The sequence below is a fragment of the Herbiconiux solani NBRC 106740 genome, assembly GCF_001571005.1.
GTDB classification, from domain to species: Bacteria; Actinomycetota; Actinomycetes; order Actinomycetales; family Microbacteriaceae; genus Herbiconiux; species Herbiconiux solani.
This window is the reverse complement of sequence record NZ_BCST01000008.1, coordinates 110,176-165,682: the sequence shown is the minus strand read 5'-3', so window position 1 is coordinate 165,682 and position 55,507 is coordinate 110,176. Positions and strand designations below refer to the sequence as shown.

Here is a 55,507-nt window from a genome sequence, read left to right as displayed (position 1 = left end):
GCCGGTCGAGACGACCATGCCCATGGCGGTGCGGTAGCCCTGCAGGGCTCCGGCCCAGTGCTCGGCGAGCAGGATGCAGAGGCCGTCGAGCCGGAGCACGGTGTTGTGGATGCCCGAGCGCGAGCAGACCAGGTCGCGCAGGGGGAAGTCGCGCCAGACCTGCAGGTTGAGCGGGGAGACCGTGCCGCGCTCCAGCGAGATCGGGCCGGCGCTGCCGACTCCGGCGCCCACGAGCTCTGCGCCCTCGGGAGTCGCCGCGAGGGCGAGATCGATGACCTGCTCGACCGAGGCCGCGATGCTCGCGGAGCTGCTGCCGGCGCCGGTGGGCGCGCGGTGGCGGGATCCCGGAACGAGCCGGGCATCCTCATCCACCAGCGCCGCCTCGACTTTGGTGCCGCCGACGTCGACGGCGAGGGCGAGGCGGGGGGAGGGGGGCGTTACTGGGTTCGACACCCCCCTATTTCACACCATCGGAGGGACGTGTGCGGCGCACCAGGCGGGCCAGGCGGCGACCACGTCGGCGGTTCGGGCCTCGGCGTCGGTGTCGTCGCTGTAGGTCCACTCCTCGAGCACCCCGACCATCCCGCCCGCGATGTACGCGGCGGCGGCCGGGCTGTCGATGCGGCGCGAGTCGTCCTTGCGCTGCCAGATCGAAATGGCGATCGAGGCGCGGACCAGGGTGCGCTGGAAGAGTTCGCGGCGGAAGCCGGCGTCGACCCGGGTGCCGAACATCATGCGGTAGGCGGCACGGTGGTCGCGGATGTGCTCGAGTTCGCGCGTGATCGAGGCCGCGTAGACGGCGTTGATCGTCTCGACCGACTCGTCGTCCATGCTGCCGGCCGTCTCGGCCACGGCGGCGAGCTCGTCGAGCTGGCGGGCGAATGAGTCCGCGGCGAACGCGAAGATGTCGGCGTAGTGACCGTAGAAGGTGGTGCGGTGCACACCCGCCGTGCGGCACAGCTCGCTGATGCTGATCTCGGTGAGATCGTGCTCGCGCAGCAGATCGAAAAGGGCGGTGGTCAGGGCTTCGTGCGTTCGGGCGGCACGCGGTTCGGCCAGGTTCGCGGACGCACCCTGGCGACGGGAGGGGGCAGCGGTGAGCACAGTCGACTGGGGCATGGTCAATTATGTACGTACGAAGATATGGATTGGCCGTGTTTCGGGACTGTGAGTCCCAAACTTTTGTTGCACATTTTCCCGGATCTCTCGTCGGCGTCGATGCTCGGGCGTGGCCCGGCCCGTGTCAGCGGAGGCGTCGCGGAGGCGCTATCATGGACAAGTTGTCCGGCGCGGTTCGCCGGGTCTGGATGACGATGCCACGGGCTGTGGCGCAGCTTGGTAGCGCACTTGACTGGGGGTCAAGGGGTCGCAGGTTCAAATCCTGTCAGCCCGACGGAGAAGTCCCGGAAACCATCGGTTTCCGGGGCTTTTTTCGTGGTCAAGGGGTTTCTTTTCAGGGGCGCGAGCGGAAAGGGGCGGAGGGGCGTACGTTCGGTCGCGCCGTCGGCGTCGCCCGCATCCTGCCGCTGAACGACCGGCGAGAGGGAGGTTGCAGAAAGTGACTGACAACAGGCAACCGGCGGGGGAGTCGCCGAAGCCCAAGAGCGTGCGGAGTCTGGTGCCGGCCCGGATGGACCGGTTGCCGTGGACACGCTTCCATTGGATGGTCGTGTTCGGCCTCGGGGTGTCCTGGATCCTGGACGGTCTCGAGATCCAGATCATCGCCTCCAACGGCTTCCAGGAGTCGCTCGGCATGGACTCGGCGCAGGTCGGCCTCGCGGGCACGATCTACCTCATCGGCCAGGTGGTCGGAGCGCTCGTCTTCGGACGGCTCTCGGACAAATGGGGCCGGAAGAGGCTCTTCATCATCACCCTCGCCATCTACCTGGTCGGATCGGCGCTCGCCGGCCTCTCGCCGAACATGGAATTCCTCTTCGCGATGCGCTTCGTCGCCGGTCTCGGCATCGGCGGCGAGTACGCGGCGATCAACTCGGCGATCGACGAGCTCATCCCCAGCCACTACCGCGGTCGCGTCGACATCGCGATCAACGGCACCTATTGGGGCGGCGCCGCGCTCGGCTCGGTCGCGAACCTGTTCTTCCTGAACCCCGACAACTTCGCCGAGAACGTCGGCTGGCGGCTCGCGTTCTTCATCGGCCCGATCGTCGGTCTGATCATGATCTACATGCGCCGGCACATCCCGGAGTCGCCGCGCTGGCTGATGACCCACGGCAAGGAGGACATCGCAGAGAAGACGGTCGACGACATCGAGGCGCGGGTCGAGAAGGAGTCGGGCAAGAAGCTCGACCCGGTGCCCGAGTCCCAGTCGATCGAGGTGCAGCCGCTGGACCGCATCCCGTTCAAGAAGATCGCCAGCGTGCTCATCCGCGACTACCCGAACCGCACGGTGGTCGGGCTCACGATGATGATCACGCAGTCGTTCCTCTACAACGCGATCTTCTTCACCTACGCGCTGGCGCTGCAGAACTTCTACGGGGTCGAGAACGACGCCGTGCAGTACTTCTTCTTCCCCTTCGCGATCGGCAACCTGCTCGGGCCGCTCGTGCTCGGGCACCTGTTCGACACGATCGGGCGGCGCAAGATGATCCTCGCCACCTACGGGCTCGCGGGCGTCATCCTCACCATCTCGGGGTTCCTCTTCCAGGCGGATGTGCTGAACGCGACGACCCAGACCGTGTTCTGGTGCGTCTCGTTCTTCTTCGCCAGCGCGGGCGCATCCTCGGCCTACCTGACGGTGAGCGAGCTGTTCCCGCTCGAGATGCGGTCGCAGGTGATCTCGTACTTCTTCTCGATCGGCCAGATCGCCGGCTCGGTGGCACCGCTGCTGTTCGCCTCGCTGATCGGCGAGGGGCAGGACCGCGGACCGATCACCATCGGCTACATCGGAGCGGGACTCCTGATGATCGTGGGCGGGATCGTCGCGTTCATCTTCGGTGTCAATGCCGAGCGCAAACCGCTGGAGGCGATCACCAGTCCGCTCTCGGCCGTCGGCGACTCGGGCAAGGTGAAGGTCGAGGGCGAGCGCACCACGCGCGAGCGCGCGCGCCGCACCTGACCTCGCTACCTAGGCCGGTCATAGCCGGGCCCGTCGCACCCTGGGGTCCGACGGGCCCGGCTACAGTGAGACCGGAAACCGGTCGCCGCACTCGGGCCGGACACCTGGAGGACCCTTGGCACCGATCGCCGCCGGCTACGAACCCGTCGACTTCCACCCCTCGCGCTACACGCAGCCGCGGCTGACGAACAAGCAGTGGGTGGCCGGCATCATCCGGAGCAGCGGCGGGATCAGCCGCTCGGACCTGGCGCTGCGGACCGGGATCTCGAAGTCGGGGGTGGCCGCGCTGGTGGGGGAGCTCCTCGCGGACCGCCTGGTCGACGAGGTCTTCGAGGGCGGTCGCACCCACGACCTCGAACGCCGTCGCCGCTCGGCCACGCTGCGGGCCGTGCTGCCGGACGTGCTGATCGGCACCATCCAGTTCGACCACGAGGGCATCACCGTGGTGATCGCGGACATGACCTGCGAACCCCTCGGCCGCGCCTTCGCCGAGGCGAGGATCAACACCGCCCCCGGCCCGCTCTTCGAGACCGCGGCCGGTCTGCTGCGCGGGCTCCTCTCGACGCTCGAACGACCCGAGCCGCTGGATGCGGTCGTCGTCGCCCTGCCCGGACCGATCGACAAGGCCACCGGACGGGTGCGCTCGCCCAGCGTGCTCTCGGCGTGGTCGGACACCGACCCGGCGGAGGAGCTCGGGCGGCGGCTGGGCATCCCGGTGCACATCGACAACGACGCCGACCTGGGCGCCTGGGGCGAGTTCGTCGAGGGGGCGGGGCGCCCGTTCACCGACTTCCTCTATGTCGAGGCCTCGCGCGGGATCGGCGCCGGACTCGTGCTCGACGGCGCGGTCTATCGGGGGTCGGCGGGCATCGCGGGCGAGATCGGCCACAACCAGGTCGACCCCGCCGGGCCGCTCTGCCGATGCGGTCAGAACGGCTGCATCGAGGTGGTGGCCTCCAGTGGTCCGGTGCTGGCGAAGCTGCGCGCGATCCGGGACGACCACGCCGGCGCCCTCAGTCTCAACGACTTCGTCGACGGCGTGAGCGCGCGGGTGTTGCGCGAGGCCGGGCACACCCTGGGGCAGGTGCTGGCCGAGGCGTGCAACCTCCTGAACCCCCAGGCGATCGTCATCGGGGGTCAGCTGGGGAGCGCGCACGAGTCGTACCTCGAGGGCATCCGGGAGGCCATCCGGCGCTACGCCCAGCCGGTCATCGCCGACGGGCTCGTGGTCGTGGCCGCCGGGCTCGGGGAGTCGAGCGCGCTGACCGGGTCGCTCATCCGGGCCCGTCACCTCGTCTTCGACCACGAGTTCCGGCTCGAGCTCGGCGGCACGTCGCTGCCACGGAAGGCGCACGGAGAGGTCACCGTCGACACCGGAACACGGGCCGCCGGAGCACTCGTGTGACCGGATTCTGGACTTCTGGCGATGTTCGCGCGGTGATTGACGTCCGTTAAGGACTATTTCTGGACTTGACACCCCAATGGGGGGACACCTTAGAGTTACCTGTGATCACAGTAAGTGGTTCACCGGTCACACAAAGGAGTGAATATGGCGTCACGAGTCCATCAGAAGGGCAGGCGCAGGAGCATCGGCGCCGGGATCATCGGGGCGGTCGCCGCCGGGCCGCTGCTGGCCGGCGGAGTCTTCGCCGCACCGGCATCCGCCGCCCCCGCGCAGCCCGACCTCGGCACGCGCACCGCCGACATCATCTCGGTGGACGGACTCCAGTTCCGCGACCTCGACGGCAGCGGAGACCTGACCCCCTACGAGGACTGGCGTCTGTCGTCCTCCGACCGAGCGGCCGACCTCGTCGCCCGGCTCGACCTCGCCCAGAAGGCCGGCCTGCTGATGCACGCCAGCCTCACCGGCCAGGGCACGTACGACCTGAACTCGTTCAACGGGTTCCTGCAGAACGGGCACATCACCACGTACATCTCGCGGCTCGGCGTCGGCGCCGTCACGCTGGCGGACGAGCACAACAAGCTCCAGCAGCTCGCCGAGGCCCAGCCCTTCGGCATCCCGCTGTTGATCAGCACCGATCCCCGCTCGGGCTTCACCGTGACCGAGGGGCAGACCGTCTCCAACGGCGACTTCACCCCGTTCCCGGATGCGATCGGCATGGGTGCCGTGAACGACCCGGCGATCACCCAGCAGATGGGCGACATCATCCGCGAGGAGTACGCGGCCGTCGGCATCCGCGAGGCCCTCTCGCCCCAGGCCGACATCGCCACCGAGCCGCGCTGGACCCGCATCAACGGCACCTTCGGGTCGGTCGGTGAGGATGCGAAGGGTCAGGTCGCGGCCTACGTCACCGGTCTGCAGGGCGGCACCGAGGGCATCGGCCCGGACAGCGTCGCCACGGTCGTCAAGCACTGGGTCGGCTACGGCGCCCAGGAGAACGGCTACGACAGCCACTACTACTACGGCCGTTACGCCACCTTCCCCGGCGGCAACTTCGCCGAGCACGTGATCCCCTACGAGGGGGCCTTCGCCTCGGGCGCGGCCGGCATCATGCCGACCTACTCCATCCTGAAGAACCTCTCGATCGACGGCACCCCGCTCGAGCAGGTGGGAGCCGGCCACAACGAGTTCCTGCTGCAGGATCTGCTGCGCGGCCAGTACGGCTTCGACGGCGTGATCACCTCGGACTGGGGCATCGCCAACGACTGCCCGCAGGAGTGCCTCGACCGGCGCCCGCCGGCATCCTTCGTCGGACCGTGGGGTGCGGGAATGCCCTGGGGCGTCGAGAACCTGACGCTCCCCGAGCGCTACGCCAGCGCGATCAACGCCGGTGTGGACATCATCGGCGGCAGCGACAAGCCGCAGAACGTCGTCGACGCCGTGAACCTCGGCTACCTGAGCGACGCGCGGGTCACCGAGGCGGCTGCCCGCGTGCTCGAGCAGAAGTTCGACCTGGGCCTGTTCGAGAACCCGTACGTCGACCCGGCCGTGACCGATGAGGTCGTGGGTTCGGCCGCATCCCGCGCTGTGGGCCTCGACGCCCAGGAGCGCTCGCTGACGCTGCTCGAGAACGAGGGTGACGCCCTTCCGCTCGGCGCCGGCGCAGGCCGCACCGTGTACCTCTCGGGCATCACGGCCGAGGCTGCTGTGGCCGCCGGATTCGTGCCGGTCACCGACCCCGCCGCCGCCGACCTCGCGATCGTGCGACTGACGGACCCGCGTGGTGGAGACGACCTCACCGACCTGGACTTCACCGGTCAGGAGGCCGACTTCCAGGCACTCGCCACCGCTCACGCGGCCGGCGCGCTCACCATCGCGGTGCCCCAGCTGTCGCGCCCGCTCATCCTCGGCAACGTGCTCGAGAACTCGGATGCGGTGCTCGCCGCGTACGGCGCCTCGGACGAGGCCGTGCTGAACGTGCTCACCGGTGCGGCGGAGCCCCAGGGCACGCTGCCCTTCGAGCTGCCGTCGAGCATGGCCGAGGTCGAGGCCCAGTTCGCCGACGTGCCGAACGACACCGCGAACCCGCTGTTCGCCTACCGGGCCGGGCTCTCGTACGCCGACCCGGCCGGCACGCCCGGCACTCCCGCGCCGACCACGACGCCGGCACCCGGAACCCCGGGCTCGGATGTCGCTGCTGACGGGAGCGGCGCGCTCGCTGCAACCGGTCTGCCGGCCGGCACGATCCTCGCGGTCGGAGCCTTCGTGATGGCGGCCGGAGCGGTTCTGGTCTGGCGCGTCGTGCGTCGGCGCCGGATCGCGTAGCGCGGAGCAGATCGAATAAGAGGGGACCGGGCTGCGTGGGGCAGCCCGGTCCTCTTTCTCGTTGACAGAAGTCCCGGGCTCAGTGCTCCTTCTTGATCACAAAGTACGAGCCGCGGATGGTGCCGGCCAGCTTCGAGCGCTGGCGGGCGAACTTGAACCGGTCGACCAGCTCGTCCGGCACCTCCATCCCGTCCGAGAGCTTGAAGCCGACCGCACGCCTCCCGCCCTCCTCGAGCGCGTACATCACGTTGATCGAGAGGCCGCTCTCGTAGAAGACGTAGGCCATCCGCAGGCACTCGACCTCGAAGTCGGTCGCCTCGAGCGGCGGGGAGGCGATCACGAGCTCCTTCTCGTCCTTCAGGATGCCGTGCACCCAGTCGATGGTCGCGCGCGCGGCGGGCTCGTCGGCCGCCTCGACCGTGAAGGTGTGGTCGTACTTGTTCTTGAAGTACCGCGCCTCGTTCGCGCGCAGGCCGGCGAGGGCCTCCACGACCGGCGAGGACTCAAGCCCGACGGGGGAGACGGAGACGAAGTCGACCTCGTATGCCATGACGTGCATCCTCTCGTTGCCGCGGTCTCAGTGGCCGCGGGTCCATCATGGCGCGCGCGGGGTCGGCGGTCGATACCGGGATGGGGGAGCGTGGAGCGCGCTCCGGCTGACGGTGCCGGAGCGCGCCCCGGGTCAGGCTCGGCTGTTCCTCCGGCGCAGCACCAGGAGGAAGCCGCCCGCAGCGGCGAGCAAGGCCGCGACCGCGAGGATCGGCAGCACGACCGCACCGGTCGAGGCGAGGTCGCCCGAGTGCGGGTCGGCCGACGCGGGGGAGGCGTCGCCGGCGCCGCCGCCATCCGCCCCTGATCCCGTTCCCGGAGTCGCGCTCGGCGTCGGCGTGCCGGCGGGGTCCGTCGGCTCGGGCGTCGGCACGGCGACAGCGAGCTGCACCGAGCGGTACGGGGTCAGCGACACCGGGCCGAGGAGGCCCGTGCGCTGCACCGCGGGCAACTGGTAGTTGCTGTCACCGGTCGCCCGTACGGCGTTGAACATGGTCGTCGCGACCCTCACGGTGATCGTGTTCGTGCCCGCGTGGAGCGTGCCTCCCAGGTCGATCCGGTCGCGGTCGGACTGGTTCACCGGCACGGAGACCCCGTTGACCTGCACCTGCGCCGTGTCGAGAACGTCGCCGAGCGCGAGGTACGCCCCGTCGCCGTCGGTCCAGCCGGAGCCGAGGTCGATCGTGGTCGTGTAGGTGCCGATGCCGGAGGCCTTCGTGAGGTCGACCGGGGCCGACAGCTCCGACCACGCGGGCAGCTCCCCGTCGTCGGTCGCCGGGACGGCGAACGAGGGCGTATCCGTCTTCACCGTCGTGTAGGCGTTCTCGCCCGGGCCCCAGGTCTGGGCCTGGAGGCTCCAGGCGTCGAGCGCCCGCGCGGCGGGCAGGCCGTCGACGGTGGAGGTAAGGCTCCGCCCGTCGCTGAGCTCGGTCGCGAACGCGCCGTCCGACTCCGCCCGGAGGGACAGGGTGCCCGGCTCGGCACCGCCGACCACGGCGGCGTCGCTCCGCACGGCGTGCACGGCAGCGGTCGCCGGCCAGGGGCTGCCCGCGGCGTTCGCCGTCGCCGGGTCGACGAGGGCGATGACCGTCTTGTCGTTGGGCGCGATCCGCACCGGGACCGTGACCGCGGAGCCGTCGGCGCTCACCGTGTACTGCGCGATCGGGGTGATCGCACCGGTCCAGGTGTCGAGCGAGTAGGGCAGGCCCGACCCGGAGAGGGTCAGGTTCTGTGCGACCTCGGTGGCCGACCGGTTGTAGACGAAGTCGTACGTGGTGTCGCCGGCGTCTCTGCGCACGGTGCCCAGTGCATCTGTCGTCTCCTCGGGAGTCACCGTGGGCCGGATGCCCGCCGTCGCCAGGGCGGCCGGCAGATCGGCTGCCTCGGCCACCCGGGTCACCGAGGGCTGCGCGAGCAGTGCGGTGACCGCGGTGGCGAGGGCGGCCGGGTCGTCGCCGGCCCCGGTCGGCTCGGTCGGGGCTGTGCCCACCACGAAGACCCGCAGGCCCTCGCGGGCCAGCGCGAGCATCCGTTCGGCGGCGGGGAGCGACATCGTGCGCTGATCGTTCAGGATGACGGCGTCGTAGTCGGCGGTGTCGCCGAAGAGCCCGCCGTCGGCATCCGCGACCAGGCCCGGCTGCAGCAGGTGCGAGGGCGCGACGTAGTCGTAGCTGTAGCCGGCCTCGGAGGTCGCCGAGTCGGTGCCGAGCATGTGCTGGTCGGGCTGCTGGCCACTCACTGAGCTGCCGGCGAGCCCCAGATCCTCGTAGTACACGCCGAGGTCGAGCCGGCTCTGTCCTTCGCGCAGGATCAGCTGGGTGCGGGCCAGGCTGTCGTTGATCGCGTGGTAGTCCTCCCAGCTGGCCTGCCGGGGTCCGAAGGCGTCGTTGACATTGAGGGCGCCGAAGATGTCCCACGGGTTGTAACCGGGCCAGGTGCCGCCGTCGCGGCCGCTGGTGCCGACCCCCTTCGGGGCGTCGCGGTACGGGTAGCCGTGCCAGACGAGCTGGTTCACGCCTCCGGCATAGGCCTTGTAGACGCTGTCGAGGATGCCCTGGGAGTACTTGCCGCCCACCTGGGTTCCGTCGCCGCCCTGGCCGTACTGGCCGCCGACGTTCGGGCCGGCGACGCTCGAGCGGTACCCGCCGAGGAAGGCGGCGCAGCACTCGACCGAGACGACGTCGTTGCCGGCGAGGTTGGCGCCGGCGCTGACGACCCGGTAGTCCTGCTCGGCACCGAGCGGGTTCGGGCTGCCGAAGTTGAGCGACTCGCCCTCGGGGATGCCCGCGGCCGAGGAGGCGGTGCCCGTGGCGATGGGGGTGCCGTAGGCCTGCACGCGGAAGTCGAGGCCGTGCGACCGTGCCCAGGCCTGCATCGGCGTGACGTACTCGTCGACGTAGAGGTCGCTGACGGTCTGGCGGTAGTCGTCGCGCACCTTCTCGCCGAGGCTGCCTGCGAAGTCGAAGGCGGGGGTCGCGGTGCCCTGGATGCCGGCGCCGGCCAGCGCCGGGAGCAGCAGCGTCGGGTCGTACCCGCGGCGCTCGGCGAACGCGTCGAGCAGGCCCCAGGTCCACTTCTGCGAGGTTCCGAGCTCGAGCGAATCCTCGAAGACCGCGCCGCGGCCGATGCGGTCGAGGTTCGCCTGCACGGTGTCGGTGAGGATGTTCTCGTCCCAGAAGTCAGCCTGGATGCGGACGCCGCCCTCGCCGAGGTGGTCGACCACGTAGTTCGGCTGCGTGGCCGTGTAGCCGCCGCGCTGGGCGATCAGGCCGGAGGGTGCCTGGGTGAAGTCGATCAGCACCCACGGGTTGCCGTTGCCGGCCGGGAAGGAATAGGCGAGCGTACCGTCGACGACGCTCGCGGTGACGTCGGTGACCGATTCGGGCACGAGCGACACCGGACCGGTGCCGCCTGGCGCGCAGGGTCCGGCGCACTGGGCGACGAGGGTGCGGATGCGCGTGGTGCGGGCGACGTCGACCACGGGTTCGCCGTTGGCGTGCGCCTGAGCCAGCGGGGAGACGGTGAGCGAACCGCACACGGCGAGCCGGTCGCCGAGCCCGGTGACCGACACCTTCTCGGCGGTCGCGCCGGAGCCGATCGTGACGGTGTCTCCGACGGCGAATCCTCCGACGGAGGCGACGCCGATCCGTGTGGCACCCGCTGTCGCGGGCTCGCAGAGGGCGGTCGTGACCGAGGGCACCGCGGTCGCCGATTGCGGGAGTGCTCCGCTCCGGCTCGCCCCGGCAGCCTGGTACTCGGCGGCGAACAGCAGCTGCTGCTCGGCCTCGGGCTGGTTGAAGCTGTCGAGCGTCGGGACGGTGGGCGGGTACTGCGGGCCGAGGTTCTGGTCGACGCTGAGGCCGAGCTCGGCGGCCTCGCCGGTGATGACCTCCATCTTGTGCGCCCAGGTGGGCGTGCCCCAGCCGTACTGCACGAGGAACGGGTTGCTCTGGTTGCCGTCGCCCGGCACCACGAAGGGCGCGATCTCGACCCCGCCCGCTCCGGCGGACGCGATGTCGCGGAGTTCGTCGCGCAGCACGTCGTCGTCGACGTAGGCGAGGGGCAGCCAGTAGCGGTACATCGGGCGCACGTCGGCCGCGGGATCGGCGAAGGAGGAGGCGGCGGAGGTGGGGGATGCGGCTGAGGCGGCTGGCGCCGCGGATGTGGTCGTGGTGGAGGCGGCTGCCGGTGCGGCTGCTGCCTGGCCGAACGCGGGTGCGAGCGGAGCCGCGAGCACGCAGGCCGCGACGGCGACGGCGGCCGCTCGACGGCCCCGGCGCGGCGGGGCGGAGGGAAGGGGACGGGAGGTCACGGTGTCCTTTCATCATTGAAACGATTCACCCTCGGCGCCGCCGCTCGCTTCGATGAAAGACTACGGGCGGGTCGCGATCCGGGTTCGATCGCACCTTAGCAAGAAAGCAGACGTCGTATACAAAGTTGGGCGGAATGAGACCGGTGACCGAGCACGTTCCCAACGTCGAACGCACCGCTCGGGCGCGCCGATCCATCCTCGAGGCGGCGGCCCGCCTCTTCGGTGCGGACGGGTACGACGCAGTCGGCATCCGGGACATCGCGAGCGCTGCCGAGGTGAACCCGGCCCTCATCACGCGGCACTTCGGTTCGAAGGAGAACCTCTTCCTCGAGGCGGTGAATCCGGGGGAGCGGTGGGAGCGGTTGCTCGACGGGCCGATCGCCGATCTGGGGCCGCGGGTCGTCGAATCGGTGCTGCGGGATAGGCGGGACGGGCTCGAGGTGTTCGGGGCCACGATCCGCGCGTCGGCGCGCTCCGACATCCGGGACCATCTGCGCTCGTCGATCGTGCAGCAGTTCGCGACTCCGCTGATCGAGCGGCTCCCCGGCCCGGACGCCGAGCTGCGCGCCCACCTGTTCGCGGCGCAACTGATCGGGCTGATGACCGCCCTCACCGTGTACGACGACGGCTCTCTGATGGATGCGCCGACCGCCGACGTGGTCGCGCTCTACGGCGGCGGGCTCCAGAGGCTGCTGACCGGGCCGTGACGGGGATCGCGCCTCGGTCGTTCTGAGGTGATTGTGAGATTCGGGGTCTTGGCACTCGGGAGAGGGGAGTGCGCCCGCGTCATGCCCGTCGACCTCTACCGCGACGCCGACCGGTACGTGCTCAACGCCGACCTGCCGGGCGTCGACCCGGGATCGGTCGACATCGACGTCGACGGCCAGCTGCTCACCATTCGGGCGCAGCGCACCGCCGGCAACGCCGAGGGCGCGAAATGGCTCGCCCAGGAGCGGCCCGCCGGGTCGTACCTGCGGCAGTTCAGCATCGGCGAGGGCGTCGACACGGCGGGGATCTCGGCGAGCTACGACAACGGCGTGCTGAGCGTGATCATCCCGGTCAGCGAGCGGGCGAAGCCGCGCAAGATCCAGGTGCAGAGCCAGGCTGCCTCGGAGTCGCCGGCGATGGCCGCGGGCACGGCCGCAGCCGACGAGCAGAGGACGTTGACGAGCTGACCTCGTCGGGACTCGCTCGGCAGCAGTTCGGAGTAGCTCAGAGCAGCTCGAGGTAGGCGGCGCTGGCTGCAGCGCCGCCGAACGCGAGCGCTCCGGCGAGCACGGCCGGACGCGACCCGGGCCCCTCGGCCGAGGAGGCCAGAGCGGCGACGGAGAGCGTTCCGGCCGTGTTCGTTGTCCAGCCGAGGTGGACGAGACGGCGGGCGCGCGCCTCCACACGACGCGAGCGCGGTGAGCGGGCCCGGATGCCGATGGCGATCGCCGCCGGGATCCAGGTGAGGAAGCCGACAGCGGATGCGGCGGCGGCCAGCGCGGCCCGGCTCCGGCGGCCGCCGGGAGCGGCTGCCGCGCCACCCCGCGCAGGTGCCGCGCCCGAGGCAGGAGCTGCACCCGAGCCAGGTGCCGCGCCCGACGGTGGTACCAATGCCGCGTCACGGGAAGCCACTGCGGTGATAGCCGCGACGCCGGCCAGGTCGAGGGCCAGCACGAGCACCAGCGCACCGGTGTGCGGGCGGCGGGGCATCGCGGCATCCTCTACTCGGGCGTGCCCCGGTGGCTGCTTGGCGTCTGGTCGCGCGGGATGGCCTCGTGCGGGGGTTCGTGGGAGCCGGGGGCGCGGGGCTTGCCGCGGGCGTCGTCGCCTCCGGTGCGCTCCTCCTCCGAGAGGTCATCCAGGGTCAGCAGGCCATCCGGATCCCGGGGATCCTGCTCGCCGTTCATCCGCTTGCCCAGCTGCGCCTTGTCGTCGTCGCTCACCATGCTCCCACCCTGCCCCGAAGGCGGCGTCAGCGCACGGCCTCCCGCGGCGCGGCGGCCTCGGCGAGTACCGTCGCCAGCGTCGTCGGGTGCCGCAGCACCTGGAAGTGCCCCCCGGTTGGCAGCTCGATGTTGTTCGCCCCGGGCAGCACGCTGCTCTCCGGGATCATCGGGTCGAACTGCCCGAAGATCGAGGTGATCCGCTGGTTCACCAGATCCTCCGCCGCCAGCAGGGTGGTCACCGGGTCGCTCGCCCGGAACGCCCTCAGGGTGCGGTTCGGCGCCCACTCGGCGTAGCGGCTGCCCGAGAACGGGGTGGCGACCGCCACCATCCGCACGAGCTTCTGCGAGGGATCGAGCTTCATCATCGCGTACTTGCCGATCAGCCCGCCCTTGCTGTGCGCAGCCACGAAGACGTCGTCGAGCCCGTTCTCGTCGATGAATCGGGCGACGAGCTCGGCCGTGTCGATCACCGGTCGGCGGTTGTGCCGGAGGTCGGTGATCACGAAGACGGGATGACCCGCCTCGTGCAGGTGCTCGACGATCTCGCGCATGAAGTGCCAGGTCTCGTAGACGCCCGGGATGACGACGCAGGGCCGCTTCGTGCCGGTGCGGTATCGCCGCGGGTCGATCCGCGAACCCATCCCTCCGAGCTGGAGGCGGACGGCGGCCAGGTAGTCCTCGCCGAGCCAGCGGGCGCGGTCGGGCCAGGGGGAGTTCATCGCACGCCGATCCTGTGGAACGCGGCGACCTCGTCGGCCAGTGCATCGGCCCGGGCGTGCTGCACGATGTGGGCGCCACCGGGTATTTCGACGAACCGTCCGTTCGGCGCCGTTTCCGCGAGCTCGACGCACCACTCCCGGCTCGCCACCGGGTCGCGCGCGCCCCGCACGACGAGAACGGGGCAATGGATGCTCCGCACCGCCTCGTCGATCCGGTACGCGAGCATCGCCTCGAGCTCGGCGGCGAAGTACCTCTGCCCGGTGCGCAGGTAGTCGGCCATGTTGATGGCGGCGCCGCCCGGCTTCTCCCGCGGGAAGTCCTTGACCAGGTCGGCTCCCTGCTGCCGGGCGGTGCGGCGGCGCGGGTCGACGACGGGCGCGACGAGGACGAGCCGGTCGACGAGCTCGGGTCGGAGCCGCGCGACCTCGGCGGCGATCTGCGTGCCCATCGAGTGCCCGATCAGCACGACGGGACCGAGCGGGGCCCCGGCCTCCGGCGGTCGCAGCCGGCTCTCGATCGACGCGATCACCTCGGCGGCGTAGTCCGGCACGGACATCGGGGGGAGCTCGCCCTCCCGCATCCGCTGCTCGGCGAGCGCAGAGAGGGGGAAGCCCGCGAAGCCGCTGAGGTCGAGCGCGAGCACCGGCCCGTGGGCCGCGAGGGCACGGGTGAACCGATAGCTGTACCGGTGCGACATCCCGATCCCGGGGACGATCACGGAGGTGGGCCGGTCGATCTCGGTCATCCTTCCAGCATCGTCCGGATCGCCCCGATCGGCTCGTCCGGCGCGACAGAATGTCAGCAGAACGGCGGCTTCCCCTGCGCGGCACCGCCGAGGTCGGGTGCACGCGGGGGCTGTGGAAACCGAACGGTTTCCCCAACTTCTCGGGATCGTGACCGCGGGGTGCCGAACTGGGGTTACGGTGGCCGGGTGAATCGACCTACCGCATCCACCGTCGGCGAGCTCCGGGCCTCCGGGCACACGCAGAAGACCCTGCGCGCCGAGATCAGAGACAACCTGCTCGACGCCCTGCGCGAGGGGCGCGACCCGTGGCCGGGCCTGCACGGCTTCGAGGCCACCGTCATCCCTCAGCTCGAGCGCGCGCTCATCGCCGGGCACGACATCGTGCTTCTCGGCGAGCGCGGCCAGGGCAAGACCCGGCTGCTCCGCACCCTGCCGGGCCTCCTCGACGAGTGGACGCCGGTGATCGCCGGCTCCGAGCTCGGCGAGCACCCCTACGAGCCGATCACCAGCCAGAGCCGGCGCCTGGCCGAGACCCTGGGCGAGAACCTCCCGATCGCCTGGCGGCACCGAGACGAGCGCTACGTCGAGAAGCTCGCGACGCCGGACACGAGCGTCGCCGACCTGATCGGCGACGTCGACCCGATGAAGGTGGCCGAGGGGCGGAGCCTGGGCGACCTCGAGACCATCCACTTCGGCCTGATCCCGCGGAGCCACCGTGGGATCGTCGCGATCAACGAGCTCCCCGACCTGGCCGAGCGCATCCAGGTCGCGATGCTCAACGTGATGGAGGAGCGCGACATCCAGATCCGCGGCTACGTGCTGCGACTGCCGCTGGACGTGCTCGTGGTCGCGAGCGCCAACCCCGAGGACTACACGAACCGTGGCCGGATCATCACGCCGCTGAAGGACAGGTTCGGCGCCGAGATCCGCACCCACTACCCGACCGAGCTGGCCGACGAGATCGCGGTCATCCGTCAGGAGGCCGAGCTCGTGGCCGAGGTGCCCGACCACCTGGTCGAGATCCTCGCCCGCTTCACCCGCGCGCTCCGCGACTCCCCGGCCGTCGACCAGCGCAGCGGCGTCAGCGCCCGGTTCGCGATCGCGGGGGCCGAGACGATCGCGGCCGCCGCCATCCACCGCGCGACCCGGCAGGGCGAGGCCGAGGCCGTGGCCCGGCCCGTCGACCTCGAGACCGCCGTCGACGTGCTCGGCGGCAAGATCGAGTTCGAGTCGGGGGAGGAGGGGCGGGAGGACGAGATCCTCGACCACCTGCTCCGCACCGCGACGGCCGAGGCCGTGCGCGCCCACTTCCGCGGCGTCGACTTCTCCCTCCTCGTCGAAGCGCTCGAGAGCGGCGCCCTGGTCACGACCGGTGAGCAGGTCGCGGCCCGCGACTTCCTGGCCGGGCTCCCGTCGCTCGGCGAGTCCGAGCTCTACGACGAGATCTGCGCCCGGCTCGGCGCGACGAACGACGGCGAACGGGCCGGCGCCATCGAACTCGCCCTCGAAGGTCTCTACCTCGCCCGCCGGGTGAGCAAGGAGACCGGCGGCGGCGAGACGATCTACGGCTGAGAGGCGAGGACATGGCGAGAGCGAACCGGCGGCTGACCCGCGACGCCCGGTACGGCAAGTACGTCGACGGGCCCGACCCGCTCGCGCCCCCGGTCGACCTGGCCGAGGCGCTCGACGCGATCGGCGAGGAGGTGATGGCGGGGTACTCGCCCGAGCAGGCGCTCCGCGAGTTCCTCCGCCGCGGCGGCCGCGAGCACTCGGGCTTGGACGACCTCGCCCGCCGGGTGGCGGAGCGCCGCCGCGACCTGACGCGGGAGCACAACCTCGACGGCACGCTCCAGGAGATCCGGGAGCTGCTGGAGAAGGCCGTGCTCGCTGAGCGCAAGCAGCTGGCCCGCGACGTCGAGCTCGACGAAGGCGACCGTGCGCTCGCCGAACTGCAGCTCGCCAACCTCCCCGCGTCTCCCGCCGCCGCCGTCAGCGAGCTGGCCGGCTACTCCTGGAAGAGCCGGGAGGCCAAGGAGGACTACGACAAGATCAAAGACTTGCTCGGCCGCGAGATGCTCGACCAGCGCTTCGCCGGCATGAAGTCGGCCCTCGAGAACGCCACCGACGACGACCGGGCGGCGATCGCCCAGATGCTCGCCGACCTGAACACGCTGCTCGACGCCCATAAGCGCGGCGAGGACACCCCCGAGCAGTTCGAGCAGTTCATGGCCGAGCACGGCGACTACTTCCCCGAGGATCCGCAGGACATCGACGAGCTGCTCGACGCCCTCGCGGCCCGGGCGGCAGCGGCGCAGCGGATGCGCAACTCGATGAGCCCCGAGCAGCGCGCCGAGCTCGACGCCCTCGCCCAGCAGGCCTTCGGGTCGCCCGAGCTGATGGAGCAGCTGGCCGAGCTCGACGGCGCCCTGCGCTCGCTCCGCCCGGGCGAGGACTGGGGTGGCGCCGAGCGGATGGACGGCGACGAGGGCCTCGGTCTCGGCGACGGCACCGGCGTCTTCCAGGATCTCGCCGACCTCGACCAGCTCGCCGAGCAGCTGTCGCAGTCGTACCCCGGCTCGCGGCTCGACGATCTCGACCTCGACCGGCTCTCCCGCCAGCTCGGCGACGACGCGGTGGTGGATGCCCAGACGCTGCAGCGCCTGGAGAAGGCGCTCCGCGACTCCGGCACCGTGCGCCGCGGCGTCGACGGCCAGCTCAAGCTGACCCCCAAGGCGATGCGCCAGCTCGGCAAGGCTCTGCTCCGGGATGTCGCCGAGTCGCTCTCGGGCCGGCAGGGCAACCGCGACGTGCGGCAGGCGGGCGCCGCGGGCGAGCGCTCCGGCGCGACCCGCGAGTGGGCCTTCGGCGACACCGAGCCGTGGGAGGTCACGCGCACGATCACGAACGCGATCACCCGCACGGCCGGCGAGTCGGCCGAGCGCACCGGCCCCGGGGTGCGGATCGAGATCGGCGACGTCGAGGTGCAGGAGACCGAGGCCCGCACCCAGGCCTGCGTGGCGCTGCTGGTCGACACCTCGTTCTCGATGGCGATGGACGGCCGCTGGGTGCCGATGAAGCGCACCGCACTCGCGCTGCACACGCTGATCACCAGCCGGTTCCGTGGCGACGACCTGCAGCTGATCGGCTTCGGCCGCTCGGCCGAGGTGATGGAGATCGAGCACCTCGTCGGCCTCGAGGCGAAGTGGGACAAGGGCACGAATCTGCACCACGCGCTGCTGCTGGCGAACCGCCACTTCCGCAAGCATCCGAACGCTCAGCCCGTGCTGCTGATCGTCACCGACGGCGAGCCGACCTCGCACCTCGAGCCCGACGGGGAGGTCTACTTCGACTACCCGCCGGCGCCGCTGACGATCGCGTACGCGGTGCGCGAGCTCGAGAACTCGATGCGGCTCGGCGCGAAGACCACGTTCTTCCGGCTCGGCGAGGATCCCGGGCTCGCCCGTTTCATCGACTCGATGGCCAGGCGGGTGGGCGGCTCGGTCGTCGCCCCCGAGGCTGACGACCTCAGCGCCGCCGTGGTCGACTCCTACCTGCGGTCATCGCGACCGGGTCAGAACAACGGCCAGGGCACCGCGGGCATCTGGCCCTGAGGCGAGGGGAAGCGGGCGGCCGCGGCGAGCCGCTTGCAGCGCTCCACGAGCATCCCGATCTCCTCGTCGGTGAGGTAGCCGGTCAGTTCGTCGGCGAGGCCGTCCGAGAGGGCGGCCTGCAGTCGTGCCAACCCGGCGAGCTCGTCGTCGTCGAGCGGGTCGCCGAGCCAGCCCCAGAGCACGGTGCGGAGCTTCGGCTCGACGTGGAAGGTGAGGCCGTGGTCGACGCCGTAGCGGTGGCCGCCGGGCATCGCGAGCACGTGCCCGCCCTTGCGGTCGGCGTTGTTCGTGACCACGTCGAAGACCGCCATCCGGCGGAGCACCGGGGTGTCCTCATGGATGAGGGCGACCGGCCGGTCGTGGTCGTCGTGGCCGTCGAAGACGAGCCGCCAGCCCGCATCCGGCACCGCGTCGACGGGCACCAGGTCGACCGCCTCCTGCTCGGGGTCGACGTCCTGCCAGCGCTGCACCATCCCGGCGCCGAGCGGCCCGTCGCGGAGCCAGGTCTCGGGCACCACGTCCCAGCCCAGGGCCTCCGAGACCAATCGCGCGGCGACCTCGCGGTGCGCCAGGTCTCCGTCCGGGAAGTCCCAGAGCGGCTTCTCGCCCGAGATCGGCTTGTAGACCACCTCGACCTCGCCGATCCGGGCCAGGAAGGTGGCGTTGGACGCGGTGCGGATCCGGCCCAGGATCTCGAGGTCCCCCCGCTGGAGGTCACCCTGCTCGAGGTCGCTGTCCGGGCCCGCGGCCATCAGAGGTCGCCGGGGAGGGCGCAGATGTGGCCTTCGGGATCGATCGGCTCTCCGCAGAGCGGGCAGAGCGGTCGGCCCGCGCCGACGATCTCGCGGGTGCGCTTGGCGAACGCGCGAGCCGTGCCGACCGGCATCCTGACCAGCAGCACCTCGGCCGGCTCGATCTCCTCAGGGTCGAGATCGGCCCCGAACTCGTTCTCGTCGGTCTCGGCGTAGGGGTAGGCCTCGATCACCACCTGCGCGGTCGACGGATCCCAGCCCAGGCTCATCACGCCGGTGCGGAACTGCTCGTCGACGGGCTGGTCGAGCGGGTCGTTGTCGACGAGCTCGACCGGGGTCGTCGCGGGGACGCTGTGGGTGTTGCCGTCGGAGACCATCAGCTCGTCGAGGATCTCGTCGATCTTCTCGGCGAGCACGGCCGACTGCTCCTTCTCGAGCGAGACGCTGACCACCTGGGAGCGCGTGCGCACCTGCAGGTAGAACGTGCGGGAGCCCGGAGGGCCGACCGTGCCGACGACGACCCGGTCCGGCCAGGTGAACTCGTGGAGGATTGTGGGCATACCGCTACTTTATGGTCGGTCCGCCGGGCCCGCATCGGGGGAGGACCCAGGTCCGGCCCCGCCGCCGACCGTCGCGTCCGGGCCGGGGGCGGGTGCCCGCAGCCAGGACAGGTCGCCCGAGTCGGTGTTGGTGGCGTGCACGACGGGCCGTCCGGCTCCGTAGCGCACGATGGACACGGATGCGGGGCTCACGTCGATCCGCTGGAACAGGTCGAGGTGCATCCCGAGCGCGTCGGCGAGGATCGACTTGATGATGTCGCCGTGGCTGACGGCGACCCAGACGGAGGAGGGGCCGTGCTCGGCCTCGAACGCGGCATCCAGTCGCCGGATCGCGGCGACCGAGCGCGCCTGCATGGCCTGCAGCGACTCCCCGCCCGGGAAGACGGCGGCCGAGGGCTGGGTCTGCACGACCGACCAGAGCGGCTCCTTGGCGAGTTCGGCGAGCTTCCGGCCCTGCCAGTCGCCGTAGTCGCACTCGGTGATCGCCTCCTCGATGAACTCGGGCGCATCCGGATGCACGCCGGCGTCGTCGAGGACGATGCGGGCCGTCTGCCGGCACCGCTCGAGCGGGCTCGTGACGACCGCGGCCAGCGGCAGCACCGCGAGCCGCGCGGCCGTACGTGCCGCCTGCTCGCGGCCGAGGGTGTCGAGCTCGACCCCCGCCGTGCGACCGGCCAGCACGCCCGACGCGTTCGCCGTGGTGCGTCCGTGCCGGACGAGGATCACTGTGGCCATGACGTCAGCCTAGACACTCGGGCGGGAGGGTCAGCCGGGAGGCCCGATCGGCATGCCCTGTCGGGAGGCCCTGTCGGTGGGCTCGGTCCGGCCGGGTCACATCACCGCGCCGAAGTAGGAGTACTTGACGAAGACCTCGGAGGCGAAGCCCGCCTCTTCGAGCACGCCCTGCACCGCGGTCAGCATGTACTTCGAGTCCCAGCCCATGTAGAGGAAGTGGGTCTCGTCGAGCTGGTCCCACTGCCCGTTCCACGACTGCGCGTCGTAGATCGGGCCGCCGCGGTGGGCGCTGAAGGCGACCACGCTCTCCCGCGAGTCGGCCCAGAGGCGCTTGAAGACGCGGTTGAAGAGGTACTTGACGTCGTAGACCTCCCAGTGCTCGCCGCGGTACTCGACGTACTCGAACTCCCGCTCCCAACCGCGGGGCCAGCCGCGGCGCTTGACGGCGTCGAGCACGGGGGTGAGGTTGTCGTCGTCGATGACGACCTTGGCGGGCCGGGCCCAGACCCGCAGGAAGACCTCGGCCAGCCGGGCCGTGCGCGCCGCGATCGCCGCGGTGCCCCAGGCGGGGGTGCCGGCGAGCTCGCGGGTGATGCCGACGCCGCTCCGGGCGTAGAGCTCCCGCTTGCCGGGGTAGGACTCCTCGAGGGCGCGGTCGGCCAGCGCCTCCTCGACGAGGGTGAGGTTGCCGAGGGTCTGCGCGAGGGCGCGGTGGCTGTTCTGCTCGTCGTCGGTGTACTCGGCCCAGGCGCGAAGGCCGTCGCCGCTCCAGGCGTCGGAGGGGGCGAGCGGGAAGACGTGGTCGAGCACGAGGTCGATGCCGAGGTCGGTGACGGGGTTGATGCCGAGGTCGGTGCCGGCTGCGTCCTCGGCGGCGGCCCGCGCGATCCGGTCCAGCACGTACGCGGCGTGCGGCAGCTCGCTGTACTTGAGGGCCACCCGCACGCGCTCATCCGAGGGGGTGATGCGGCCGATCGCGCGCACCAGGGCCTCGTGGCCGTGCTCGCGGGCGCGGGTCAGCCGGGCCACGAGCCGGTCGTTGCCGAGGCCCGAGACCTCGCGGCGCAGCAGCAGCGACTGCAGCAGCTCGAGCAGGCCGACGAGATCGGCGGCCGTCGCCTCGCTGCGCCGGTACTCGAGGTAGGCGCGCATCACGAGGGGCGCCATGCCGCGCCCGAAGGTGCCGAGGTAGGCCAGCTGCCGGGAGATCTCGGGGTCGGGCTCGAGGGCCGGGTCGAGGATGACCGCGTAGGCGCCGGCGTAGTCGCGCCACTCGGCCGCGTGCTCACGCAGGCTCGCCAGCTCCAGGCGCGGGAACTCCTGCCGGAAGGCGTCGTAGACCCCGCGCTCGCCGACGACGATCACCTCGCGGCCGGTCTTCATCACCAGGTAGTGCCGCCAGAAGGAGGCGATCGCCTCACCCGTGCTCGCCTCGATCGGCAGCCAGTACTCGTCCTCGATCTCGCTCTGCTCGGCGTGCGAGAGGCCCATCAGCACGTAGTTGTGGATCAGCTCGTGGTCGCGGAGCGGCTCCCCGGTGGAGTTGAGGCTCTCGAAGATCTGCTGCGCGTTCGCATCCGGCCCGAGCGTGATGGCCACGTGCTCGAGCTTCTGGAGCCCGGCCCAGATGCGGCGCACCTCGTCGGCGCCGACCTGGCTGCGGAAGAAGGCGTAGTTGTCGTCGAAGCGCGAGTCGCGGAGGGCACGCCGCGAGCCGGCGGGCTCGTGGCCATCCTGTCCGCCTCTACCGTCGGCGTCGGCGTCGCCTCCGCCGTCGGCCCGGTCGAGCACGACGTCCTCGAAGACCTCCGCCCAGGCCTTGTGCGGCCGGAGCTTCGTGCGGGTCGGGTCGGAGGCCCGGACGAGCACGCGCTCGAGCTCGGCGGCGAGTTCGGGATCGCTGTCCCCGACCGTGTGCCGGAGCGCGGCGACGAGGAGCATCAGCGTCGTGATCCGCTGCTGACCGTCGATCAGCACGAGCTCCGCGTCGTCCTCGGCATCGGCGCCGGTGGAGAGGATCGACCCGATGAAGTGCCGGTGCCGGTCATCCGTGTCCGAGACCGCGCGGATGTCGCCGAGCAGCTGTTCGCAGCCGCCGATGTCCCACCGGTACTGGCGCTGGTAGACCGGCACCACGATCGTGGTCTCGGGCGCCGCGAGCCAGGCGATCGTGTTGACCGCGATGGCGTCGACGTTCGTGGCTGTGCTCATGTGCTCTGGTTCGCCCTCCGCGTGGCCGTGTCGCAGCCGCCGAGTCTAATGGATGCTCGTGGGGCCGTCCTGGGCGCGCCCGCACACCCGGTATGACCTAAGGCCCTATTCAGGGACCCCAAGGTAGGCTTGCCTAAGTTCGGGCCTGTTAAAACGTGCTGGCCCTTGACGAAAGGACATGATCACGGTCATGGGTTACATCACCTCTGCCGCTCTCGAAGAGACCGGCTACGTCGTCCTCGACAAGTACAACCAGGAGCTCGACCCCAAGGAGTGGCTCGACATCGAGTACAACGACTGGAAGTCCTCCGGCGACACGCGCTTCGCCCCTCTGGCGAGCGCCTTCGGTGAGATCGAGTGCAACGGCTTCTGGAACCACAAGCCGCCGCGCACCGACAAGGACGGCGTCTTCATCGACTCCCAGGTCGCGAAGGCCCCCAACCTCACCCGCCGCGCCAAGGAGCCCGGCGCCAACGTCGGCCGCTGCCGCGTGATCGAGCTGCAGCCGAACACCTACGCCGACGCGCTGTACAACCTGCACCAGGACGACAACAACCGCCTGAACCCGGACGGCACCGGCTGGGTTGTGCGCGGCTTCTTCAACCTCACCGACGACAAGGACAGCTACTTCGTCCTCCGTCACAACCGCACCGACCCCGAGGGCGAGGTGCGCATCGCACTCCCCGCCGGCGCGCAGCTGATCGTCGACACCCAGCGCCTCTGGCACGCCGCCTCGCACCCCGGTGCCGAGCCCCGCTACTGCCTGATCACCTCGTGGGAGTCGGGCCCCGAGCTCGACGCCTACATCGAGAAGTACAACGGCGTGAACCACGTCGAGAGCTTCGAGGTGCCCCAGGACGAGCTCGACGCCGGCCAGGCCGAGCAGACCCGTCGCCTCGCCGCCCGTGCCGCCGCGCTCGCCGCGCGTGGCCAGGCCGAGACGGCCGTGATGAGCGAGGCCTGATCCTCCCCATCCTCTGAAGGGCCCCGGTCGTCTCGGCCGGGGCCCTTCGGCGTCTTCAGGGTTACTCGCGACTCGGTCGGCCCCGTCGGCGTCCGCAGGGCGGTCGCGACTCGGTCGGCCCCGTCGGCCCCGTCGGCGTCTAGGGTCGAAGCATGCCCACCAGCGACCAGCCGCTCCGGAAGCTCGGCTTCCTCACCATCGGACTCTTCGACCGCGACGAGCCGGCCGGCGGCCACGAGACCACCCTGCAGATCATCGAGCTGGGGGAGCGGCTCGGCTTCGACAGCGCGTGGCTCCGGCACCGCCATCTGCAGTTCGGGATCTCGTCCCCGATCGCCGTGATGGCGGCCGCCTCCCAGCGCACCAGCCGGATCGAGCTCGGCACCGCGGTCACCCCGCTCGGTGCCGAGAACCCGTTCCGCCTCGCGGAGGATCTGGCGACCGTCGACGTGCTCACGGGCGGGCGGATCAACCCCGGCTTCAGCGTCGGCACGCCGATGAACTTCGATCGCTACAAGGAGGCCCTCTACCCCGGCACCTGGGAGCAGGAGGACCTGAGCGCCGAGCGCCTGCTGCGCCTGCGCTCGTTCCTCCGCGGCGACCGGGTCAGCGACTTCGAGGGCCGTCAGGGCATCGAGGAGTTCTCCTCCCGGGTCGAGCCGCACGCCGAGGGCCTGGCCGAGCGGCTCTGGTACGGGGCGGGCAGTCTCTCCTCCGCCCGCTGGGCCGGGGAGAACGACTTCAACCTCCTCACCAGCAGCGTCGTCTCGGGTGAGCAGGGCGACGACTTCGCGACCAACCAGCGCGCCCAGATCGACGAGTTCCGGTCGGTGCATCCGGCCGGCGCCGCGGCCCGGGTCTCGCAGGGCCTCGTGGTGATCCCGACCGATTCGGCCACCGCTGCGCAGAAAGAGAAGTACGCCGCCTACGTCGAATCGCGGAGCGGCCGCGTCGGCGTGCCGCAGGGGCCGAAGCGGATGCTCTTCGCCGCCGACCTGATCGGCTCCTCGGCCGAGCTCGCCGAGCAGCTGCACGCGGATGCGGGGTTCCAGGCGGTCGACGAGGTCGCCTTCGCCCTGCCGTTCAGCTTCGAGCGCGACGACTACGTGCAGTTACTGACCGACATCGCGGGCTCGCTCGGGCCGGCGCTGGGGTGGAAGCCCGCCGCCTGACCCGGCTCGTGTGAGGCGGCCCGGCTGATCGGCCGGCCGTCCCGACCCGCCGTAGGCATCCGATGCCCGTCTGTACCCGGGGGTGGCGGAACCCGGCGACCGTCATAGCGTGGTCGGCATGGGAGCGACCGAGATGTGGCTGGTCCGGCACGGCGAGAGCGTGGCGAACGTGATCGCGACGGCTGCGCAGGAGGCCGGCGACCTCACGATCGAGGTCGACTGGCGCGACGCCGACGTGCCGCTCTCGCCGACCGGCGAGCAGCAGGCCGCGGCGCTCGGGCGCTGGATCGCCGAGCACGCGCACTACGGCGCCCCGACGACCTCGTGGAGCTCGTCGTACCTGCGCGCCCGCCAGACCATCGCGATCGCGCTCGAGGCCGCCGGGATCACGATGCGCACGCGCGTGGACGAGCGGCTCCGCGACCGCGAGCTCGGGGTGCTCGACCTGCTGACCGCCGCGGGGGTCGAGGAGTTCCACCCCGACGAGGCCGCGCGCCGGCGGTGGCTCGGCAAGTTCTACTACCGGCCGCCGGGCGGAGAGTCGTGGGCGGATGTCGCGCTCCGCATCCGCTCGTTCCTGCACGACATGGATGCCGACGACGACGGCACCGTGCTGGTCGTGGCGCACGACGCCGTCATCATGCTGTTCCTCTACATCTGCGATGAGCTCAGCGAGGACGAGCTGCTCGACTTCTCCCTCACCCACGTGGTGACGAATGCCTCGGTCACCCGCCTGGTGCGGCCGAGCGGGGAGGGGCGCTGGCAGGTCGCCGCGTTCGCCGAGCACGAGCACCTCGACGAGCTCGACGTCGAGGCCACCGAGCACCCGGGAGATCACGATGCCGCCATCCACTGAACCGAACGCCGACACGTCTGACGCGCCGGCCACCGCTGCCACCTCTAGCGCGTCGGACGGCGAGTCGACCCCGCAGACCGTCACGCCGCTGATGCTGCGCGACTGGTCGCTGCCCTCGCCCGGAGCCTCGAAGTACGACCGCGGCCAGATCGTGGTCGTCGGCGGAGACAAGCGCTCGCCCGGGGCGGCCCTGCTCGCCGCCGAGGCGTCGCTGCGGGTCGGCGCCGGACGCTTGACGGTCGCCATCGCCGAGAGCGTCGCGATCACCGCGGCCGTCGCGCTGCCCGAATCGGGTGTGGTGCTGCTGCCCGAGACGGCGTCGGGCCACATCGACGGCTCGCGGCTCGACGAGGCGGCCGACGACCTCAGCAAGGCCGACGCGGTTCTGGTCGGGCCGGGCCTCGACGACGCCGAGCAGGCCGCGGTGCTCGTGGCTGGGCTGCCCGAGGTGGTGGGCGGGGACGCGGTCGTGCTCCTCGACGCCTACGCGCTCGCCGCCCTTCCCGACTCGCCCTCACGGGACGCGCTCTCCGGCCGGCTCGTGCTCACGCCGAACCTGGGCGAGGCGGCCTCCCTGCTCGGGCAGGACGACCCGCTCGACGCCGGTTCCGACGACCAGTTGGATGCCGCGACGCTCGAGATCGCGCGTCGCTACGGCGCGGTCGTCTCCTGCCAGGCCCGTGTCGCGCATCCGGACGGCCGGCTCTGGCGCATCGGCACCGGTCACGGCGGCCTCGGCACCTCGGGCAGCGGTGACGTGCTGGCCGGAGCGATCGCCGGGCTCTCGGCCCGCGGCGCCTCGCGCGAGCAGGCCGCGGTCTGGGCGACGCACGCCCACGCGGCGGCGGGCGACCGGCTGGCGGTGGCGGTGGGGCCGCTCGGTTTCCTGGCCAGTGAGCTGCTCGAGGAGCTGCCCCGGGTGCTGGTCGAGATCGGCTGAGAACGCTGTGAGCCGGGCGTCGTACGATCGAAGGATGAGCGATGAGAACTCGACTGCTGCTGCTGTGACTACTGCTGCCGCGCCCGTGGCTGCTGCGGCTGTGGATGCTGCGGCACCGGCCGTCGGCGCGTCCCCCGTGGCGCCCGCGGTGTACATCCTGCACGACAACCCCGAGTGGATCCCGCCGCTGGCCGCGGCCCTGGACGCCGAGGGCGTCGAGCACCACGAGTGGTCGCTGTCCGGCGGCTCGATCGACCTGGGCGCCGAGCCGCCCGAGGGCGTGTTCTGGTCGCGGCTCAGTGCCTCCTCGCACACCCGCGGCCAGGAGCACGCCAAGGACTACGCCCGCGCGGTGCTGCGCTGGCTGGAGGCCTCGGGCCGCCGGGTCGTGAACGGCAGCCGGGTGGTCGAGCTCGAGGTCAGCAAGGCCGCGCAGTACGCCGCCCTCCGCGCGGCCGGCTTCGACGTGCCCGAGACGATCGCGGTGTTCGGCACCGCCGACCTCTCGCGCCGGGCGCGCGAGCTGCCGACCCCGTTCATCACGAAGCACAACCAGGGCGGCAAGGGTCTCGGCGTCCGCCGCTTCGACAGCGTCGAGGAGTTCGACGCCTACGTCTCCGGCCCCGACTTCGAGGAGCCCGCCGACGGCATCACGCTGCTGCAGGAGTACGTCACCACGGCCTCGCCGTTCGTGACGCGCGCCGAGTTCGTCGGCGGCCGCTTCGTCTACGCCGTGCGCGTCGACACCTCCGCCGGCTCGTTCGAGCTGTGCCCGGCCGACGCCTGCGCCGTGCCCGGCCTCGGTGACGCCGCGGAGCCGGCCCCGCTCTTCCAGGAGCGCGACGACATCGACGCCGCGCATCCGCTGATCGCCCGGCTCGAGGCGTTCCTCGGTGCGCAGGGTATCGAGGTCGCGGGGGTCGAGTTCTTCGAGACCGCCGACGGGCGCCTGATGCCGTACGACATCAACACGAACACGAACTACAACTCCGACGTCGAGGCCGTCTCGGCGCGGCCCGCGGCCCGGGCGCTTGCCGCCTTCCTGGCCGGGGAGCTCGCGGCGCGCGTCGACGTGGAGACGGTGCCGGCATGAGATTCGGTTACTGGACCCCGGTCTTCGGCGGCTGGCTGCGGAACGTCGACGACGAGGACACCCCGCTGACCTTCGCCCACCTGGCCGAGATCGCGCAGACGGCGGAGCGCTCGGGCTTCGACCTCACGCTGATCCCCGAGCTCAACCTCAACGACATCCGCGGGTTCGACGGCCCGACGATGGATGCCTGGGCCACGACGGCCGCGCTCGCGGCGGTCACCGAGACTCTCGAGATCATGGTCGCGCTGCGGCCGAGCTACCACCCGCCGGCGCTCACGGCGAAGCAGGCCACGACCATCCAGCAGATCGCGGGCGACCGGCTCACCCTCAACGTCGTCTCGGCCTGGTGGGCCGAGGAGGCCCGGCAGTACGGGGTCGAGTTCCGGGCGCACGACGACCGGTACGCGCTCACGACCGAGTACCTCGAGGTGCTGCGCGGGCTCTGGACCCAGACGCCCTACAGCCACGACGGCACCTACTTCCGCCTCGAGGGCACCTACCTCGAGCCCAAGCCCGCCGTGCAGCCGCTCGTCTACGCGGGCGGCGAGAGCGAGGCGGGGCGAGCGGCGATCTCGGTCTTCGCCGACGCCTACGTGACCCACGGCGGCACGGTCGAGGAGCTCGGCACGAAGATCGCCGACATGCAGCGCCGGCGGGCCGAACTCGGCCGGCCGCCGTTCGAGCACTTCGGGATGGCCGCGTACGCGATCGTGCGCGACACCGAGGAGGAGGCGCTCGCCGAACTCGACCGGATCACGGACGTGCGCCACGGCGCGGCCTACGCCTCGTACCAGGACTTCGTGTCGAAGTCGCAGCTCGACACCCCGGTCGACCTCCGGGACTACTCGGTGTCGAACCGCGGGCTGCGGCCGGGCTTCGTCGGCACGCCGGAGCAGGTCGCCGCGAAGATCCGCGAGTTCGAGGCCGTCGGCGTCGACACCCTGCTGCTGCAGTTCTCGCCCGCCCTCGACGAGCTGCGGCGCTTCGCCGATCAGGTCATCCCTCTGGTGCACGCGGGTGCGGGAGCGGTGGCGGAAGCCGGCGTATGAGTTCCCTGTTCCTGCGATCTCGACGCGCCGCCGGCCGCGGCGCCGGCCGCCGTCGACCCTGGTCGGCCGCTCTCGGGATCTTCGCCGGCGCCTCCGTGTTCGGACTCGCGGCGCTGACCGCGCTCGCCCCGCCCCCGATGGTCTCGACCGGCGACGCGGAGGCGGGGTCGTCCTCGACGTCTGGGTCCGTGTCGGCGGACGCCCCGATGATCGGCACCTCGGGCGGGCAGCCGATGGTCGGCGCCCAGTCGGTGACGGTCTCCGAGGGCGCCGTCGCGGCGGCGATCGCGCGCGACGAGTACGCCTCGACGCCCGGCGTGCAGACCCTCGCCGCCGGCAGCACGAACCGCGACTGGGCGCAGCTCGTGCTGCTGCTCGGCGGCTTCCCGATGACCGACTCGAACATCACCGTGATGCTCCGGTGGATGCGCCAGGAGAACGGCCCGGAGAGCTGGTACCTGCGCAACAACCCGCTCAACAACGGCTGGGGCTCGGGCGGCGGGTCGGGGCTCGGCAGCTACGACAACCTGGTGACGGCCGCCGCGAACGTGGGCAACGCCCTGCACGGCAACTCCGGGTACCGCGACATCGTGGCCGGCTTCATGGAGTCGGCTCCGACCTCGCAGATCGAGGCGGCGATCTGGGCCTCGCCGTGGGCGAGCAGCCACTACGCCAACGGCTCGCACTGGGCCTACACGCCGGTGACCGTGGTGTCGGCACCGAAGGATGCGTGGGGCTGAGCCCTCGCTCGCCCGCTCGGGCGTCGCGCATCCGCTCGTCGCCGTCTTGAACGCGCCCGCTCGGGCGTCGCGCATCCGCTCGTCGATTTCGGCACGGCCGCGACCTCGCGCTAGCGTGAACCCGTGAGCCTCGACTCGGAAACCCCCGCCGGATCCACCGATGCCAGCCGCCGCAACATGAGCGGTCAAGTGGATGAAGACCTCCGCGCCGACGTGCGCCTGCTCGGCGCGCTGCTCGGCCGCGTGCTGACCGAGGCCGGGGGAGAGGATCTGCTGGCCGACGTCGAGAGGCTCCGCAGCCTGGTCATCCACGCCTACGAGCGCGACAGCGACGCCTCGATCGAAGACGCCGAGGCGCTCGTGGAGTCGTTCACGCAGGAGCGGGCCGAGCAGATCGCGCGTGCGTTCACCTGCTACTTCCACCTCTCCAACCTCGCCGAGGAGCACCACCGGGTGCGCGTGCTGCACGCCCGCGCCTCGCTCGGTCCGGACGCCGACCGCAACGACTCCCTGCCGGCCGCCCTCGAGCGGATGTCGGAGGAGATCGGGCGCGCCGCCACGGCCGAGCGCCTCCGCGACCTGCGCTTCCACCCCGTGCTGACCGCGCATCCGACCGAGGCCCGGCGGCGCGCGGTCGCCTCCGCCATCCGCCGGATCAGCGACCTGCTCGACCAGCGGGACGACCTGCTCGCCGGGTCGATCGGCCTGGTGGAGAACGAGCGGCGGCTGCTCGAGGAGATCGACGTGCTCTGGCGTACCTCGCCCCTCCGCACGACCCGGCCCACCCCGCTCGACGAGGTGCGCACGGCCATGTCGATCTTCGACCAGACGCTGTTCCAGACCGTGCCGCTGGTCTATCGGCTGCTCGACGACTGGCTGCTCGGCGCCGGGGCCGGGGCGATGCCCGCGAGCGCGCCCGCCTTCTTCCGCCTCGGCAGCTGGATCGCTGCCGACCGCGACGGCAACCCCTTCGTCACCGCTGAGGTGACGGGCAAGGCCGCCGCCATCGCCTCCGAGCACGTGCTGCTCGGCCTCGAGCACGTCGCCACCCGGATCGGGCGCACGCTCACGCTCGACGAGGCCGACACTCCGCCCTCCGAGGCGCTGCGCGCGCTCGCGGCCGCCCAGCAGGAGCTGGCGCCCCACGTCACCTCCCAGATCGGCACCCGCGCGCCGAACGAGCCGCACCGCCGGGTGTTGCTCGTGATCGCCGAGCGTATCGCCGCCACCCGGCTCGCGGCCCGTTCCGGTGCGGATGACGACGTCCGCCGCCTCGCCTACGACCGGCCGGCCGAGCTGCTCGCCGACCTCGCGGTGCTGCAGGACTCGCTGCGCTCCGGCGGGGCCGTGCGGAGCGCCGAGGGCGAGCTGCAGAACCTCGTCTGGCAGGTGCGCACCTTCGGGTTCCACCTCGCCGAGCTCGAGGTGCGCCAGCACTCGAAGGTGCACCGGCAGGCGCTCGAGAACCTCCGCGAGGGGGGCGAGCGTGCCGAGATGACCGAGGAGGTGCTCGCCGTCTTCCGCACGATCGCGTCGCTGCAGCAGCGCTTCGGCGTCGAGGCCTCCCGGCGCTACATCGTCTCGTTCACCCAGTCGTCCGAGGATCTCGCGAACGTCTATGCCCTCGCGGTCGCGGCGCTCGGCGAGGCCGATGCGCCGGTGCTCGACGTCATCCCGCTGTTCGAGACCTTCGACGATCTGAACGCGGCCACCGGCATCCTCGCCGAGATGATCGAGCTGCCCGAGGTGCAGGCGCGCCTCGCCGCCACCGGGCGCCGGCTCGAGGTGATGCTCGGCTACTCCGACTCCTCGAAGGACGTCGGGCCCGTCTCGGCCACGCTGGCGCTGTACTCGGCGCAGTCACGGATCGCCGACTGGGCCGCCGAGAACGACATCGAGCTGACCCTCTTCCACGGTCGCGGCGGCGCGCTCGGCCGCGGTGGCGGACCGGCCAACGAGGCTGTGCTCGCCCAGCCGCCCGGATCCGTCGACGGCCGGTTCAAGCTCACCGAGCAGGGCGAGGTGATCTTCGCGCAGTACGGTGACAAGACCATCGCGGCCCGGCACATCGAGCAGATGGCCGCCGCCACCCTGCTCGCCTCGAGCCCCTCGAACGAGGAGGCCAACCGGCAGTCGGCGCTCGACTTCGCCGGTGTCGCCGCGACGATGGACGAGGCATCCCGTCACCGGTTCTACGAGCTGGTCAAGGCCGAAGGCTTCGCCCCCTGGTTCGCGCAGGTCACCCCGATGGAGGAGGTGGGGCTGCTCGCGCTCGGCTCGCGCCCCGCCCGCCGCGGGCTCTCGGTGGAGTCGCTCGAAGACCTCCGCGCCATCCCGTGGGTGTTCTCGTGGACCCAGGCCCGCATCAACCTCACGGGCTGGTTCGGGCTCGGCTCGGCGCTCGCGGCCGTCGGCGACGAGCAGCTGCTCCGTGACGCCTACGCCCGCTGGCCGCTGTTCACCTCGATGATCGACAACGTCGAGATGTCGCTCGCGAAGACCGACCCGCGGATCGCGGAGCGCTACCTCGCCCTGGGCGACCGGCCCGACCTCGCCGCCCTGGTGCAGGAGGAATCCGAGCTCACCCGCGAGTGGGTCAGGCGCACGAGCGGGCACGCCGAGATCCTCGACGACCGGCCGGTGCTGCAGCGCGCGGTGCGGCTGCGGAGTCCGTACGTGGACGCGCTGTCGCTGCTCCAGCTGCGGGCGCTGCGTTCGGTGCGGGAGTCCGGCAGCTCGGATCCGGACGACGCGGCGCACCGGCTGCTGCTGCTCACCGTCAACGGGGTCGCGGCGGGGCTGCAGAACACGGGGTGATGAGGTGATGCGGGGCGCCGGCGGGTCGCAACTCGGTCGTTGCCGAGTCGCTGCCCCGCTAGCGTGGAGGGATGATCTCGCGCGCTGACGACCCCCGCCCCATCCGCACCGCCGTCATCGGCTACGGGCTGGGCGGCAGGGTGTTCCACACCCCGCTGATCGCCGCCGACCCCGCCTATGAGCTGGCCGCGATCGTCACCGGCGACCCGACCCGGGCCGACGAGGCCCGGTCGCGGTACGGCGACGGGATCGTGGTGCCGGATGCCGACGCGCTCTTCGCCGGAGCGGAGGCCCTCGGCCTCGGCCTCGTCGTCGTGACCAGCCCGAACGCCACCCACGCGCCGCTGGCCCATCGTGCTCTCGACGCGGGGCTCGACGTCGTGGTCGACAAGCCGTTCGCGCTCACCGCCGACGACGCCCGCGACGTGCGCGAGCACGCGGAGGCGGTCGGCCGGCAGGTCACGGTGTTCCAGAACCGGCGCTGGGACGGCGACTTCCTCACCGTGCGCTCGCTGCTCGCGAGCGGTGAGCTGGGCGACGCGCGGCAGTTCGACTCGGCCTTCGAGGTCTGGAAGCCCGCACTCGGGCCCAAGCGCTGGAAGGACGGCGCGCCGCCCGCGGAGGGCGGCGGCATCCTGTTCGACCTCGGACCGCACCTGATCGACCAGGCGCTGCAGCTGTTCGGCGAGGTCGACGTCGACGGCGGGGGCGTGCACGCCGAGCTCGACCGACGGCGGCCGGGCGCGGTGGCGGCCGACGAGGCCTTCGTCACCCTCGCGCACCGGAGCGGGGTGCGCAGCCGGCTCTGGATGAGCGCCGTGGCTCCCGCACCGCGGCCGCGGTTCCGGGTGGTCGGCTCGGCGGCCGTGCTGACGATCGAGGGCCTCGACCCGCAGGAGGCGCAGCTGGCCGCCGGGCTGGGGCAGGACGACCCCGGGTTCGGCACGAACCCCGACCGGCCCGACGGCACGCTCGCGTCACCCGAGGGGAGCCGGGCGGTGCCGATCGAGGCCGGGCGGTTCGGCTCGTTCTACCGCGAGCTCGCCGAGGCGCTGCGCTCGGGGCAGCCGGTGCCCGTCGACCCGCGCGAGAGCGAGCAGGTGCTGCGGATCATCGAGGAGGCGCACCGGCAGCAGGGCTGACGCGGTCGGGGCTCTGCGCTGCCCGTCCGCACCCTCCCTGCCGCTCGGCGGGCCGACGCAGTAGCGTGGGGCCATGGCGAGCGAAGCGACCACCGTCGACGTCGACGGCCCCCACGGCACCCGCGAGGTGCGCATCTCCAGCCCCTCCCGCATCCTCTGGCCCGCGGTCGGGCTGACGAAGCTCGACCTCGCCCGCTACCTGATCGCGGTCGGCGAGCCCTTCGTACGGGCGAACGGCGACCGGCCGATCTCGCTCCAGCGATTCGGCGGCGACATCGACGGCGAGCAGTTCTTCTCGAAGAACCCGCCGAAGGGCACCCCGGACTACGTGCGCTCGGTGTCGGTGACCTACCCGAGCGGGCGCGTGCATCCGCAGCTCGTGATCGACGAGCCCGCCGGCGCGGTCTGGGCCGGGCAGATGAACACGGTGGTCTTCCACCCCTGGCCCTCGCGGGCCGAGGCCCCCGACTTCCCCGACCAGTTGCGGATCGACCTCGACCCCCAGCCCGGAACCGACTTCGGCGACGCGATCCCCGCCGCACTCGCGCTGCGCGAGGTTCTGGCCGAGGCCGGCCTCACCGCGTTCGTCAAGACCTCGGGCAACCGCGGCGTGCACGTGTTCGCGCCGATCGAGCCGGACCACGAGTTCCTCGACGTGCGCCACGCCGTGATCGCCGCCGCGCGCGAGCTCGAGCGGCGGATGCCGGAGGAGGTCACCACGAACTGGTGGAAGGAGGAGCGCGGCGAGCGCATCTTCGTCGACTTCAACCAGGCCAACCGCGACCGCACGATCGCGGGCGCCTACAGCCCCCGCGCCCTCGCGCACGCGCCCGTGTCGTGCCCGCTGACCTGGGACGAGCTGCCGACCGCCGACCCGACGACGTTCACGGTGCAGAGCGTGCCCGACCGGCTGAAGACCGTCGGCGACCCGTGGGAGGACATGGGCGCCGAGCCCGGCCGCATCGGCGTGCTGCTGGAGTGGTGGGCCCGCGACCTCGAGAACGGCCTCGGCGAGCTGCCGTTCCCGCCCGACTACCCCAAGATGCCGGGCGAACCGCCGCGGGTGCAGCCCAGCCGGGCGCGCAAGACCGAGGAGTGATGCACGAACGGGCTGAGGATCGTCGTCATACGTGCGATATGCACGCGTAGGCGCGATTATCAGCCCGTTCGTGCGGAGCCTCTTTCGAACGGAATGAAAATCGGGGGGTTCGAGTGCATAATGCAGACGAACCCCCTGTTTTTCATTCCGTTCGGACGAGCACCTCGCCCAGGTCGTAGGCGATCGGGCGGTCGAGCTGTTCGAAGGTGCACGATCGGGCCTCGCGGTCGGGCCGCCAGCGCTCGAATTGCACGGTGTGCCGGAACCGCAGCCCCTCCATCTGGTCGTACCGCACCTCGGCGACCAGCCGCGGCTCCAGCTGCACGAACGACACGTCCTTGCCCGACGAGAAGCGGCTGCGCTCGCCCTCGCCGAGCACCGGACGGCCCTCGTCGTCGCGCAGCACGTAGGGCTCGAGCTCGTCGATCAGCTCGAGCCGGCGCTTGTCACTGAAGGCCGAGGCGCCGCCGACACCGCGGATCCCGCCGTCGTCGTCGAAGAGCCCGAGCAGCAGCGAGCCGACGCCCTGGCCGCTCTTGTGGATGCGGTAGCCCGTGACCACGACGTCGGCCTCGCGGTGGTGCTTGACCTTGAGCATGATCCGCTTGCCCGGGGCGTAGGCGGCCGCGAGCGGCTTGGCCACGATGCCGTCGAGCCCGGCACCCTCGAACTCGACCAGCCAGCGCTTGGCCTGCTCGACGTCGAGTGTGCGGCGGGAGAGCGAGAGGGGCGCCTCGAAGGTCTGGGCGAGTTGCTCGAGTGCGGCACGGCGCTCGGAGAACGGCAGGCCGAGCAGCTCGGCACCGTCGAGGGCGAGGAGGTCGAAGGCCACGAACATCGCCGGGGTCTCCTCGGCGAGCTTCGCCACGCGGCTGGCCGCGGGGTGGATGCGCTGCGACAGCGCCTCCCAGTCGAGCCGGCGCTCGCCCGTGCTGTCGGCCCAGGTTCCGGCCGCGTCGGTCGTCGTGGCACCGGCCGCGCCGCCCGTCGTGTCAACGGGTCGGGGCAGGATGATCTCGCCGTCGAGCACGCACCCCACCGGGAGCTGCCGGGCGAACTCGGTCACCAGCTCGGGGAAGTACCGGGTCAGCGGCTTCGAACCGCGGCTGCCGATCTCGACCCCGTCGGCGGTGACGGAGACGATCCCGCGGAAGCCGTCCCACTTCGGCTCGTAGGAGAGGCCACCCTCGACGCTGTCCGGCTCGGGAACCGTGGCCACGGCCTTGGCGAGCATCGGAACGACGGGGAACGCGGGGGAGTCGGTCATGCACCGATCCTGCCCGGCACCCGGTCGCGGCGCCAGCCCCGCGCTGCGGGGAAGCAGCGCCGACTCAACCCGCCTCGCGGTGCAGCGCGATCAGCTGCCCGGCCGAGGTGCGCAGGTGGTCGCGGATCTCCTCGGTTCCCCGCGACCGGATGCCCGCCAGCAGCCGGTCGTGCTGGTCGGCCATCTCGGTCGCCGGCAGCACCGAGCGCAGCTGGTTGAGGAAGAGGAGCAGTTCGCTCTCCAGGCCCGCGTGCGCCTCGGTGATCCGCGGGCTGCCGGCGGCCTCGACGATCGCGTGGTGGAGGGCGGCATGGGCCCGCTCGATCGCACGGTGGTCGCCCGGGTCGCGCTCGCAGGCGGCGCGAAGGGCCGCATTGGCCTCGACCACCGACTCGGGCAGGCGGACGACGCCGTCCGGCGAGGCCACCACGAGCAACGACACCGCCTCGCCTTCGAGCGCTGCCCGGTACTCCATCAGCGCCCGGATGTCGTCGTCGTCGAAACGGCGCACGCGCGCGCCCTTGTAGGGCTCGAACGAGACGAGGCGGGCGGCGGCCAGCTGCTGAAGGGCCGCGCGCACGGTGTGGCGGTTGACGCCGTACTCGGCAGCGAGGGTCTCCTCGCGGAGCGGCTGCCCCGGGGCCAGCCGAGCATCGAGGATGAGCTCGCGGAGCTCGCCCGCGACCTGGGCGACCGCGGTCGGCGACTGGGACATGGTGCTCTCCTCCCGGCTCCGAGGGCTCCCTGCTGCCGAGGGTAGCGTGCCAGGCTGCGGGCGGTCACGACCCCGCCGTGTCAAGGTTGTCGTATGCCGACCGAACCATCCGCCTCCGCATCCTCACCGGCACCCGACGCAGCGACGCCGAGCGCGCAGGCGCCGCCCGCGCAGGCGCCCGCCACGCAGACGCCCGCTACGCCGTCCGCGCAGACGCCGACACCCCCCGGCCGCCGCGCCTCGCTCCGCGACCTGCTCACCGACAAGTTCGGCGAGCTCAGCATCCGCAGCATCCAGATCCTGATCGTGCTCACGCTGGCCGCGGTGGTCGTGTTCGCGCTCGTGCAGCTCAAGCTCGTGGTGATCCCGGTGCTGATCGCCCTCATCCTGGCGTCGGCGCTCAACCCGCTGATGAACTTCTTCCGCCGCCACGGCCTCTCGTCGATGCTCGCGACCTGGATCACCCTGGTCGCCGGCATCGTGGTGATCGGCGGCCTGATCACCTTGATCGTCTTCGCGGTGCGCGGCCAGTGGTCCTCGCTCGGCGACTCGGCGTCGCAGGGCATCGACGACCTGCACGGCTTCATCGTCGGCCTGCCGATCGACATCGACCAGTCGCAGATCGACGGGGCGCGGGATGCGGTGACCGGCTTCCTGACGAGCAGCCAGTTCGGCACGGGAGCGCTCGCCGGGGTCTCGGCGGCCGGTGAGGTGATCACGGGCGCGGTGCTCATGGTCGTCATCCTCTTCTTCTTCCTCAAGGACGGCGGGCGGATCTGGCGCTTCCTGATCAGCCCCTTCCGCGGCTACCGGCACGCGCGCGGCGAGCGGATCGGCTCCACCGCGGTCCGCGTGTTCGGCGGGTACGTGCGGGGCACCGCGATCATCGCCTTCGTCGACGCCGCCGCGATCGGCATCGGGCTGGCGATCCTGCAGGTGCCGCTGGCCCTGCCGCTGGCGATCATCGTGTTCATCGGCGCGTTCATCCCGATCGTCGGTGCGACGCTCGCCGGCGTGCTCGCCGCTCTGGTCGCCCTGGTGGCGAACGGGCCGGTCGTCGCGCTGATCGTGGTCATCATCGTGATCGGGGTGAACCAGCTGGAGGGCAACTTCCTGCAGCCGGTCGTGATGGCGCAGTCGCTGAAACTGCATCCGCTCGTCATCCTCGTGGCCCTGACCGCGGGCACCATCCTCGGCGGCATCATCGGCGCCGTGCTCTCGGTGCCGATCGCGGCCGTCGCCTGGGCGATCGTCAAGGTCTGGTCCGGCCCCGAGCACGAGCCGCACGACGCCGTCGAGACGCGCAAGCCGGATCCGGAGCCCGCGGCGGGCTGAGCCCGCTGCTACCGTGTCCTCGTGGGAGTGCGCATCGAGAAGGTCGACCTGCCGGGCATCGGCGTCCGTCACGATCTGCTGACCGGCACCGGTCGGCGGGTGAGCGTGGTGTCGCACCGCGACGGCGACCACGACCTGGCCTTCGTCGACGAGGACGACCCGGACTCCTCGAGCGACTCGGTCGAGCTCACCGACGACGAGGCGGCGGCGCTCGCCGACCTGCTCGGCAGCTCGATCTCGATGACGCGGCTCACCAGCCTCGCCGGCGACGTGGCCGGGCTCTACACCGAGCAGCTGCTGCTGCCCACCGACTCGCCCTACCTCAACCGCCCGCTCGGCGACACGAAGGCGCGCACGCGCACCCGGGTCTCGATCGTGGCGCTGGTGCGCGGCACGACCGTGATGCCGTCGCCGACGCCCGCCGAGATCCTGCGGCCGGGCGACGTGATCGTGGCGGTCGGCATCCGCGAGGGGCTCGACGCCCTCAGCCGCATCATCGCCAACGGGCCGGACTGAGAGGAGCGCCGTGCACGAGACGACGGTGATCCTGATCGAGGTCGGCGCTCTCCTGCTCGGCATGAGCCTGCTCGGGCGACTGGCGCTCCGCATCGGGATCTCGCCGATCCCGTTCTACCTGCTCGTCGGCCTGCTGTTCGGCAACGGCGGCTTCATCCCGCTCGACGCGAGCGCCGACTTCTTCGAGGTCGGCTCCGAGATCGGGGTCATCCTGCTGCTCGCCCTGCTGGGGCTCGAGTACACGGCCCAGGAGCTGCTGAGCAACCTCAAGCAGTCGCGGGTAGCCGGGCTCCTGGATGCGGTCTTCAACGCGCTGCCCGGTGCGGTGCTCGCTCTCGTGCTCGGCTGGGGTCCGGTGGCGGCGGTCGCGCTGGCGGGCGTGACCTGGGTCTCGTCGTCAGGGGTCGTGGCCAAGATGCTCCGCGACCTCGGCCGGCTGAGCAACCGCGAGACGCCGATCGTGCTCGCCATCCTGGTGATCGAAGACCTCGCGATGGCGTTCTACCTGCCGATCCTCGCCGCGCTGGTCGTCGGCGTGAGCCTCGTGCAGGGCGCCGTGACGGTCGCGATCGCGGTCGGGGTGGTGGCCGCGATCCTGTTCGTGGCGCTGCGCTACGGGCGGTTCATCTCGCGGATCTTCACGGCCGAGCATCCCGAGCCCCTGCTGCTCGGCGTGCTCGGGCTCACGATGCTCGTCGCCGGCGTCGCGGCCGAGGTGAACGTCTCGTCGGCGGTGGGCGCGTTCCTGGTCGGGATCGCGGTGTCGGGCAAGGTCGCGCACCAGGCCAGCCAGGTGCTGACGCCGCTCCGCGATCTGTTCGCCGCCGTGTTCTTCGTCTTCTTCGGGCTGGCGACGGATGCGTCCGAGCTGGTCTCCATGCTCGTACCGGCGGCGCTGCTGGCGATCCTGACCATGGCGACGAAGGTCGCGACGGGGTACCTGGCCGCGCGCCGGGGCGGCATCGGGATCCCCGGTCGCTGGCGGGCGGGCCTCTCGCTCACACCGCGCGGCGAGTTCTCGATCGTGATCGCCGGGCTCGCGGTCAGCGCCGGGATCGAGCCGCGGCTGGCGCCGCTGGCCACGGGGTACGTGCTGATCACGGTCGTGGTCGGACCGTTCCTCGCGCGCATCCCGGACACCCGCTGGTTCAAGCAGCGGGTGCGGTCGCGTCAGGCCGCGGTCACTTCACGATCGCGCGGATGAGGAAGCCGATACCGGTGCCGACGGCGGCCACGAGGACGACTGCGGTCGCCGTCGTCTTCTTGTGGGTGCGCGCCGCCGTCATCGGATCGGCGCGGAAGTCGCCGGCGATCTCCTGAGCCCTGGCCGGGACGTCGAGGCGCTGCTGGATCTCGTCGAGCACACCGGTGAGTTCGGCGCGGCTGGCCTTGATGTCGGCCTGCAGCTCGGCGCGGCTCCGCTTGGGGGCCGGCTCCGCATCCTCGTCGCGCTCGTTCGTCTTGACCGCGCGGGCCGTGACGACCCCCCGGGCGACCTGGGTCACGGCGGCGGGGACGCTGAGCTGCTGGTTGTCCGGCTCGGACTTCTTCTTCGCCACGTCGGGACTCCTCGGGGGATCGGGGGATAGCGTCAGTTCGCCGAGCGTACCTTGCCGATGAGGTCGCCCGCTTTGTCGGCGGCCTTGCCCGCGGCCGACTCGACGGCCTCGCCGGCGGAGTGCACGGCCGACTGGACGTGCTCGTCGTTCCAGAAGTCCTTGGCCTTGGCGCGGATCTGCTCGTACCGACGGCGGCCCGCGCGGGTGCCGAGGACGTAGCCGGCGCCGAAGGCCAGGAGCAGGAGGATCTTGTTCATGATGTATCCGTTCGTCGCAGGGGCGAGGGCGGTGGTTTCACCGTGCTCTCCATCGTGCGCCGATCCGGCCCCCGTGCACAGTCCTGCGGGCGCTTTCCCACCTGCTCCGGCCGGTCGTGCCGAGCCCGATGGCGGCTTCGCGCGGCTGAGCGACAGGTGACGCATTACGGCGCATGGAGATTTCTTTCAGGAAGAGCGTCGATACTTGTTGCTTCAATCGTTTGCCCGCCGGCCAACCCGATCATCCGGCCCCCGGTGCGAGCGTCACGCCGGAGCCGAGACGGCTTCTGGAACAACCCGACATCGACCGTCACCGCCAATCGCCGCGGCAGGGCGCCGACCCCCCTCAGCCCCTGTTCCCCCGCGCGTGCGCCGCCCTTTTGCAGCGCGCCCGTTTCCGCGGCCGGAGTGCAGCCGACCGCTCGCGCGCGCCCGCACCCATTGGCCGAACCATTGGAAACCATGCCCAACGCAACGCCCGCCTCACCCTCATCGAAGAAACGCACCACCTCCCTCGCCCCGACCGCCGGCTCCGGCATCGGCGCTCCGGACGCCCCGGTGCAGTTCCTCTCCACGGACACCGGCGAGAACGCGATCATCGCGGCCCGCCGACCCTCCTCGTTCGACAGCCGCAAGGCGATCCGCCAGCACGACCGCCGGCACCGCCTGCGCCGCGCGGCCCACGTGCTCGGCCCCATCGGGTCGGTCGCCGCCGCCGCGGTCCTGGTCACCGCGGCCTCGGTCGTGCACCCCGCCATCGCCAACGCCGAGACCTCGGTCGGCACCACGAACGCGTCGAGCATCAGCACGACCATCTCGGTCGCGGCCCCGGAGGAGTCGCCGAACGAGCTGCTCGAGCGCACGAAGGATCGCGCCGAGACCCGCGCCGCCCAGACCGTGAGCTCGGCCAACCAGGTGCTCGCCTCGGTCAACGGCAAGGTCGACACGACCCCGCTGATCGCCTCGGTCGCCTCGCTCGCGAACTACCCGTACCTCGACACCACGACCGTGCAGACGCTCACCAACTCGGCCGCCGCCGCGACCACGCAGGCCACCCTGCAGGCCGCCGCCGTCGACAAGGCCGCCGCCGAGGCCGCCGCGCAGGCTGCCGCCGATGCCGCCGCCGCGGCTCAGGCCGCCGCCGACCGTCTCGCCCGGGCCAACACCCCGGACGGCGCCCGCGACGTCGCCGCCGACATGGCCTCGAACCAGTACGGCTGGGGCAGCGACCAGTTCCAGTGCCTGAGCTCGCTCTGGTCGAAGGAGTCGGGCTGGAACTACCAGGCCGAGAACGCCTCGAGCGGTGCCTACGGCATCCCGCAGGCCCTCCCCGGCAGCAAGATGGGCACCGTCGCCGACGACTGGCAGAGCAACGCGGTCACCCAGATCCAGTGGGGCCTGGACTACATCAAGCGCGGCTACGGCACGCCCTGCTCGGCCTGGTCGCACTCGCAGTCGGTCAACTGGTACTGATCGGCGCACGCCGGCCTGGTTCACGTCGGGCCGGCGCACCCGGATGACCGCGGGCGCATGATGGAGGCATGGCCTCTCTCGTCCGCGGCATCCGGGTCGCCGTCGCCCGGTTCTCCCGAACCCGCTTCTTCCGGCGCGTCGGCCCGACGATCATGCCCCCGCTCGAGCGGGCGATCCGGTTCCTGACGCGCGGCCGCGTGCAGCTGAGCGGACTGCTCGTCCCGTCGCTCGTGCTGCGCACGACCGGGGCGAAGTCGGGCCTAGCCCGCGAGACCGAGCTGATGTACGTGCCCGAACCGGATGGCCGGATGCTCGTGACCGGCAGCAACTTCGCCGGCGCCGCACACCCGGCCTGGAGCGCGAACCTGATCGCGCATCCGGATGCCGAGGTCGTCGTGCACGGCCGCCCCGTCCCGGTGCGGGCCCACCTCGTCGACGACGACGAGCGAGAAGCGGTCTGGGCCTTCATCGAACAGCAGTGGCCCGGCTACCGCGGCTACGAGCGGGCGTCGGGCCGGACGCTCCGCATCTTCCGCCTCGACCCCCGCACGGGGGCGGGCGGCGGTTACGCTTAGGGCATGGCGGAGGACATGCACCAGGCCCGAACGCACGCACGATCGCAGCAGCAGCAGCAGCAGCAGCAGCAGCAGCAAGCGCAGGCACAGGCGCCCGCGCCGACGCCGACGCCGACGACCGACCCCGCCGGCTTCGAGCGGCTTCGCCTCGACGCCGTGCGGCAGCTCGAACTCCTCGACACCCCCGGTGAGGAGCGCTTCGACCGCATCACCCGCATCGCGCGTGAGCTGTTCGGTGTGCCGGTGGCCGAGATCAACCTGCTCGAAGAGACCCGCCAGTTCACCAAGTCGCCTCAGCTGCCCGGCGTGCCGACCGACAGCGACCGCTCGCAGTCGTTCTGCGACGTGACGATCCAGCGCCCCGAGCTGCTCGTCGTGCCCGACGCGACGAAGGACGACCGGTTCTCCTGGCGTTCGACCGTCACCGGTGAGCGTCACATCCGCTTCTACGCCGGTCGGCCGCTCAGCCTCGGCGACGACTACCGGGTCGGCACGCTGTGCCTGGTCGACACCGCCCCGCGCGAGTTCACGCCCGACCAGTACCGGCTGCTCGAGGAGCTCGGCCAGTGGGTCGAGCGCGAGCTGCAGGACTCCGCCGACCGCGACCGCGCCGCCGAGGTGCAGCAGAGCCTGCTGCCGCGTGACCAGCCGAGCCTGCCCGACTTCGAGGTCGCGGGCGTGTGCCTGCCCGCCAAGAACGTCGGCGGCGACTTCTACTCCTGGCGCGGCACCGAATCGGGCATCGAGCTGACGATCGCCGACGTGATGGGCAAAGGCACCGCGGGCGCGATCATGGCCGCGACCGTGCGCGCGGCCTTCCTCTCCCGCACCGGCGGCGACGTCGTCGGGGCGGTGCGCGACGTGAACGACCAGCTCGCCCGCGACCTCGGCGAGACCGGATCGTTCGCGACGCTCTTCCACGGAGTCATCGACATCGCCTCGGGCACGCTCGACTACGCCGACGCCGGTCACGGCCTCACCGTGCTGGTGCGCCCGGACGGCTCCTTCGAGCGGCTCGAGGCGACCGGCCTGCCGATCGGCCTGGTCGCCGACGGGCTGTGGACCGCCGGGCGCGTGGTGCTCGAGCCGGGCGACCGCCTGATCACCTTCACCGACGGCCTGCTCGACCTCTTCGACGGCACCCTCGACTGCATCGCCGACGTCGCCGCGATCGTGGCGCAGGCGGACGGGTCGCAGGATGCGGTGGCCCGGGTCGCACAGCTGACCGCCGACGCGACGGCCGACGACGACGTCACCGTGGTCGTGGTGACGCGGCAGGCGACGGCCTGACCCGCCGGGTCGCGAGCTGCTGAGGGTCTAGCCGCTGAGCAGCCGAGCCGCTGAGCCGCTAGCGCCCGATTACTCGGCCTGTGCCTCGCGGGCGCGCGAGATGGTCCAGACGTTCCGCTCGTCGACCCGCTCGTAGCGCAGGTCGTCGACGAGGGCCTGGATGAGGGCGATCCCGCGACCGGACTCGGACAGCTCGTCGGGCATCTCGCGGTTCATCAGCACGATGCCCCCCGCGTCGGCCGTGTCGGCGAGCGAGGCCACGAGACCCGTCTCATCGGCCGTGACCGAGAGCACGCAGGTGACCCCGCCCTCGCCCGAGGCGTGCTGGATGACGTTGGAGGCCAGCTCGATCAGCGCCGTCTCGAACGCCATCCGGTCGTACTCGCTCACCTCGGGGTTCGCGGTCCAGACCGATTCCAGGAACTCGTGCACCGCATCCACGTCGTCGGGCGGCGAGGAGAAGACCAGGTTCTTGCGCTCCTCAGTCACGGGAGGCCTCCTCGATCGAGGGGTACGGGGTGAGGATCTTGTCGACGTTCGACAGCTTCAGCACCATCGAGACCTGGGTCGAGGGAGCGACGATCCGCAGGTCGCCGCCGGTCTCGCGCGCCGACTTGAGGCAGCTGATCAGGGCGCCGAGGCCGGACGAATCCATGAACGGCACGCGGCTCAACTCGACCACGATGCGGTGCCGGCCTGCGTCGATCGCTCGCTTCACGGTGTCGCGCAGAGGCTGCGCCGACACCATGTTCAGCCGGCCGTCACCGCGGATGACGGCGACGTCGTCGCCGATCGTTTCCGTCGTGAACTCCATGTGATGGTTACCCCCTAGAACTAAGCTGAACCAAGGTTATCGAAGGGAGTCGACGTGCCGGATCCGGAACGCGCCATCGCGCGCATCATCCAGACCTATCCGAACGTGAAGGTCGTGCTCAGCGACAGCGTCTTCAACGACTCCTACTTCCACACCGCGGGCGCCGACGGCGGCACCCTGTACATCAACGCCGAGCTCACCGAACTCGTCGCCCGGCAGCCCGGGTGGACGGGCACGATCATCACCTCCGAGGCCCTTCCCGACTCGTGAACCTCCCCAACGCGATCTCCTTCGGCCGGCTGCTGATCCTGACGCCGCTGTTCGTGGTGGTGCTCCTGGTCTTCCGGAGTCCGCTGCTCGGCCTCGTCGTGCTGATCGTGCTGGGCGTCACCGACTGGGCCGACGGCTTCATCGCGCGCCGCTTCGACCTGATCACCGATCTGGGCAGGAAGCTCGATCCGATCGCCGACCGGGTGAGCCAGTTCGTGGTCTGCGCGACGCTGGTGCTGGCGGGGATCGTGCCGCTGTGGATGGCGCTCGTGCTGCTCGTCGCCGATCTGGTGCTGGGCATCACGATCCTCGTGCGGAAGCCCGGGATCGTGTCGGTGCGCTGGATCGGCAAGGTGCGCACGGTGCTGCTGATGGTCGGCTTCCCGTTGCTGCTGCTGGTCGCCTCGTTCTGGCCCGACGACGTCGTGCTGTCGACCGCCGCGCTGACGGTGGTGGGGGCCGGATGCGTGCTGCACGCGATCGCGAACCTCGAGTACACGGTGGTCACGCTGCGTGGGCCGCGGCGGGCAGTTCCGGCTCAGCGCGGGTAGGCGAGGGCGTCGGCCTGGGCGAAGCGGCACCAGACGCGCTGGCCCTCGGTGAGGTCGAGGGCGGCGGCCTCGCCGGGCGTGAGGTCGGCCGCCAGGTGCTCGGTGCGGAGGCGGACGACGTCTCCGCGCTGTTCGAGGTCGAGCACGTGCGCCTCGAGCACGGTGTGACCCGGCTCGGTGGCGGTGGCGGTGGCAGCGGTGGTGGTGGTGGTGGTGTCGGTGGCGGGCGGGGTCACGGTCACGGTGATGTGGGACGGGCGGATGGCGACGGCGGCCGGTCGGCCCGGTTCGAGCGGCGCGTCGGCTCGGGCGCGCACCCGGGTTCCGGCAGCCTCGACGCCCAGCTCGACGCCCAGCTCGACGTCCAGCTCGACGTCCACCTCGCCGCCGCCGGGGGTGCTCGCGGCGACCGTGCCGACGAGCAGGTTGAGGCCGGCGAGCCCGGCGTGGAACGGGCTGGTCGGGCGGTCGAGCACGGTTCGGGTGGGGCCGGAGTCGACGATCCGGCCGCCGTCCATCACGACGACCCGGTCGGCCAGGGTGAACGCGTCGAGGATGTCGTGGGTGACGATGATCGCCGTGCGGCCGGCGAGCACCCGACGGAGGGTGCGGCGGAGGGCGGGGGCGACCGCCGCATCCAGGGCCGCCATCGGTTCGTCGAGCAGCAGCAGGCGTGGCTCGGAGGCGAGGGCGCGGGCGACGGCGATGCGCTGGGCCTGGCCGCCGGAGAGCTCGTGCGGGCGACGGCCAGCAAGCCCGGAGGCGTCGACCTCGTCGAGCCAGGTGCGCGCGAGCGTGTGGGGGTCGGCGCTCCGGTCGCCGCCCCGCCGCGAGCGGGGGCCGAAAGCGACGTTCTCGAGCGCGGTGAGGTGGGGGAAGAGGAGAGCCTCCTGGGCGAGCAGCGAGACGCCCCGGCGGTGCGGCGGCAGCACGGTGCCGCGGCGCGAGGCCGGCGGCACATCGAACAGCACGGTGCCGTCGAGATCGGCGCGCCCTTCGGCCGGGCGGAGGAGTCCGGCGAGCAGGGCGAGGAGGGTCGACTTGCCCGCGCCATTCGGGCCGAGCACGGCGAGCGTCTCGCCCTCGGCGACGTCGAGCGCGACGTCGAAGCCGCGGTCGGGCATCCTCGCCCGGAACTGCAGACTCACGACTGCCGCCGTTCGACCGGCCGGATGTCGGCTGAGTCCTGCGCATCCGGCACGAGCCGACGGCCGCGACGGAGAGGGGAGGCCTCGCCCGCCTGGTGCGCCACCGCGACGACGACGATCGCGACGACCACGAGCACGAGGGAGAGGGCGACCGCGGCATCCGGATCGGTCTCGCGCTGGAGGTAGATCTCGAGGGGGAGGGTGCGGGTGGTGCCCTGCAGGCTGCCGGCGAAGGTGAGCGTCGCGCCGAACTCGCCGAGCGCGCGGGCGAACGAGAGCACCGCGCCGGAGAGGAGCGCGGGGAGCACGAGGGGGAGCGTGATGCGGCGCAGCACCGTGCTCGGCGAGGCGCCGAGGGTCGCGCCGACCGCTTCGTAGCGGGTGCCGACGGTGCGGAGCGCCCCCTCGAGGCTCAGCACGAGGAAGGGCAGCGCCACGAAGGTCTGCGCGAGCACGACGGCCGTGGTCGAGAAGGCGAGCTGGATGCCGAAGGCGTCGAAGGTCTGGCCGAGGAGCCCGCGGCGGCCGAAGGTCGAGAGCAGGGCCAGGCCGCCGACGACGGGCGGGAGCACCAGGGGCAGCAGCACGAGCGAGCGCAGCACCTTCTGTCCCCAGAACCGGGTGCGGGCGAGCACGAGCGCCATCGGCACGCCGAGCACGATGCAGAGCGCCGTGGCGGCGAGCGAGGTGCGGAGGCTGAGGCCGAGGGCGTCGAGGGAGGACTCGGAGGTGATGAGGGGGAGGAAGTTCGCCCAGTCCACCCGCAGCACCATGCCGGCCAGCGGGAGCACGACGAACGCGGCGCCCACGATGGCGACGACGATCAGCCAGCGGGGGAGGGAGCGGTAGGACACGTCACTCCTTTCGTCGGCGGCTTCGGGGTGGGTCTGGTCGGGCCGGCTGGGTCGGGTCGGATCCGGCGCGGGATCAGGGAGCGCCGAAGCCGGCGGGGGAGAGGACGGCGCGACCCGAGGCTCCGGCGACGAAATCGACGAAGGCGCGCGCGACGGCGGTAGCGCCGTCGAGACGTCCGGCGTGGTCGACCACGGCGACGGGGTACGTGTTGACGGCGTTCGCGGATTCGGGGAATGCGATGCCCTGCACGGCGTCGCCGGCGGCGGCGATGTCGGTGACGTAGACCAGGCCCGCATCCGCTTCGCCGCTCGTGACCTTGCCGAGCACGTCGGTGACCGACGACTCCTCGCTGACGGCGGGGATGTCGACGCCCGTCGTCTGCTCGACGGAGGCGGTCGCGGCACCGCAGGGCACCTGCGGGGCGCAGACGACGACTTTGGCCGCGGGGTTCGCCAGGTCGGCGAACGAGGTGATCCCGGCCGGGTTGCCCGGCGGCACGGCGATCTCGAGCACGTTGGTCGCGAAGTCGACCGGGGCCGCGGGGTCGATCAGGCCGGCGTCGGTGAGCGTGGTCATGTTCTTCTCGTCGGCCGAGGCGAAGACGTCGGCGGGAGCGCCCTCGGTGATCTGGGTGACGAGGTCGCTGGAGCCGGCGAAGTTCAGCTCGACGTCGACTCCCGGATGCTCGGCCTCGAAGCGGGTGGCGAGCTCGGTGAAAGTGCCCTTGAGCGACGCCGCGGCGAAGACCGTGACCGACCCGTCGAGGGTCGAGGTGTCGGGTGCGGCGGTGCCGGGGCTCGTCGCGGTGCCGGGGGCGTCCGCCGGATCCGCCGGGCTCCCGGATGCGCCGCCGGCGCAGCCCGCGAGCAGTGCGGCCGTCGCTGCGATCGCGACCAGCAGGGCACCCCGCCGCGCTGTCTCCGCGCGGCGACCGTGCATCCGGATGCCGTTCACGCGTCGCCCCGGGGGGTCTCGATCATCACGGTCGTGGCCTTGACCACCGCGATCGCCACCGAGCCCGGTTCGAGACCGAGCTCGCGCACGGCCTCGCTCGACATCAGCGAGACCACGCGGTGCGGGCCGCACTGCAGCTCGACCTGGGCCATCACCCGGTCGAGCGTGATCTCGGTCACCAGCCCGACGAAGCGGTTGCGCGCGCTGCGGCCGATCTCGCTGGGGTCGGCGGGGAGCACCGCGTTCTTCCGCGCCAGCTGCGCCAGGTCGAGGCCGTCGACGACCGTGCGACCGGCGTCGTCCTTCGCGCTGGCGATCAGGCCCGCGTCGACCCAGCGCCGCACCGTGTCGTCGCTCACGCCGAGAAAGACTGCGGCATCCTTTACCCGTATCTGCGTCACGGAATCGAGTCTAGAGCCGCTAGTGCGGAAATTGAGGCACCTACGGGATTCGAACCCGTGTAGACGGTTTTGCAGACCGCTGCGTAACCACTCCGCCAAGGCGCCGGGGGTTGCGACGACTGTAGCCGATGCCCGGACGCATCGGGCCAGTGTTACGCCGCCGCGGGTAACATGATGCCGACGCCCGGATGAGGCGCTCGAAGACGCCTGGAATCCCGCCGAACGACGACAAGAGAGGGGCGCTCTGTGACGACGTATCGACAGGATGCGGGAAGCGCGACCGCCGGCATCACCTCCGCCTTCGTGGTCGCCACGACCATCGTCGCCGCGGTCGCCGGCTTCGGGGTCGCCCTCGGCGAGGTGCTCGTCCGCCACGGCTGGATGACCGACGAGGGCCGGGTGGTCGTGCTCGACGCGGGCGTGGGCGGCTTGGTCGTCGGGGTGGTCTTCGCGGTCGCGGGCGTCGTGACCTGGGTGCTGGTGCGACGGTTCAGGATGCCGCGGTCACCGTGGGCGGCGGCCCTCCTGATCGGACTCGCGGTCGCGCTGCTCGGGTCGGCCATCGGGCTGCTCGTGATCGCGGTGCGGCCGGCCCTCTGGCCCAGCTGGCCGCTCGATCTCGTTCCGGCCGTGCTCGCGGGCGTGGCCGCGGCCGTCATCGCGGCCCGCGAGCTCGCCCGCCCGGCCTCCCGGGTTCCGACGCCCGCTCGCGCCTGATCCCCGTTCCGTCGGCTCGCGTCCGGCGGCGTGACGTGGATTGCGACAGTCGTCGCGACGACAGGCGAACGGCCCCTGGCATACTCGACCCATGGAGGGCGCAGCACGCGCTGACGGCGCAGACGACCGGGGCACACCGGAGGTCGTCGAGCGCTCAGCGGCCGGCCCGCTCGCCCATTCGGCCGGCGCCTCCACCGCCCTTTCGGCCGGTGCCTCCGCGGTCCGTCCGGCCGCAGCCGTCGCTGCCACCAGCACCGGCACGGGCGCCGGCACCGCCACCTCCCCGCTCCGGTTCGCGCTCGAAGGCGGGTTGGCGACGATGCTCGCGAGCATCCTCACCACTCAGACCGTCATCGTCGTGCTCAGTTGGCCCGACCTGAGCTTCTGGATGTTCGCGGCCCTCACCAGCACCCTCGTCGGCGCCGCGCTCGGCTTCACCGCGGCGGCCGCCGGCCTGATCGCCTGGTACGCCGGGCTGCGCACCCTCGACACGCGCCGGAGCGCCACCGGCGTCGGTCTCGCGATGGCCCTCGCCGCCACGGCCGTCGCCGCGCTCGTCACGATGCAGAGCCCCGGCACCGTGCACTGGCTGTGGTGGACCGTGCCCGGCGCGGCCGCGGTCGGTGGGGCCTTCTCGGCCCACGCCATCCGTCGCGCCGCCGTCTAGCGGCTTCAGGCTCAGGGAACCAGCACGAGCTTCCCACCCGGGTGCTGACCCGCCAGCACCTCGAGCGCCTCGCGCGCCTTCGACAGCGGGAAGGTCTGCGCGATCGGGATCACGAGTTCGCCGCGCCCCGCCGCCTCGATCAGCCGTGGCCGGGTCTCGTCGCGGAAGGCGGCGCTCGCCGGCATCGCCCCCGCAATCACTCGGAAGCCCTCGTGCCGTTCGGCGGCCCGGGCCATGGCGGCGATCGTGACGATCCGCGCGGGGTCGGCGACCAGGGCGAGCGACACGTCGATCGCCTCATCCGTACCGACCGCATCGAGCGCCGCGTCGACGCCCTCGGGCGCCAGCGCCCGCACGCGCTCCTCGAGACCGGGCCCGTACACGACCGGCTCGCCGCCGAAACGCCTGACCAGGTCGGAGTTCTGCTCGGCGCAGGTGCCGATCACCCGCGCGCCGATCGCGGCCGCGAGCTGCAGCACGGCGACCCCGACCGATCCGGATGCCCCGTGCAGCAGCACGATGTCGCCCGCCCTGACCCCGGTCACGTCGAGCATCTCGGCGGCCGTGGTCGACACCAGCAGAAGGCTCGCGGCCTGCTCGAACGACAGCGACCCGGGCTTCGCGAAGACGTCCTTCGCCGCGACCGTGCGCTCGGTGGCGTACCCGCCCGAGATCCGGAAGGCGAGCACCTCGTCGCCCACCTCCACCGGGCCCGATCCGATCCGGGTGTCCGGGCCCACGGCCGTCACGACGCCCGCGCACTCGTAGCCGATCGGCACCGGCAGGAGCGAGCGGTCCGAGCCGTTCGCGACGTGCTTGTAGTCGGCCGGGTTCATGCCGGCGGCACGGATGCCGATGGTCACCTCGCCGGGGCCGGGCGCCGGCACGTCGACGTGCACCTCCTCGAACACGTCGAGCCCGCCGAAATCCTTCGCAACCCACATCTTCGCCATGTCCTCAGCCTAGGACGGCGGATCGGGAACGGGGTGGGCGCCCTAGCGGCGGAACTCGACCGCTTCGCGCGCCACGAGCGAGAGCTTCCGGCCGCTCCGCCGGGCCCGATCGCGCAGGATCTCGAAGGCGTCGTCGACGCTCACGCCCTCGGTGTGGGCGATCACGCCCTTGGCCTGCTCGATGATCACCCGGCTGTCGAGAGCGTGCTGCAACTGCTCGCGGGCCGTGTCGGCCTCGCGGAACGCGCGCTCGTGCAGGATGCCGATGGTCGCGACGTCGGCGAGGGCGCGGAGGGCCGCCGCATCCTCCGCGGGGAGGGTGCCGGGGTGGTCGCTGAAAAGGTTGAGCGACCCGATCGTCTCGTCGCGGAGCCGCATCGGGATCGCGTGCATCGAGCGGTACTCGAGCGAGGCCGATTCGGCCGCGAAACGAGGCCACCGGGCGGCCGTCTCGCTGATGTCGGCGACGCTGACGACCGCCCCGGTGAGGTACGCGTCCATGCACGGGCCCTCGCCGGCGTCGAGCTGGAGGAGACCGATCAGGCGGCTGCGCTCGCTGGTCGAGGCCACCACCTCGAGCGCGCCCTGCGCGTCGGGCAACAGGATGCCGCCGTCGGTCGCCTGAACGAAGTACACGCTCCGCTCCACGAGCCGCTGCAGCAGGTCGATCACGTCGTAGCCGACGACGAGGGTGTCGGCGAGCTCCACGAAGGTCTCGACCAGTTCCCGTTCGCGCGTCGTCATGCCGCCCAATCTACCGCTGTCTCCCGGGACGGTCACGAGAGGCAGCCGGTTTCCGCTGGCGGATCGCCCTCCGGCATGAGACGGTGGGAACCATGTTCGGCGAATTCAACTTCGGGCACGTGATCGTGCTCCTGCTCATCCTGGCCTCCGTGGTGCTCTGGATCGCGGCTCTCGTGAGCATCGTGCGCGCCGATCGACTCACCGCGACCGAGCGGGTGATCTGGATCCTGGTGGTCATCATCATCCCGCTGATCGGCTCGATCGGCTGGTTCGCCTTCGGCCGCCCGCGCCGCAGCGCAAGCTCCTGACCCCCTGCCCCCCCGACCCGCCCGAGCAGTCTCAGTCGGCCGGCGGCGGGCAGCGAAAAGGGCCGGACACCTCAGGGGTGTCCGGCCCTTCTGCCGTTCTACGAGTGGACTAGGCCGCCTGAGCCAGGTCCCACGCCGGTGCCGATCCGGAAGCCGCCTCGGCCCCCGAGGTGACCCTCAGCGAACCGTCGGCCGCATCCACCGTGACCTCCCCGCCGTCGGCGAGGGAGCCCGAGACCAGCAGGTCGGCGATCGCGTCGTCGACGTTGCGCTGGATCACGCGGCGCAGCGGGCGAGCACCGTACTCGGGCTCGTAGCCGTTCTCGGCCATCCAGTCGATCGCCGCATCCGTCACCGTCAGCGTGATCTCGTGGGCATCGAGACGGATGCGGGTGGCACCCAGCAGCAGCGACACGATCTCGCGCAGCTGCTCCCTCTCGAGCTTGCGGAACAGCACGATCTCGTCGATCCGGTTGAGGAACTCCGGACGCATCGCCTCGCGGAGCTTGCCCATCACCCGGTCGCGGAGCGCCTTGTCCGACCCGAAGCCGTTGCCGTCCGAGCCGTCGGCCGCGCGGGCCACGAAGCCCATCGCACCCGAGCGGGAGGCCAGGAACTCCGACCCCAGGTTCGAGGTCATGATGATCACCGTGTTGCGGAAGTCGACCGTGCGGCCCTGGCCGTCGGTCAGGCGACCGTCGTCCAGCACCTGCAGGAGCAGGTTGAACACGTCCGGGTGCGCCTTCTCGATCTCGTCGAACAGCACGACGGAGTACGGGTTCCGGCGCACCCGCTCGGTCAGCTGGCCGGCCTCGTCGTAGCCGACGTATCCGGGAGGGGCGCCGACCAGACGCGAGACCGTGTGGCGCTCGCCGAACTCCGACATGTCGAAGCGCAGCATCGCCTGCTCGGAGCCGAACAGCGACCCCGCCAGCGACTTGGCCAGCTCGGTCTTGCCGACACCGGTCGGGCCGAGGAAGAGGAACGAGCCGATCGGGCGGTGGGCGTCGCCCATGCCCGTGCGGTTGCGGCGCACGGCCTTGGCGACCACGGTCACCGCGTCGTCCTGACCGATCACGCGCTCGTGCAGCTCGCCCTCGAGGGCGGCCAGACGCTCACGGTCGACCTCTCCGATGCGGGACACCGGGATGCCGGTCGAGCGCGAGATCACCGCAGCGATCTCGGCCTCGTCGACCACCGCATCCAGATCGATGCCACCCGAGGCGCGCTCGGCGGCCACGCGGCGGTTCACCGAGGTGGCCTCGGCGAGCTGCTGCTGGATGTCCTCGATCTCGTCACGGATGCGCGACGCCTCCTCGTAGTGCTCGGCCGAGACGGCGGCGTTCTTCGCCCCTTCGAGCGAGGCCAGGTCGGCCTGCAGCGACGAGATGTCGACGACCGCGGGGATCTTGCCGAGCGACAGGCGCAGGCGTGCGCCGGCCTGGTCGATCAGGTCGATCGCCTTGTCGGGCAGGAAGCGGTCGCTGACGTAGCGGGCCGAGAGCTCGACGGCGGCGGCGAGGGCCGCATCCGTGTAGCTGACGCCGTGGTGCTCCTCGTAGGCGGGACGGAGTCCCTGGAGGATCAGCACCGCATCCGAGATCGACGGCTCACCGACGGTCACGGGGGAGAAGCGGCGCTCCAGCGCCGGGTCCTTCTCGATCGCGCGGTACTCCTTGAGCGTGGTGGCGCCCAGCAGGTGCAGGTCGCCGCGGGCCAGGCGGGGCTTCAGGATGTTGCCCGCGTCCATTCCGCCCTCGCCGGAGCCTCCGGCGCCGACGACGGTGTGGATCTCGTCGATGAACACGATCAGCTCGTCCTTGTGGGCCGAGATCTCGTCCATCAGCGTGGTGAGACGCTCCTCGAAGTCGCCGCGGAACTTGGTTCCGGCCAGCATCGCGGGCAGGTCGAGCGCCACGACGCGCTTGTCGCGCAGCTGCTCGGGCACCCCGCCGTCGACGATCGCCTGGGCGATGCCGTCGACGATCGCGGTCTTGCCGACTCCGGCCTCGCCGACGAGCACCGGGTTGTTCTTGGTGCGGCGGGAGAGGATCTCGATGGTCTGCTCGATCTCGTCGAGGCGGCCGATCACCGGGTCGAGCTCGCCCTGGCGGGCCAGCTTGGTGAGGTCGGTGCCGAAGCGGTCGAGCGTGGGGGTGTCGGACTCGGTGCCGTCGCCCTGGGCCTGACCGGCCTGGCCGGGCTGTCCGGCCTGACCGCCGAAGCCGTTCGCCGGGTCGCCGTCGGCGCCGATGTTCTGGCGCATGCCCTCCTGCAGGGCGTCGGGGGTGACGCCCGCCTGGGCGAGCACCTGGCCGGCGGGGGAGTCCTGGTTGATCACGAGCGCGAAGAAGAGGTGCTCGGGGTCGATGTAGGTCGAACCGGATGCGCGGGCCACCTGGTAGGCGTGGAACAGCGCGCGCTGGGCCGACTGGGTGAGGGCGGGCTGGTCGACCTGGTCGTGGCTCGCGGCGGGCAGCCGGAGCTCGGCGGCGCGGGCGATCGCCTGCGGGTCGGCACCGACGCCGCGGATGGCATCGGAGGCGGGCTGCTGCGGCGCGATGGTGCGCAGGATGTGCAGGGCGTCGAGCTCACGGTGGCCGTGCTCGATCGCGTAGCGGCCGGACTGCGCGAGGAGCTCCTGGGTGCGGCGGCTGATCAGCTTGCTGAGGTCGATGGAGCGCCCGGCTCGCGCCGCGCGCTGCTCTCCCTCGAGGTACCGGGCGAGGAACTCGTCGAACGAGTTGCTGCCGGCGTCGTTGTTGACTCCCTCGGGAGTGAAGTTCTCGGGCACGAAACCTCCTGGTTTGAAAAACTTGAGTGCCTTACGCTCAAGTTCAACGCCAGAGGGCCGTACTTATTCCCGATGGTCAGGACGTGCTATAGGTGAGGACGACGACCCCGCTGTCGTAGGCCTGGTGGTCGGTGAGGGTGAGTCCGCGCACACCGAACGGGCCCTCGACGAGCCGGATGCCGTCGCCGATCACGACCGGGTTCACCTTGACGACCAGGCGGTCGATCTCGGGCCAGAGGGACTCGGCGAGGGTGCCGCCGCCGCACAGCCAGATACCGAGACCGGGTTCTGCCTTGAGGGCGCGGACGGTGGCGACCGGGTCGTCGGCGGTGAAGACGAGCCGTGCATCCGGGCTCGGGTCAAGGCTCGCCAGCGACCGCGAGAAGACGTAGGTGGCCAGGCGCGGGTACGGGTCGGTGAGGCCGACCGCGTTGCCGATCTCCCAGGTGCTTCGGCCCATCAGCACCGTGTCGAACACCCGATTCTCGGCGTCGAGTCCGAGGTGCTCGCGCACGACGCCCGGAAGGGTCTCGGGGTAGGCACTGAACAGCGGCTCGGAGTGGTCGCCCTGGGTGAGGAAGAAGCCGCCAGGGCTGGTGTCGCTCGGGTCACCGCCCTCGGGCCCGGCGATGAAGCCGTCGAGGGTCGTCGCCACGAAGTAGGTCAGCTCGCGCATGGGTCGCTCAGAGTCCGCCGCCGCCGGGCGTCATCCAGGCCGACTTGCCGCGGGCGCGGCGGTAGGCGTCGCCGGCCGAGATCTCGGGCTCGGAGCCCACGCGGAGGCGGTCGTCGTGCGGGGGTGTGGCCCGGGCGCGCTTCACGAGCGCGTGCACCGTCGTCGCGATCACGATGCCCAGGGGCAGCGCGGCGGCGGCGAGCAGAACGATCGGGTCCATGACCCGAGTCTCCGCCCGCCGCCCCGCGCCCGCAAGGTTTCGGGCCGCGCCGGGGCGACAGATGTCGTGGAACCGATCGCGGGCATCGGACACTAAGGGGTATGGGGACTGATCCACACAGTGACGAGACCGACTGGCCGTCGGC

At 71.6% G+C, this 55,507-nt stretch carries 56 protein-coding genes and 2 tRNA genes (2 of these 58 running past the window's edge); 30 read left to right on the top strand and 28 right to left on the bottom strand.

All coding sequences use genetic code 11. The features are described from left to right. Positions 1-453 carry the beginning of an ROK family protein gene (locus HSO01S_RS15745; protein ID WP_066043213.1) on the bottom strand. The gene continues 498 nt to the left of window position 1, outside the view, so the window shows 453 of its 951 coding nt (coding positions 1-453); the start codon lies at positions 451-453; its stop codon lies beyond the left edge, outside the window. Positions 454-462: 9 nt separating this feature from the next. After that, positions 463-1,119, bottom strand: coding sequence for a TetR/AcrR family transcriptional regulator (locus HSO01S_RS15740; protein WP_066043211.1), 657 nt, complete (start codon positions 1,117-1,119; stop codon positions 463-465). Positions 1,120-1,319: 200 nt separating this feature from the next. Between HSO01S_RS15740 and HSO01S_RS15735 the strand changes: the two genes are divergently transcribed. The 4 genes from HSO01S_RS15735 (at position 1,320) to HSO01S_RS15720 (ending at position 6,803) form a co-directional block, all read left to right on the top strand. Continuing rightward, positions 1,320-1,393 (top strand) — tRNA-Pro (locus tag HSO01S_RS15735). 165 nt (positions 1,394-1,558) lie between these two features. Then, positions 1,559-3,076 (top strand): MFS transporter, encoded by a 1,518-nt coding sequence (locus tag HSO01S_RS15730; protein WP_306306986.1) that lies wholly within the window; start codon positions 1,559-1,561, stop codon positions 3,074-3,076. A 115-nt stretch (positions 3,077-3,191) separates the two neighbouring features. Then, complete coding sequence (locus HSO01S_RS15725) at positions 3,192-4,481, top strand: ROK family transcriptional regulator (protein WP_066043207.1); 1,290 nt, start codon at positions 3,192-3,194, stop codon at positions 4,479-4,481. Between the two features lie 144 nt (positions 4,482-4,625). Further along, positions 4,626-6,803, top strand: a complete 2,178-nt coding sequence (locus HSO01S_RS15720; RefSeq protein WP_066043205.1) for a glycoside hydrolase family 3 protein — start codon at positions 4,626-4,628, stop codon at positions 6,801-6,803. A gap of 79 nt (positions 6,804-6,882) precedes the next feature. Here HSO01S_RS15720 and HSO01S_RS15715 read toward each other — a convergent pair whose 3' ends face one another. Together HSO01S_RS15715 and HSO01S_RS15710 are read right to left on the bottom strand one after the other, a co-directional pair. Further along, positions 6,883-7,353, bottom strand: a complete 471-nt coding sequence (locus HSO01S_RS15715) for a DUF8821 family protein (protein WP_066043203.1) — start codon at positions 7,351-7,353, stop codon at positions 6,883-6,885. A gap of 132 nt (positions 7,354-7,485) precedes the next feature. After that, positions 7,486-11,163 (bottom strand): glycosyl hydrolase, encoded by a 3,678-nt coding sequence (locus HSO01S_RS15710; RefSeq protein ID WP_157079112.1) that lies wholly within the window; start codon positions 11,161-11,163, stop codon positions 7,486-7,488. 143 nt (positions 11,164-11,306) lie between these two features. Between HSO01S_RS15710 and HSO01S_RS15705 the strand changes: the two genes are divergently transcribed. Further along, the gene (locus tag HSO01S_RS15705) at positions 11,307-11,870 is read left to right on the top strand and encodes a TetR/AcrR family transcriptional regulator (RefSeq protein ID WP_169799995.1); all 564 of its coding nucleotides are present in this window, start codon (positions 11,307-11,309) and stop codon (positions 11,868-11,870) included. Between the two features lie 81 nt (positions 11,871-11,951). Further along, positions 11,952-12,338 (top strand): Hsp20/alpha crystallin family protein, encoded by a 387-nt coding sequence (locus HSO01S_RS15700; protein WP_084361742.1) that lies wholly within the window; start codon positions 11,952-11,954, stop codon positions 12,336-12,338. 37 nt (positions 12,339-12,375) lie between these two features. On the opposite strand, the gene HSO01S_RS15695 is transcribed toward HSO01S_RS15700, so the two are convergent. The 4 genes from HSO01S_RS15695 to HSO01S_RS15680 are packed head-to-tail and all read right to left on the bottom strand — an operon-like array spanning position 12,376 to position 14,562. Continuing rightward, positions 12,376-12,861 carry a hypothetical protein gene (locus HSO01S_RS15695; protein ID WP_066043195.1) on the bottom strand — a complete coding sequence of 162 codons (486 nt, stop codon included), beginning with the start codon at positions 12,859-12,861 and terminating at the stop codon, positions 12,376-12,378. An 11-nt stretch (positions 12,862-12,872) separates the two neighbouring features. Further along, positions 12,873-13,097 (bottom strand): hypothetical protein, encoded by a 225-nt coding sequence (locus HSO01S_RS15690; protein WP_066043193.1) that lies wholly within the window; start codon positions 13,095-13,097, stop codon positions 12,873-12,875. A 26-nt stretch (positions 13,098-13,123) separates the two neighbouring features. Next, complete coding sequence (locus tag HSO01S_RS15685) at positions 13,124-13,816, bottom strand: esterase/lipase family protein (RefSeq protein ID WP_157079111.1); 693 nt, start codon at positions 13,814-13,816, stop codon at positions 13,124-13,126. Continuing rightward, positions 13,813-14,562: an alpha/beta fold hydrolase gene (locus HSO01S_RS15680; protein ID WP_066043191.1), complete on the bottom strand. Its 750-nt coding sequence runs from the start codon at positions 14,560-14,562 to the stop codon at positions 13,813-13,815. The genes HSO01S_RS15685 and HSO01S_RS15680 overlap by 4 nt, the downstream gene beginning before the upstream one ends. Before the next feature lie 186 nt (positions 14,563-14,748). Here HSO01S_RS15680 and HSO01S_RS15675 point away from each other — a divergent pair, with 186 nt between their 5' ends. Both HSO01S_RS15675 and HSO01S_RS15670 read left to right on the top strand, forming a co-directional pair. Beyond that, positions 14,749-16,134 carry a MoxR family ATPase gene (locus HSO01S_RS15675; protein ID WP_066043190.1) on the top strand — a complete coding sequence of 462 codons (1,386 nt, stop codon included), beginning with the start codon at positions 14,749-14,751 and terminating at the stop codon, positions 16,132-16,134. An 11-nt stretch (positions 16,135-16,145) separates the two neighbouring features. Beyond that, entirely contained in the window at positions 16,146-18,173 is a 2,028-nt protein-coding gene (locus HSO01S_RS15670) for a vWA domain-containing protein (RefSeq protein WP_066043189.1), read from the top strand. On the opposite strand, the gene HSO01S_RS15665 is transcribed toward HSO01S_RS15670, so the two are convergent. The 4 genes from HSO01S_RS15665 to HSO01S_RS15650 form a co-directional block, all read right to left on the bottom strand. Beyond that, complete coding sequence (locus HSO01S_RS15665; protein ID WP_066043188.1) at positions 18,134-18,925, bottom strand: SCO1664 family protein; 792 nt, start codon at positions 18,923-18,925, stop codon at positions 18,134-18,136. The two genes, HSO01S_RS15670 and HSO01S_RS15665, sit on opposite strands and share 40 nt — an antisense overlap. After that, the gene (locus HSO01S_RS15660) at positions 18,925-19,485 is read right to left on the bottom strand and encodes a DUF3090 domain-containing protein (RefSeq protein ID WP_066043187.1); all 561 of its coding nucleotides are present in this window, start codon (positions 19,483-19,485) and stop codon (positions 18,925-18,927) included. The genes HSO01S_RS15665 and HSO01S_RS15660 overlap by 1 nt, the downstream gene beginning before the upstream one ends. A 9-nt stretch (positions 19,486-19,494) precedes the next feature. Next, positions 19,495-20,220 carry a histidine phosphatase family protein gene (locus tag HSO01S_RS15655; protein ID WP_066043186.1) on the bottom strand — a complete coding sequence of 242 codons (726 nt, stop codon included), beginning with the start codon at positions 20,218-20,220 and terminating at the stop codon, positions 19,495-19,497. A gap of 96 nt (positions 20,221-20,316) precedes the next feature. Continuing rightward, positions 20,317-22,431 (bottom strand): DUF262 domain-containing protein, encoded by a 2,115-nt coding sequence (locus tag HSO01S_RS15650; RefSeq protein WP_066043185.1) that lies wholly within the window; start codon positions 22,429-22,431, stop codon positions 20,317-20,319. A gap of 190 nt (positions 22,432-22,621) precedes the next feature. Between HSO01S_RS15650 and HSO01S_RS15645 the strand changes: the two genes are divergently transcribed. The 10 genes from HSO01S_RS15645 (at position 22,622) to ligD (ending at position 34,303) form a co-directional block, all read left to right on the top strand. Next, complete coding sequence (locus tag HSO01S_RS15645) at positions 22,622-23,395, top strand: hypothetical protein (RefSeq protein WP_066043264.1); 774 nt, start codon at positions 22,622-22,624, stop codon at positions 23,393-23,395. A 152-nt stretch (positions 23,396-23,547) separates the two neighbouring features. Next, entirely contained in the window at positions 23,548-24,567 is a 1,020-nt protein-coding gene (locus HSO01S_RS15640) for an LLM class flavin-dependent oxidoreductase (RefSeq protein ID WP_066043184.1), read from the top strand. 118 nt (positions 24,568-24,685) lie between these two features. Beyond that, complete coding sequence (locus HSO01S_RS15635) at positions 24,686-25,423, top strand: histidine phosphatase family protein (protein ID WP_066043183.1); 738 nt, start codon at positions 24,686-24,688, stop codon at positions 25,421-25,423. 91 nt (positions 25,424-25,514) lie between these two features. After that, positions 25,515-26,363 (top strand): NAD(P)H-hydrate dehydratase, encoded by an 849-nt coding sequence (locus HSO01S_RS15630; protein WP_066043262.1) that lies wholly within the window; start codon positions 25,515-25,517, stop codon positions 26,361-26,363. A gap of 34 nt (positions 26,364-26,397) precedes the next feature. Next, a complete protein-coding gene (locus tag HSO01S_RS15625; RefSeq protein WP_245636030.1) occupies positions 26,398-27,456 on the top strand; it encodes an ATP-grasp domain-containing protein in 1,059 nt (352 codons plus the stop codon). Beyond that, positions 27,453-28,505, top strand: a complete 1,053-nt coding sequence (locus tag HSO01S_RS15620) for an LLM class flavin-dependent oxidoreductase (protein ID WP_066043181.1) — start codon at positions 27,453-27,455, stop codon at positions 28,503-28,505. The genes HSO01S_RS15625 and HSO01S_RS15620 overlap by 4 nt, the downstream gene beginning before the upstream one ends. After that, a complete protein-coding gene (locus HSO01S_RS15615) occupies positions 28,502-29,245 on the top strand; it encodes a hypothetical protein (RefSeq protein WP_066043180.1) in 744 nt (247 codons plus the stop codon). The genes HSO01S_RS15620 and HSO01S_RS15615 overlap by 4 nt, the downstream gene beginning before the upstream one ends. A gap of 177 nt (positions 29,246-29,422) precedes the next feature. After that, positions 29,423-32,062: a phosphoenolpyruvate carboxylase gene (locus tag HSO01S_RS15610; RefSeq protein ID WP_066043179.1), complete on the top strand. Its 2,640-nt coding sequence runs from the start codon at positions 29,423-29,425 to the stop codon at positions 32,060-32,062. A 71-nt stretch (positions 32,063-32,133) separates the two neighbouring features. After that, positions 32,134-33,204, top strand: coding sequence for a Gfo/Idh/MocA family protein (locus HSO01S_RS15605; RefSeq protein WP_066043178.1), 1,071 nt, complete (start codon positions 32,134-32,136; stop codon positions 33,202-33,204). Between the two features lie 73 nt (positions 33,205-33,277). Further along, positions 33,278-34,303: a non-homologous end-joining DNA ligase gene (gene ligD / locus HSO01S_RS15600; protein WP_066043177.1), complete on the top strand. Its 1,026-nt coding sequence runs from the start codon at positions 33,278-33,280 to the stop codon at positions 34,301-34,303. Between the two features lie 142 nt (positions 34,304-34,445). Here ligD and HSO01S_RS15595 read toward each other — a convergent pair whose 3' ends face one another. Next, entirely contained in the window at positions 34,446-35,570 is a 1,125-nt protein-coding gene (locus HSO01S_RS15595) for an ATP-dependent DNA ligase (RefSeq protein ID WP_066043176.1), read from the bottom strand. 64 nt (positions 35,571-35,634) lie between these two features. Next, entirely contained in the window at positions 35,635-36,285 is a 651-nt protein-coding gene (locus HSO01S_RS15590; protein WP_066043175.1) for a GntR family transcriptional regulator, read from the bottom strand. A 93-nt stretch (positions 36,286-36,378) separates the two neighbouring features. Here HSO01S_RS15590 and HSO01S_RS15585 point away from each other — a divergent pair, with 93 nt between their 5' ends. From HSO01S_RS15585 to HSO01S_RS15575, 3 genes are read left to right on the top strand one after another with little or no spacing between them, the layout of a single operon-like run. Beyond that, a complete protein-coding gene (locus HSO01S_RS15585) occupies positions 36,379-37,620 on the top strand; it encodes an AI-2E family transporter (RefSeq protein ID WP_084361740.1) in 1,242 nt (413 codons plus the stop codon). Between the two features lie 21 nt (positions 37,621-37,641). Beyond that, entirely contained in the window at positions 37,642-38,136 is a 495-nt protein-coding gene (locus HSO01S_RS15580; protein WP_066043174.1) for a cation:proton antiporter regulatory subunit, read from the top strand. A gap of 10 nt (positions 38,137-38,146) precedes the next feature. Next, a complete protein-coding gene (locus tag HSO01S_RS15575) occupies positions 38,147-39,340 on the top strand; it encodes a cation:proton antiporter (RefSeq protein ID WP_066043173.1) in 1,194 nt (397 codons plus the stop codon). Here HSO01S_RS15575 and HSO01S_RS19130 read toward each other — a convergent pair. Both HSO01S_RS19130 and HSO01S_RS19125 read right to left on the bottom strand, forming a co-directional pair. Beyond that, positions 39,318-39,695 carry a DUF3618 domain-containing protein gene (locus HSO01S_RS19130; RefSeq protein WP_066043172.1) on the bottom strand — a complete coding sequence of 126 codons (378 nt, stop codon included), beginning with the start codon at positions 39,693-39,695 and terminating at the stop codon, positions 39,318-39,320. The genes HSO01S_RS15575 and HSO01S_RS19130 overlap by 23 nt on opposite strands. 32 nt (positions 39,696-39,727) lie before the next feature. Further along, complete coding sequence (locus HSO01S_RS19125; RefSeq protein ID WP_066043171.1) at positions 39,728-39,952, bottom strand: hypothetical protein; 225 nt, start codon at positions 39,950-39,952, stop codon at positions 39,728-39,730. Positions 39,953-40,414: 462 nt separating this feature from the next. Here HSO01S_RS19125 and HSO01S_RS15560 point away from each other — a divergent pair, with 462 nt between their 5' ends. The 3 genes from HSO01S_RS15560 (at position 40,415) to HSO01S_RS15550 (ending at position 43,290) form a co-directional block, all read left to right on the top strand. Then, complete coding sequence (locus HSO01S_RS15560; protein ID WP_066043170.1) at positions 40,415-41,425, top strand: aggregation-promoting factor C-terminal-like domain-containing protein; 1,011 nt, start codon at positions 40,415-40,417, stop codon at positions 41,423-41,425. Between the two features lie 68 nt (positions 41,426-41,493). Beyond that, positions 41,494-42,000, top strand: coding sequence for a nitroreductase family deazaflavin-dependent oxidoreductase (locus HSO01S_RS15555; RefSeq protein WP_066043169.1), 507 nt, complete (start codon positions 41,494-41,496; stop codon positions 41,998-42,000). Between the two features lie 3 nt (positions 42,001-42,003). Next, on the top strand, positions 42,004-43,290 hold the full coding sequence (locus HSO01S_RS15550) for a PP2C family protein-serine/threonine phosphatase (protein ID WP_066043168.1): 1,287 nt from the start codon (positions 42,004-42,006) through the stop codon (positions 43,288-43,290). Positions 43,291-43,359: 69 nt separating this feature from the next. On the opposite strand, the gene HSO01S_RS15545 is transcribed toward HSO01S_RS15550, so the two are convergent. Both HSO01S_RS15545 and HSO01S_RS15540 read right to left on the bottom strand, forming a co-directional pair. Continuing rightward, on the bottom strand, positions 43,360-43,779 hold the full coding sequence (locus HSO01S_RS15545; RefSeq protein ID WP_066043166.1) for an ATP-binding protein: 420 nt from the start codon (positions 43,777-43,779) through the stop codon (positions 43,360-43,362). After that, the gene (locus tag HSO01S_RS15540) at positions 43,772-44,104 is read right to left on the bottom strand and encodes an STAS domain-containing protein (RefSeq protein ID WP_066043164.1); all 333 of its coding nucleotides are present in this window, start codon (positions 44,102-44,104) and stop codon (positions 43,772-43,774) included. The genes HSO01S_RS15545 and HSO01S_RS15540 overlap by 8 nt, the downstream gene beginning before the upstream one ends. A gap of 54 nt (positions 44,105-44,158) precedes the next feature. On the opposite strand from HSO01S_RS15540, the gene HSO01S_RS18855 reads away from it, so the two are divergent. Next, a complete protein-coding gene (locus HSO01S_RS18855) occupies positions 44,159-44,374 on the top strand; it encodes a hypothetical protein (RefSeq protein WP_066043162.1) in 216 nt (71 codons plus the stop codon). Next, entirely contained in the window at positions 44,371-44,925 is a 555-nt protein-coding gene (locus tag HSO01S_RS15530) for a CDP-alcohol phosphatidyltransferase family protein (RefSeq protein ID WP_066043160.1), read from the top strand. The genes HSO01S_RS18855 and HSO01S_RS15530 overlap by 4 nt, the downstream gene beginning before the upstream one ends. On the opposite strand, the gene HSO01S_RS15525 is transcribed toward HSO01S_RS15530, so the two are convergent. The 5 genes from HSO01S_RS15525 to HSO01S_RS15505 form a co-directional block, all read right to left on the bottom strand. Beyond that, positions 44,913-46,073, bottom strand: coding sequence for a sulfate/molybdate ABC transporter ATP-binding protein (locus HSO01S_RS15525; RefSeq protein WP_066043158.1), 1,161 nt, complete (start codon positions 46,071-46,073; stop codon positions 44,913-44,915). The two genes, HSO01S_RS15530 and HSO01S_RS15525, sit on opposite strands and share 13 nt — an antisense overlap. Further along, on the bottom strand, positions 46,070-46,927 hold the full coding sequence (locus HSO01S_RS15520) for an ABC transporter permease (protein WP_066043156.1): 858 nt from the start codon (positions 46,925-46,927) through the stop codon (positions 46,070-46,072). Before HSO01S_RS15520 ends, HSO01S_RS15525 begins: the two co-directional genes overlap by 4 nt. Before the next feature lie 73 nt (positions 46,928-47,000). Then, a complete protein-coding gene (gene modA / locus HSO01S_RS15515; RefSeq protein WP_066043258.1) occupies positions 47,001-47,867 on the bottom strand; it encodes a molybdate ABC transporter substrate-binding protein in 867 nt (288 codons plus the stop codon). Positions 47,868-47,878: 11 nt separating this feature from the next. Next, positions 47,879-48,283, bottom strand: a complete 405-nt coding sequence (locus tag HSO01S_RS15510; RefSeq protein ID WP_066043154.1) for a TOBE domain-containing protein — start codon at positions 48,281-48,283, stop codon at positions 47,879-47,881. 34 nt (positions 48,284-48,317) lie between these two features. Beyond that, positions 48,318-48,388: transfer RNA gene (locus HSO01S_RS15505), tRNA-Cys, on the bottom strand. A gap of 141 nt (positions 48,389-48,529) precedes the next feature. Between HSO01S_RS15505 and HSO01S_RS15500 the strand changes: the two genes are divergently transcribed. After that, on the top strand, positions 48,530-49,000 hold the full coding sequence (locus HSO01S_RS15500) for a hypothetical protein (protein ID WP_066043152.1): 471 nt from the start codon (positions 48,530-48,532) through the stop codon (positions 48,998-49,000). 91 nt (positions 49,001-49,091) lie between these two features. Further along, positions 49,092-49,667, top strand: coding sequence for a hypothetical protein (locus tag HSO01S_RS15495; protein WP_066043150.1), 576 nt, complete (start codon positions 49,092-49,094; stop codon positions 49,665-49,667). A gap of 11 nt (positions 49,668-49,678) precedes the next feature. Here HSO01S_RS15495 and HSO01S_RS15490 read toward each other — a convergent pair whose 3' ends face one another. Beyond that, positions 49,679-50,620 carry an NADP-dependent oxidoreductase gene (locus HSO01S_RS15490; protein WP_066043148.1) on the bottom strand — a complete coding sequence of 314 codons (942 nt, stop codon included), beginning with the start codon at positions 50,618-50,620 and terminating at the stop codon, positions 49,679-49,681. A gap of 42 nt (positions 50,621-50,662) precedes the next feature. Next, complete coding sequence (locus tag HSO01S_RS15485) at positions 50,663-51,364, bottom strand: GAF and ANTAR domain-containing protein (protein WP_066043146.1); 702 nt, start codon at positions 51,362-51,364, stop codon at positions 50,663-50,665. A gap of 92 nt (positions 51,365-51,456) precedes the next feature. Between HSO01S_RS15485 and HSO01S_RS15480 the strand changes: the two genes are divergently transcribed. Next, positions 51,457-51,672 carry a PLDc N-terminal domain-containing protein gene (locus HSO01S_RS15480; protein ID WP_066043144.1) on the top strand — a complete coding sequence of 72 codons (216 nt, stop codon included), beginning with the start codon at positions 51,457-51,459 and terminating at the stop codon, positions 51,670-51,672. A 109-nt stretch (positions 51,673-51,781) separates the two neighbouring features. Here the strand turns inward: HSO01S_RS15480 and HSO01S_RS15475 are convergent, their stop codons facing one another. From HSO01S_RS15475 to HSO01S_RS15465, 3 genes are all read right to left on the bottom strand, one after another. After that, positions 51,782-54,466 (bottom strand): ATP-dependent Clp protease ATP-binding subunit, encoded by a 2,685-nt coding sequence (locus HSO01S_RS15475; RefSeq protein WP_066043141.1) that lies wholly within the window; start codon positions 54,464-54,466, stop codon positions 51,782-51,784. Between the two features lie 76 nt (positions 54,467-54,542). Further along, positions 54,543-55,142, bottom strand: coding sequence for a dihydrofolate reductase family protein (locus tag HSO01S_RS15470; protein WP_066043139.1), 600 nt, complete (start codon positions 55,140-55,142; stop codon positions 54,543-54,545). 7 nt (positions 55,143-55,149) lie between these two features. Further along, a complete protein-coding gene (locus HSO01S_RS15465; protein WP_066043137.1) occupies positions 55,150-55,362 on the bottom strand; it encodes a hypothetical protein in 213 nt (70 codons plus the stop codon). A 101-nt stretch (positions 55,363-55,463) separates the two neighbouring features. Here HSO01S_RS15465 and HSO01S_RS15460 point away from each other — a divergent pair, with 101 nt between their 5' ends. Beyond that, on the top strand, positions 55,464-55,507 hold the 5' end (the start) of the coding sequence (locus HSO01S_RS15460; RefSeq protein ID WP_066043135.1) for an RNA polymerase sigma factor. Its footprint extends 424 nt past the window's final position; only the first 44 of its 468 coding nucleotides appear in the window; its start codon is at positions 55,464-55,466; its stop codon lies off the right edge, out of view.

Bases quoted from the DNA above. Each gene is read 5' to 3' on its own strand.
- HSO01S_RS15540 (WP_066043164.1), bottom strand. From the start codon at position 44,104: ATGGAGTTCACGACGGAAACGATCGGCGACGACGTCGCCGTCATCCGC.
- HSO01S_RS15680 (WP_066043191.1), bottom strand. From the start codon at position 14,562: ATGACCGAGATCGACCGGCCCACCTCCGTGATCGTCCCCGGGATCGGG.
- HSO01S_RS15620 (WP_066043181.1), top strand. From the start codon at position 27,453: ATGAGATTCGGTTACTGGACCCCGGTCTTCGGCGGCTGGCTGCGGAAC.
- HSO01S_RS15490 (WP_066043148.1), bottom strand. From the start codon at position 50,620: ATGGCGAAGATGTGGGTTGCGAAGGATTTCGGCGGGCTCGACGTGTTC.
- HSO01S_RS15550 (WP_066043168.1), top strand. From the start codon at position 42,004: ATGGCGGAGGACATGCACCAGGCCCGAACGCACGCACGATCGCAGCAG.
- HSO01S_RS15645 (WP_066043264.1), top strand. From the start codon at position 22,622: ATGGGTTACATCACCTCTGCCGCTCTCGAAGAGACCGGCTACGTCGTC.
- HSO01S_RS15720 (WP_066043205.1), top strand. From the start codon at position 4,626: ATGGCGTCACGAGTCCATCAGAAGGGCAGGCGCAGGAGCATCGGCGCC.
- HSO01S_RS15585 (WP_084361740.1), top strand. From the start codon at position 36,379: ATGCCGACCGAACCATCCGCCTCCGCATCCTCACCGGCACCCGACGCA.
- HSO01S_RS15615 (WP_066043180.1), top strand. From the start codon at position 28,502: ATGAGTTCCCTGTTCCTGCGATCTCGACGCGCCGCCGGCCGCGGCGCC.
- HSO01S_RS15690 (WP_066043193.1), bottom strand. From the start codon at position 13,097: ATGGTGAGCGACGACGACAAGGCGCAGCTGGGCAAGCGGATGAACGGC.
- HSO01S_RS15695 (WP_066043195.1), bottom strand. From the start codon at position 12,861: ATGCCCCGCCGCCCGCACACCGGTGCGCTGGTGCTCGTGCTGGCCCTC.
- HSO01S_RS15700 (WP_084361742.1), top strand. From the start codon at position 11,952: ATGCCCGTCGACCTCTACCGCGACGCCGACCGGTACGTGCTCAACGCC.
- HSO01S_RS15630 (WP_066043262.1), top strand. From the start codon at position 25,515: ATGCTGCGCGACTGGTCGCTGCCCTCGCCCGGAGCCTCGAAGTACGAC.
- HSO01S_RS15625 (WP_245636030.1), top strand. From the start codon at position 26,398: ATGAGCGATGAGAACTCGACTGCTGCTGCTGTGACTACTGCTGCCGCG.
- HSO01S_RS15590 (WP_066043175.1), bottom strand. From the start codon at position 36,285: ATGTCCCAGTCGCCGACCGCGGTCGCCCAGGTCGCGGGCGAGCTCCGC.
- HSO01S_RS15650 (WP_066043185.1), bottom strand. From the start codon at position 22,431: ATGAGCACAGCCACGAACGTCGACGCCATCGCGGTCAACACGATCGCC.
- HSO01S_RS15480 (WP_066043144.1), top strand. From the start codon at position 51,457: ATGTTCGGCGAATTCAACTTCGGGCACGTGATCGTGCTCCTGCTCATC.
- HSO01S_RS19125 (WP_066043171.1), bottom strand. From the start codon at position 39,952: ATGAACAAGATCCTCCTGCTCCTGGCCTTCGGCGCCGGCTACGTCCTC.
- HSO01S_RS15605 (WP_066043178.1), top strand. From the start codon at position 32,134: ATGATCTCGCGCGCTGACGACCCCCGCCCCATCCGCACCGCCGTCATC.
- HSO01S_RS15640 (WP_066043184.1), top strand. From the start codon at position 23,548: ATGCCCACCAGCGACCAGCCGCTCCGGAAGCTCGGCTTCCTCACCATC.
- HSO01S_RS15465 (WP_066043137.1), bottom strand. From the start codon at position 55,362: ATGGACCCGATCGTTCTGCTCGCCGCCGCCGCGCTGCCCCTGGGCATC.
- ligD (WP_066043177.1), top strand. From the start codon at position 33,278: ATGGCGAGCGAAGCGACCACCGTCGACGTCGACGGCCCCCACGGCACC.
- HSO01S_RS15560 (WP_066043170.1), top strand. From the start codon at position 40,415: ATGCCCAACGCAACGCCCGCCTCACCCTCATCGAAGAAACGCACCACC.
- HSO01S_RS15495 (WP_066043150.1), top strand. From the start codon at position 49,092: ATGGAGGGCGCAGCACGCGCTGACGGCGCAGACGACCGGGGCACACCG.
- HSO01S_RS15740 (WP_066043211.1), bottom strand. From the start codon at position 1,119: ATGCCCCAGTCGACTGTGCTCACCGCTGCCCCCTCCCGTCGCCAGGGT.
- HSO01S_RS15655 (WP_066043186.1), bottom strand. From the start codon at position 20,220: ATGGCCACAGTGATCCTCGTCCGGCACGGACGCACCACGGCGAACGCG.
- HSO01S_RS15555 (WP_066043169.1), top strand. From the start codon at position 41,494: ATGGCCTCTCTCGTCCGCGGCATCCGGGTCGCCGTCGCCCGGTTCTCC.
- HSO01S_RS15610 (WP_066043179.1), top strand. From the start codon at position 29,423: ATGAGCGGTCAAGTGGATGAAGACCTCCGCGCCGACGTGCGCCTGCTC.
- HSO01S_RS15595 (WP_066043176.1), bottom strand. From the start codon at position 35,570: ATGACCGACTCCCCCGCGTTCCCCGTCGTTCCGATGCTCGCCAAGGCC.
- HSO01S_RS15665 (WP_066043188.1), bottom strand. From the start codon at position 18,925: ATGGCCGCGGGCCCGGACAGCGACCTCGAGCAGGGTGACCTCCAGCGG.
- HSO01S_RS15635 (WP_066043183.1), top strand. From the start codon at position 24,686: ATGGGAGCGACCGAGATGTGGCTGGTCCGGCACGGCGAGAGCGTGGCG.
- HSO01S_RS15470 (WP_066043139.1), bottom strand. From the start codon at position 55,142: ATGCGCGAGCTGACCTACTTCGTGGCGACGACCCTCGACGGCTTCATC.
- HSO01S_RS15685 (WP_157079111.1), bottom strand. From the start codon at position 13,816: ATGAACTCCCCCTGGCCCGACCGCGCCCGCTGGCTCGGCGAGGACTAC.
- HSO01S_RS15715 (WP_066043203.1), bottom strand. From the start codon at position 7,353: ATGGCATACGAGGTCGACTTCGTCTCCGTCTCCCCCGTCGGGCTTGAG.
- HSO01S_RS15670 (WP_066043189.1), top strand. From the start codon at position 16,146: ATGGCGAGAGCGAACCGGCGGCTGACCCGCGACGCCCGGTACGGCAAG.
- HSO01S_RS15660 (WP_066043187.1), bottom strand. From the start codon at position 19,485: ATGCCCACAATCCTCCACGAGTTCACCTGGCCGGACCGGGTCGTCGTC.
- modA (WP_066043258.1), bottom strand. From the start codon at position 47,867: ATGCACGGTCGCCGCGCGGAGACAGCGCGGCGGGGTGCCCTGCTGGTC.
- HSO01S_RS15485 (WP_066043146.1), bottom strand. From the start codon at position 51,364: ATGACGACGCGCGAACGGGAACTGGTCGAGACCTTCGTGGAGCTCGCC.